The following is a 57,671-nucleotide window of genomic DNA, read 5'->3' as shown; positions in this document are numbered from 1 at the left end:
GCACATCGCCTTCGTTCCTGCAGCTCGACCGGGTCTGTGCGGCATTGTGATCCGAGTGCATCACGCGGTTCTCGACGGCGCCAGAGCCAGCGACCTTTTCGAGCGCTTGTTCGCCTCACCTGATTCGAAAAGTACCGACCCGGGCGCTCCCGTGCCGAACATCCCTCCGAAGGCCGCCGGTTCCCTCGACCTCCTCCGATTTCGAATCGGTACTTTCCTGCACCGGCCAATCCGATCACGGGTGTTGCTGGGCGCCATTGGTCCCACGAGATCGATCTCATCCGTCAACGTCCGCACCTCTCTGATCGAGCATGCCGCGCAGCAAGCGGGAGGCACTTTGAACGATGCCTATCTCGTTGCGGTGGGCGGCGGACTGCGATTCATCCTCCAAGAATGCGGCGAGCCCATCCCCAAGTCGATTGCGGTATCGGTACCCGTCGCAGTCACAGCGATCGGTAGCGCACGCAATGCCGTCGGGTTCATGATCATCGACCTTCCACTTCGTGAAACCGACCCACAACGCACAGTCGCGATCGTCGCGAAGCAAACCGCTGCGGCCAAACCTTCCGCACGCGCTGCGGGAACAACCTTTCGGTCACCGCGTATCGCCGGCGTTTTCGACAAGCTCGCAAAGCGGCAGCACATGATCGGTGCAGTCGCGTCCAACGTCCATGGACCGCGCGGCCCGCTCACGCTCGACGGGGCAGCGCTAGTCGAACTCTGGCCTCTGGGCCCGTTGGCGGGCAATGTCCGCGTCGGCTTCACCGCAGCGTCCTACAACGACACATTCTGGATCGGAATCCAGGCCGATGCCGAGCATCTCCCACCTGCAAGCAAGATCGCCCGAGCCGTCGAACGGACTCTCGACGAAATAGCCGGCACTGCACACTGACTGGATCTACTGCCACTATCCGATGCACCTCGCCGCTTGGGCAACGGATACTGTCGAGACGTCTCGACAACATCTCCACTGATTCGAGCCTGCAAGCCGGTGTCGTCACGACACGATCGTCACGAGGAAGGCGAAAGATGTTCACACCTGCAGAATTCGGCAAGGTCTCGGTACTGGTTCCTGAGAACGGTGGTGCCGTCCCCTACGGGAACACCGTGGTAGTGCACGGATCTGAAAGCACGCTCGTCATCGACCCTTCGCTCTCCCTCGACCGCGACCCCGTCGGCGCAGACCTCGTATTCGTCAGCCACGGGCACGAGGACCACATCGCCGGACTACGCCATTTCGACACCCCGGCCTATGCGCACCATCTCGACGCACCCGCAGTCGCATCCCTCGACACGATGCTCACCAATTACGGCCTTCCTCCGAACGAACGAGTCGAGGTCCAGCAGTCGATTGCTACGCAATACGGCATACCCCCGACCCACGAGAACGTGTCGGGGATCGCGGGCGGCCACGTCTTCGACCTCGGCGACCGCACTGCGACAGTCATTCATTTGCCAGGGCACACCCGCGGACACTGCGGGGTCCTCGTCGAACCAGACGGCTTCTCCTACGTCGCCGACATCGACCTCACCTCCTTCGGCCCGATGTACGGCGACCTGGGTAGCAGCGTCAACGACTTCCTCGACTCCATCGACCACGTCGCAACGATCGACGCACGCTGGTACGGAACATTCCATCAGAAGGGCGTGGTCGAGGGCAGCGACGAGTTCCGTCGCCGGTTGTCCGCATACCGCGACAAATTACTGAGCCGCGAAGACCGTCTCATCCAATTCCTCGGCGAACCAAAACTCTTGGAAGACATAGTTGCTCATCGACTCGTCTACCGCCCCCACGTATCGGCCCCGTACGTCGACGCCGTCGAACGACGGACAGCTCAGCTACACCTCGAACGACTCATCGCATCCGGTGCCGTCACAGTCGACGAAGACAAGGTGTTTCGCCGGACCCTCTGACATCCCTGGCGAACTGATCGCGCCTTTTCGGATACTTCCGAAAATCGGACCGAAGTTCACCGAAAAAAATCTGGCACTCGAGGTTGCAGAGTGCCAGTTTGGCTGGTTATCATGTTCTCGCACAGTAAGTTCGGTCGCCGTCGAGGTGACGGTGACCTTTCTTAGACGATACGGGAGGTGTGTTGCTGTGCTTCGTTTCGATCCTTTCACCGACATCGACGCGATCACCAAGTCCCTGCTTGCCACCGGAACCGGCAGCAGCCGAAGTCCACGCTTCATGCCGATGGATCTCTACAAGATCGATGACCACTACGTCCTTCACGCCGATCTTCCCGGCGTCGACCCAGGATCAGTGGACGTACAGGTAGACGGCTCGACCCTCACCCTGACCGCGCACCGCAGCGCCATTTCCGAAGAGGGAGTGACGTGGCTGGCCGGTGAGCGTTTCACAGGAACATACAGAAGGCAGCTGTCCATCAGCGAGGACATCGATTCCGAACGGATCGTCGCCTCATACGACAACGGCGTGTTGACCGTGACTTTGCCGATCGCAGAGAAGGCGAAACCGCGGCGGATCGAAATCTCGTCGGGGCCGCCGTCCCGCACCGCAAACTCCGAGGTGAAAACCCAAGGACAGATCGAAGCCTGACCTGAACGGCTTGGCACGAAATCGACTGTACGAGAGCCTTTCATCCAGGAGGTCCACTATGCCCGCGCCAATCATGGCCCCCGCCGCAGCTCTGGCTGAACCGGTCGTCTGGAACGAAGACCCGCAGCGGCAAGGCTGGTGGAAGCGCATCCTCGCGGCCACCCCGCCCGAGAACCCCACCAACGAAGAATTTCAACCCTGACAAAACCAGACCGTGTTCGCCGAATACGGTCACCCACAAATGAATTGATGCCTTCCGTCCGTCCACCGAGGCGGACGGAAGGCATTTACAGGCGCTCTACACACGTTCAGCTCGATGAAGCCTTCCGGCCGAACCGAAGAGCCATCACCTGCAGCAGGTCAGGAACCGCCCGAAATGGGCGAAGCAGGACGAAACACTCACACAACAAGGACGAAGCTCGCCGCCACCTGCCAACCGTGACTCGTACGGTTGAAATGTAGACGTCAGTGACTGCGCTGACGCTTACCGACCTCGTCGGTCCCCTGAATTGTGTGGCCGTCGAGGTCGTCTCATGTCTATACCCAAACTGAAAGTGGTCAGCCCTCAACCCTCGTCGGAGGAGATGCCGTCGCCAGACCCTCCAGAAGGATTGCCAGACCGCGCTCGAGTTCGTCCTGCCCGTCGTAGTGAGCCATGATCGTAGCCATCGACCGCAGTCTCGGAAACTCGGCAAGCGCAAGCCGATGCAGACCGAGCCGCAAGAGATCGTCCGTCTCCTCGGGATTTTCGACTATTTCCTGAAGCTCGTTGAGAATGTGCCCGTTGAGGAAGCCGAACACTGCTCGGTAGATGTGTAATGCGTCTTCAGGAGTGAAACCGGCCCGTATCAGCAGTTCGAGAATCGCTTCGACGTAGCGCAACGTCCCGGGAGGACGCAATCCGAGCGGGGTGGACAGCGGCCGAGTGACCAGCAAAGGAACCACGTTGGGGTGCGCGAGCGCGAGGCGGCGATACCCGTACGCAACTGCGTGCAGCTGCCCCCTCCAGTCGCGATCGGACGGGTCGACGACCAGTTGTTCGAGCACGGTCTCGACGACCCCGTCCAGCAGGGCCGCCTTGTTGGCCGCGTACCTGTAGAGAGTCATCGGATTTCTGTCGAGCGCTTTGCCCAGTCGGCGCATGGAGAGGCCGTCGGCACCTTCCTCGTCGATGATCGCCAACGCCGTCGAGAGTACGAGCGCCCTGGTGAGGGGCTCCTCGCGGTCCGCGGCGGGAATCAAACCCTTAGTGCGATCGGGCGAGTGTCCGGTCATCCACAAAACATACATCGTATGCCTACGCGTTGACAGAACAGTACGGCTGGTTTACTGTTCGGATACGCCCTATGCATACAACGTATACACACATCGTATACCCGGAATGTCCGGATTTACGTGGGCGCTCATCGATACGTCCCGGCGCCGGAGTCGGCGCGGACGTACGGACTCACTTTCGTCGCATGAGTCCCTTCTTCAAAGGATCGAAGATGAACAGAACATGACAGCACCCACCGCAACACGACGCTCGCGGTTCTTTCAATTCTCGGGTATTGCAACGATTTCCGTTTTCTCCGTCGGCATTCTCGTCTTGCCGGCCGGCACTGCCGGCGCGGAAGCGACTGCTGTCGGACTCGGCACCGCTGAGCCCTTTGCAGTCCTTGCCGGAGCAGGAATCACCAACACCGGACCGACAACCCTCGGCGGCGATATCGGCACGTATCCGACTCCAACCATCACCGGTGTATCGGACCTGACGATTACCGGCACCAATCATGGTGGCGACGCGGTATCGCAGGGAGCGAAACCCGACGTGTTGACTGCCTACAACACTCTTGCCGGTCAGGGACCCACACAACCGACGGGAGCCGACTTGACCGGTCGGACACTGGTTTCGGGTGTCTACAACTCCGGTTCGTCGATCGCACTGTCGGGAACCGTCACCCTCGACGCGCAAGGTGACCCCGATGCAGTCTTCGTCTTCCAAGCGGGATCAACGCTGATCACATCGTCGTCCAGCACCGTTGCACTGATCAACGGAACGCAGGCGTGCAATGTTTTCTGGCAGGTTGGAAGTTCCGCCACCCTCGGCACCAACTCCGTCTTCCGAGGAAACCTCTTGGCGCTGACAGACATTACTGCCACAACCGAGGCAACCGTCGAGGGTCGACTGTTGGCGATCAATGGCGCGGTCACTCTGGATACGAACACCGTTACGATCCCGACCTGTACGCCTCCTGTCACGACCACGACTCCGACCACTACGACGACTACGGTCCCGCCTGACACCGCGACAACTACCACCACGACTGTGGTCCCGCCGGAGGTGACTACAACCACGACGGTCGTCCCGCCGGAGGTGACTACAACCACGACTGGTACACCGGTGGAAGCGACGACCACCACACCAGGGCCGAACGGCACGACTACAACCACTGTGGACGTACCGCCGATCATCACGACCAGCCGAAACATTCCGTCCATACCCGAGATTCCCGGTCTCCCACCACTGCCGGGAATACCCCCCACCGTTCCCGGGACGGTAACCGTCCCGTCTCGGGTGCCGACGACGTCAGCTTCTCGAACGGGTGCCCCGACCACTCAACCGGTAGGCCCGGAATCCCCGAATGTTCGAGCCCCTCAGGTGCAGCAGGTACCACGAGGGTCGGTCGACACCGGTGACGGAAGCACACAATCCCAACGCGGCGGACAGTCCAGTGGAGGATGGATCGCCCTGCTCGTCGGCTTCTTCAGCGTCGTGGCTATGTCGGCCCTCGTCATCCGTCGGACGAGTCGATAGATGAAAGACGAAAACTCCGTGATGGCTCCGCGAACTCGCCGAGCCATCACGGCTCTCGCCCTTACTGTTTCAGTACTCGTAACGGTGGTCGGATGCGCCGGTGGACAATCCGACAGCGGAAATTCACAACCACACTCGTCGCCTCGACAAGACACCACATCCGCGCCGCGCGCCACTGACTCTGCACTACCCGAAAGGGCGCCGGTAACTGCTGACCACCGCCCCGCGCGACTCGAAATCCCGTCCATCGGCGTCGACACCGACATCATCGATCTCGGACTCGATACCGATGGAGCACTCGAGGTCCCACCGGATGGGAAGGACGCAGGGTGGTACACCGGCGCTCCCGCCCCCGGTGAGGTCGGACCGGCAATCATCGCCGGCCACGTCGACTGGCAAGGCACCGACGGGGTCTTCTTCGATCTGCGGAATCTCGAAACAGGAGCCGACATCATCGTCACCCGCGAAGACGGAAGTCGCGCAGTGTTCACCGCTACCAGTGTCGAACACTTCCCCAAAGAGGACTTTCCCACCGACGTTGTATACGGCGACATCGACCACCCCGGACTCCGGATCATCACGTGCGGTGGATCCTTCGACGAAACCGCACGCAGTTACAACGACAACATCATCGCATTCGCCGACCTGGCCTAACCGCCTGAGACGCCGCAGCACACCACTTCGAAAGTCCGCACGAACCGTTGGAGAGCAATGACCGTATTCCACTTTCCCGTGCTCGAGAAGTTTCGATGACAGACACCGACGACATTCGAGCGAGCGCCGAAGCAGGTGTCGACGCTCCTGCATGGCGGGATCGGAAGCGTTACTGGTGGCCGTTGGGATTGCTGATCCCGCTGAGTCCCTTCCTGTCCTGGCTGCTGGTCGAATATTTGCACCTCGGCCTGTTCTGGGCGACCGGTGCCTGGATCCTGATTCTCGTCATCCCGATCGTCGACGTCGCAGTCGGCGCAGATGGCCGCAGCCCACCCGACAACGTGATCGCGGCATTGCAGGACGACCGCTACTACCGCTGGTGTACCTACCTGTTCGTGCCACTTCAATACGCTGGCCTCGTCTTCGCCGCATGGTGTTGGGCGCACGCCCCGATGGCAACCGGAGAGAAGATCGCACTGGCGATGACCGTCGGCGTCGTTGCGGGCGTCGGTATCAATGCCGCACACGAACTAGGCCACAAGAGCAGCCGCCTCGAGCGGCGGTTGGCGAAAATTGTGCTCGCTCAATCGTTCTACGGGCACTTCTACATCGAGCACAATCACGGTCACCACGTCAACGTTGCGACGCCGCGCGATCCCGCCAGTGCTCGTTTCGGGGAATCGTTCTGGATATTCCTGCCCCGCAGCGTATTCGGAGGTCTGAAATCGGGCTGGCGGATCGAATCAGCACGCCTGCGCCGGCAGGGTTCACCCGCACTGTCGCCTCGAAACAACATCTTGCAGGCATGGTCGCTGAGCGCCGCACTGTTCGGGACGTTGATCACCTTATTCGGGTGGCAGATACTGCCCTGGCTGCTCCTGCAAGCCTTGGCCGGGATCACGTTCCTCGAGGCCGCAAACTACCTCGAACACTACGGATTGCTCCGTGCGCGAAGACAAGACGGCAGCTTTGTCAAAGCCCGGCCCGAAGACAGTTGGAACAGTGATCATCTCTTGTCCAATTTGTTCCTGTACCAATTACAACGACACAGTGACCATCACGCGAATCCGCGTCTGCGCTACCAATCTCTGCGCAGCGCTCCAACCGCTCCGCAACTCCCTGCCGGATACGCGGTGATGATCGTCTGCGCTGCCGTACCACCACTGTGGCGGCGGATGATGGATCACCGTGTCCTCGGCTACTACAACGGCAACGTCGAGCTCATTCACACCAAGGCGACGATATGAATGACAATGCCCGAGACGACCACAGCGACGGGCACTACACGGCCACCGGGCCGACCAAACACGCCAGAGCTGCGTACCAGCCGGCGCGCACCCGGCTCAGACGAGCCGCACCGAGCCTGGACGTCGTCGCTGCCGCGGAGTACCTGTTGACCCAGCCCGACGCATACCTCTATCGCCGCCGATACCTCGACCTGATCACTCAAACCCCCGGGCCCGACGGAACATCGATCACCGACTACGCCGCAGCTGAACGCTACCTACTTGTCACCGCTACCGCGCACCGCAGAACTCATAGTGAGGTTCGTCCATTGCCGGCACCCGGCGATTTTCTGTGAAGTGGTCACCGCAGTGTTTGATGCCAGAGAGTGACAACAGCCTGACGAATTCGGGAGCGCAGCATTTGTCATTTGCCATCACAGCTTTGATTCGCGCTCGCCAATGTCATCGAGGATCAAGAACTCGATCTTCGCTCGCTCCCCGTCCGCATCGAAGTCGTTGTCGCGGTCTGAGACACGCGTGATCAGTTCCGTCAGTGCCGCATGGATCGTCGTGTACAGAAATGCACGCGGGTCGGGCACCCCCATCACGTCGTCAGTGTTCATCTGTACCTGCGCCGTAGCGGTACGCCTGCCCAGAAATACACGCGGAAGCCGGATCCCGGTCGGATCGGTCACCACGGAGATGTCGCCACCAACGACAACAAACAGATCGAAGTCGTACTGCATCGCGATGCCCCTCAGCCGGTGTCTGAGCCGAGTCAACTCCTCGATGAAGTCAAGCGGCACCGACGGTCCACCGAATACTGTCCTGAACGTGACCCCGCGAGTCATCGATCTGCCCCCTTTACGAATCATCCATTTCAGGATCGAGGGCCATACCCTCTGTGTCCTTCACGCCAAGTGCTCGGGCATATCGACCGGCATACCGCTCCAGTGCGACTGCTGAATCGGCCTCACCTTCCCATTGATCCGGAATCGCGGTGCCGTCACACGTTGTTCGCGACACTTGCGCCTCGGAGAACTCGACAGCGGTCCGGGTGAAGGAACACCGCACAAAACTCGTGGCCGCCGAGAATCGTGCGCCGCCGAAAGTGCACTCCACGAATGAGGTATCGGCGAACTGCGCACCAGTCAGGTCTGTGTCGTCGAATGCGCATCGTTCGAACACAGTATTGGGCACGGAGCGGAGCCCGCGTGCTTTGGCTCCAGTGAAATCGCAATCGACGACCCTCGGTCCGAGCGCCAGACGAGAGAGCGTCGCACCCCGGAAACTGCACCGTTCGAATCGGCGATTGAAACGGGGCTGTCCGGTCAGTGCCACGAAATCGAAACGGCAGTCGAATAATTCGGATTCGAAGACGGAGATCGGACCCCGAGCGTAACTCAGATCAATCCGTTCCAACGTGAGATACCGGATGTCCAATCCAGCGCTACCCGCTGTCAGGCCACGCACATCGATCAGCCCGTCATCGGTCTCCGCCCATGGGGAGACGAGAGTGTGGGGCGGCTTGACGATCCGCGACTGATCGAGCAGCTGCGCCCGTAAATTATCGACGCCCTCATCTGACCAACGTCGACGTAGGGAGGTGATCGCGGACCGGTTCACGGGCTCAATAGTATCGGCAAGATCCCCAGCGATTGGCCGTGGCTGCCCAAGAAGCGAACCACCACACATCAGTACTTCGGTAGGAATCACTTCTCGGAGCGCGCAAAACAGCCGGACCGTGAAATGCACGGCCCGGCTGCAGCGCTCACGCGCACGAAGTGGAACTCGGAGTCAACTGGGGTACTGAAACCGGTCGTGTACGAGCCGTTGACTCATCCCCGGATCAGTATCGAATTATCAACTCTCACAAGTTGATCACGTCGCCCACAAGGATCTGATCGGGATTGACGATCTGCGGATTCATGTCCCACACCTGCTGCCAGGTGAGACCTCGTTCCGTCGCGAGGTCGAACAATGTATCACCGGCTGCAACGACTACCTCTGAGCCGGGCGCTGGAGTCTCCGACTCCGGAATGCTTTCTACCGGTACAGATTCGGATGCCTCAGAGTAGACAACGGGAGCAGGCGCCGGTTCCGGTGCAAATTCGGGTGCTACGTCCTGTGCCGGCGCGGGCGCGGGAACAATACTCGACCCGGTATCGCACGCCCCGATCGAACTCAGGAAGGACATGGGATCGACGGCGCCTCCACTGTGAATGCGGAGATGCAGATGTGGGCCGGTGGAGCTACCGGTGTTACCCGTTGCCCCGATCTCGTCGCCTACCTCGACGTGTTGCCCCACACCGACCCATGTTTCGGAGAGGTGGCCCATCTGAATCTGCTCGCCACTGTCCGCTTCCAACTGGATGTACGTTCCATATCCACCCGGATCATTGGGTCCGGCAACAGAAATCGTGCCCGATGTGGGCGCGTGGAGCGCGGTGCCGACGTTGACAGCGAAGTCGACTCCGTCATGTCCCGCGTGGTAACCCTGCGAAAGTGATCCGCTTACCGGCCACTCCCAATTGCAACTCGCCGACCAGCCCTGCGCACCGGCGGTACCTGCATTGGCTACTGCTCCGGCCCCCACAAGGGCGCCCAGTCCCGCAGTTACGGCGATGAATCGTTTTGTGCTGGAAGGCTTGTGTTTTCTGTGCTTACTCATGTTTTCCTTGACTGATGTGCTCGGAGCAGGTGCAGGCTCTACCCGCAGACAGCACTCAATACGTGCTGAGCTACTCGGTGTATCGCACCAAGACTCCGTTGGAGTGAGATGTTCGGATCGCGCCATGGAGAGAGGTACGGTGACCGCTCTCGAACGCGAGCGCGCGCATAGACCCGCAGGTCTGCATCTCCTGGTGACAGCACAGGAGATACGGGTTCTACATCGAGGCAGTGCCTGAATCGATCGTTGATCGAGGACTACGAATGCCGGAACAAACCGAAGGCTTCTCATTCGAAGATCGACAGGGTGGGTGTCTACCCGGATGGTCGGAAAGGGGGTGGAACATGGAGATCCTTGCGTTGCGGATGAGGAATCACCTCATACGCTGTCGCTTCACGACGCTCCACACCACGGTTGAATTACCTGGGTACATACCTGTTTTTGCGCATTCGACCCGACCGGTCGATATCAGGCGCGCCTTCGGTAGATGGCATCTGTTCGAACAATCGCCAGTGCCCCATGTCACTTCTGGAGACGATACCGCGTCTTGGTCACCTGGCGCGTCAGCGTTACCGAGATGGGACATACAGGCAGCATTGCTCCTACAAGCCGAACGGGAGACCAGTGCACGTTCCCGGCATCGGAAACGCGTGCTGATCTCCCGTTCGGCGAGTTGTTGCCTAGTGGATCTACTGCTGAGTCGAAGCTACTTTCTCGGCTGCGTGGTGAGCGGCAATGTATCCGTAAACCAGCCCCTGGCCGATCGTTGCACCGGCGCCCGGGTAGGTGTGACCGAATGCGTTGGCCGCAGTATTGCCGATCGCATACAGGCCGTCGATCACGCTGCCGTCCTCACGAAGCACGCGTGCATGCTCGTCCGCCTGCACACCGCCGCAGGTGCCGAGGTCGCTGAGCGTCATCTTCACCGCGTAGAGGGCACTCGTGTCGAGCTTCCTCAGGTTCGGGTTCGGGGACACTGTCGGGTCGCCGTAGTACCGATCGTATGCACTTCCGCCGCGACCAAATTCCGCATCGCTACCGGCAGCAGCGGCCTCGTTGAACTTCTCGAAGGACTCGGCAAAAGCCTCCTCGGGAAGACCGACCTTGCGGGCAAGCTCGACCGGACTGCTCGCCTTGTGCGCGATGCCGGAGTCGAAGAATGCCTGCGGAAGCGGCTGACGAGGGAAGATACCGCCTGCGAACACGTAGCTGTTGCGGTACTCCTGGTCGAAAACAAACCACATCGACTCGGCCGGATCTCCGGCCTTTTCCCGTTCGAGCACGCGCTGGCCGAACGACATGTAGTCCGTCGCCTCGTTCACGAATCGACGACCGGTCTGGTCGACGATGAACGAGCCTGGCAGCGCACGCTCTGCGAGCATCACCATCGGCGGGCGGCCCTTGATGCTTGCCACCGCGGGGAACCACCACGACTGATCCATCGATCCGATACCTGCGCCGAGCTCTTGTGCTGCCTCGATCGCTTCGCCGGTGTTGCCCTCTGCGCCCAGGCTCTCGTGCTCACCGAGGCTCTCCGACTGGTACTTGTGGCGCCACTCCATGTTGTGGTCGAACCCGCCGGCTGCCAGAACGACACCACGCCGAGCGGTCACCGTCACTTCACGTCCGTCTTGCACCACAACTGCACCCGTTACGCGGCCATCTTCGGTGATGAGCCGAACCAACGACGTTTCCGTCCACACCGGGATACCGGCCTGGACCACACCTGCGAACAGGCCGGCGGCGAGCGCCTGACCGCCTGCGATGTATTCACGCTTGAGTACGTACTTGCCGTAAACGCCCTGCGCCAGGCGGCGGATGATGCGAGGGAAAGCCTTGCTCGGCTTCTTCACCATCAGGTTCATCCACTTGTAGTCCGCACCTGTCACCGGCATCGGCAGTCCGGCTTCCATCAAACCGGGCCGCAGGCGACCGCGTTCCGCGCCGAGTACCGACGCGTCGAACGGCAGGCACTCGCAGGTACGTCCGGCGGCGCTACCTCCCGGCAGTTCGGGGTGGTAATCGGAGTATTCCTTGGCCCAGAAGAACTTCATGGGCGTCGTGCGGTAAAGCATGTCGACGGTGGCCGCACCGTTGTCGACGAATGCCTCCCCACGTTGGGCAGGGGCAGTATCACCGACCACCGACCGCACGTATGTCTTCGCGCGCTCAACGGTGTCGCCCGCACCGGCTTTCGCCAAGATCGGGTTGGCAGGCATCCAGAACGCTCCACCGGACCGCGCCGTCGAACCGCCAACGTACTGCGTCTTCTCCACGATCAGCGTCGACAAGCCGAGCTCGTTCGCGGTGAGGGCGGCAGCCATGCCGGTACCGGACCCGATCACCAGTAGATCGACAACGATGTCCTTGGCTTGTGTCGCGGGGGGTGCCTGATTCTTCGCCATTGAACAAATCCCTTCACGTGGTTATCGACGTAGAACGCTAAGGCAGTCGCGGCGCAGAAGGTTCCGGATGCCCAGTCAGCGGGACATTGCGAGTGGATTGGCGAAGAACGGCTCCTGCCACGGGTCGGGCTTTGTGCCCGCCCCAGCAGAATCGCGGCTTGCCTTCTTCGATGTCTACGCTGCTCACGTGAGGACAAATCCCAGCTTCGGCATCGTCGACGAAACGCTCGGCACCCTTGCCCGCGGCATGCTTCCCCGCCTACGCCACGTCTTCGAGCAGCACCAGGCTCTTCACCGTCAGGCCGTCGAAGCGATTGTCAACGTCTGACAGACTCGTGCGGTTTGCATTTCATGGACGGGTACTGGCCGGCGGTTCGCTTCAACGGCGACGATGGCGTCGTCGAGGTGACTGTCGAATCCTGACCGCGATCCTCGTCTCGGACTATCGGCTGATGTTCCTCGGCACTGATGAAGAATAATCATCTACATGAAATGGAACACCCCTACAGAGACCGGCTGGTTCGTCAACCTTGCCGAAGGTGGTTCGGCCGTATCGATATTCGATCCGTCGGGGAACGTTCAAGGCGAACTGATTCCCGCATCCGACGACGGATCGGAGAGCGTTGCCGGCGGGCGGAAGAAATCGTCAACAGCCGAGCAGGATCGATCCAGGCTCACATTCCGCAAAGGCCGACCTGCATCACTTCGATTGTCCGACGGAACGATCGGGACCCTGATCGACCAGAAGCCCAAGGCCATGCGCCGCAAGAACAAGCTGTGCGAAGTCGATATCGCGGGCAGAACATACCTCTTCGTTCATTCATCGGGCCGAAAGGCAACAGCCCGGCGTGACGGAATCGCATTGGCACACATGGAACGTGGCCGATGGTCGGGTAGAAGTACCGTCGCCAGAAGAACCCTCACGGCAACGGACGCCCTTGACGAATGTGTCCTGACACTGTTTCAGAAGGTAGTCACACCTGGACGTACCGGCGCCTTCGATCAGGTACTGACCGACCTCAGCAACATATGACGTACGCCATATTCGGTGGATCTCAACCGCACTCGAGATACTGACTTTCAACTCTCAGGTCCACGGACATGCCTTGGACACAATGAGTTTCACATCTCGGAGCGGAACGCTGAAACCAGATCATGGTCAATGTCGACGCTTTGAACACGCTCGCCCAGCGATTGTCGCCAGGTGCGATGATCACAGATCCAGATCTACTCCAGTCCTATCGGCAGGACTGGAGTTTCGATCCCGCAGCCGGAACACCGGTTGCCGTAGTACGTGCTTCGACGACGGCAGAGGCGGTTCGACGGACGGCATCTGAGGCCGCCACATGTAGCGAATAGCGACGAGTACCTGAATTCTCCAGTGCAACCGGATATGGTGAGGCTGTCGTCTTCAATGCGGCGATGCAAGAAGGGAAGCTGCGACCAAGACGTTACGTCGGGCAAGACAAGTAAATCACCTGGACATGGCTGGAGGCCTCCGTGATGAATCTCGTTCGCCGACTGAGCGTCTGCACATCCGTCGTGATCGCTTCTACTCTGACGTCGGTGGCGCTCGCATCCGCCGCGGTGACCATTCCATTCCAGGTCAACCCTGCGCCGTACGGCAACCCGAACGGCAGCTTCGACGCGCCGGCAGTCCGCTGCGTAGCTGTCGTCGGCGAACTACCTGGCACGGTGACGATCACCGGAGGCAATGAAGGCCGGTGGGGATGCCTGCTCTCGTCCGAAGTGCGCTGGTTGAACCTTTCGACCGGGGCCTCCGGCTCCGCTCGGCTCTCGGACGGTCTCAACGGAGTCCCAGCAGAGGCGATCGTGCAGACCGGGACCGGTCAAGTCGCTGTTGCCGTGCTGTCTGTGGCCGGATCCATCATCACCCCAGGTGTCACATCGTTCTACGTGCCGTAGCACCAGAACTCCGCATCACCGGCACCGTGGGACCTAAGGTCCTGTTTACCGACCCGTCATCCCGGTTAGCCTGAAAAGACGCTACCGAGAGGACACTCATGACCTCGTCAGTGCACGAAACGATCTCCGTGGATCTGGATTTGATCGACCTGTACAAGGACCTCCACAGCCATCCGGAACTGGGGTTTCACGAGCAACGAACATCCAGTCTGGTGGAAAGACATTTAACAGCACTTGGATTCGACACCACCACCGGTGTCGGGACAACCGGAGTCGTCGGAGTCCTGAAGAACGGAGCGGGCCCCACAGCGCTGCTGCGTGCGGACATGGACGCCCTCCCGGTTCGGGAAGAAACCGGATTGGACTACGCCAGCACCGTGACAACGACCGACGACCAGGGGAAGACCGTCTCGGTCAGCCACGCGTGCGGCCATGACCTGCATACGACCTGCTTACTCGGTGCAGCCCGGATCCTCTCGCAGGACACGACGACCTGGTCCGGCACTCTTGTCCTCGTCTTCCAACCGGCGGAGGAACTTGGCGCGGGTGCGCAAGCCATGGTCGACGACGGACTGTTCGAGCGATTCCCGAAGCCCGACATCGTTCTCGGCCAACACGTATCGCCGCTACCGGCAGGCACGATCGCCGGGCACGCCGGCCCCTCGTATGCGGGATCGGACTCACTTCGTGTGAGACTGGTCGGAAAGGGCGCCCACGGATCTATGCCGGAGAACTCGGTCGATCCCGTGGTCATGGCGGCCGAAACCGTGTTGCGTTTGCAAACTGTCATCTCACGCGAGGTCCCGAGCACTGCAACAGCTGTCCTCACCGTCGGCTCCATCCATGCTGGAGATGCCGCCAACGTCATTCCCGGCGAAGCAGAACTGCAACTCAACATCCGCAGCTACGACGCAGTTGTGCGTCAGCGCATCCTGGACAGCGTCGACCGCATCGTCCAGGGCGAAGCGGCCACCGCCGGCGCTCCCACCCCACCGACCATCACCGAGACGGAGCACTTTCCGATCGTCGTCAATGACCCGGCGGCGCTGGACAAGACACTTGATGCGTTTGCCGAATGGTTGGGGACGAACAAGATTCTCGATCCCGGCGCAGGAGCAGGTAGTGAAGACGTCGGCATTCTCGCGACCAGTGCCGGTGCGCCACTGTCGTACTGGTTGTTGGGCGGTACCGACCCTTCACTGTTCACGACAGGTGACATGACCGATCCGGCTTTGCGAACCGTGCCGTCGAACCACTCTCCGCACTACGCTCCCGTGATCGAGCCGACCCTGACCATCGGTGTGAACGCCTTGGTCGTCGCGGCCAGGACGTGGCTCCCAACTCCCTAGAGTGTTGCGGGTCCGCAATCGATCGATCGTCCATGCGATCAAGGCTGCAAACGCGTAGGCGCCGCCGAGAATACTTGCAGCGCCCCACCCTGCCGCGTCGAAAACCATAGTGGTGGAAACCGCCCCAGCCGCGCTGCCCAACGAATAGAACACCATGTAACTACCGATGATCTGCCCGGACGATTCCGGTGTGTTCGCGACGATCAGATTCTGGCTCGTGACGTGAACAGCCTGCACGGCAAAGTCCAACGCAACAACACCGACTACGAGTAACACCAGCGAGTGCGTCGCCCGCGCGTTGAATACCCACGACAGCAAGAGAACGACCAACGATGCCCCGGTGACGCGTTGCGCTTTGCCTTGATCGGCCCACCGACCGGCACCGACCGCGCCCAATGCTCCAACCAATCCTGCGATTCCGAAGAGCCCGATCTGTGTGGTCGACAACCGCCATGGTTCCTCACTCAACGGCAGGGCCATTCCGCTCCACAAAGCACCAAAGGACGCGAAAAGGAACAAGGCGATCAGGGCCCGGGTGCGAAACAGTCGGTTCGTAAGCGTCAACGTCACGACAGACCCCATTGCACGCACGTACGAACGCCTATCGTGTTGCAAACGAGGATCTTTCGGCAGCATCGTCAGCGCGACGGCCGCGACCAGTACCGAAATGAAAGTGGATCCCGCGTAGACCGCCCGCCAGCCTGCCAGATCCGCAACTGCGCCGGCGACAGTCCGAGCGAGGATGATGCCGACGACAACGCCGCTGGTGATGACACCGATGTTTGCGCCCCGCTCGTCCGGGTCACTGATTGCCGCAGCATAGGCAACTATGACTTGAACAACTACCGAGAACGTGCCTGCGACCGCCATCCCGATCAACAGCTGCAGATTCGTGGTGGCCAGAGCAACAAGCATCGTTCCCGTTGCAGCAGCGACGATCTGGATTGCGATCAATTTCTTTCGATTCACGAGATCGCTCAATGGCACCAACACGATCAACCCCACCACATAACCGAGTTGGGCGAGTGCGACTACGAAACCGAGGCCGGCCGGAGGAATGGAAAGATCCGAGCCTATTTGCCCGAGGAGCGGCTGTGCGTAGTAGATGTTGGCTACCGAGACCCCGCAGAGCACTGCGAGCAACAGGCGAAGTCCGCGAGACATTTTCAACTTGCCCCGCGCGTTCTCGACAGCATGACGTGCAGTCACTTCCACCTCAACTTGGTTGCGTTTTGATACCATTTGGAGGTTACGTCAATACAGTTTCAAAACGCAACCAATGAGGAACTCGATGCCGGATCGCGCACAATGGACGGACCCGCACTGCCCGACGGCCCGAGCGGCCGACATCATCGGCGACAGATGGTCGCTGCTGATCGTGCGTGACGCCTTCGACGGGTCATCGAGATTCAGTCAGTTTCAACGAAACCTGGGCATCGCAAAGAACATTCTCACGGACAGGCTCAAAGTCCTTGTCGAGCAGGGAATCTTCGAAGTCCAACCGAACGCGCAAGGTACCCGCAACGAGTACATCCTGACCGAACGCGGTATGGATCTGTTCATCGTGATCATTAGCCTGCGACAGTGGGGAGAGCGCCACGCCTTCGATGACGGTGAGCCACACTCGATCTTGATCGACGACACCACGGGCGATCCGGTTCCCAGGCTTCGACTGATCAACACACGGAATATCGACCTGGACCCTACAAGTACACATGTGGAGAAGGTCGAGGAAGGTTGACCCGCAACTCGCCAGATTGACAGATGGGCGCACATGATTCGAAGTACGCGCATACTCCGACCATGACTGTCGATCTCGAGTTCTCCTGGCCGCAGTTTCTCTGGATTGCATTCATCTTCGTCGGCGTGCCCGCAACTATCGGCGCGAGCATCATCTGGACAATCTGGCGTTCGGAACGAACTGGCCTGGAGCACTCCACGACCGCCCTCGGCGGCGGGCACACGGGATCGGGCTCACTCGGACTGTGGCGCACCGGCCTGTTGGCCTTTGCACTGGGCTTTCTGTCTTGTGTGGGCTGGCTCAGCTGGTCAGCCGACTACAAAGGCGGATTCCGCGGCCCCGGCCTGCCTGCCCCGACACAGTTCCCCACCTGGCAGGTCGTCGCCTGTGGACTGACAGTGATTCTGGCGTGTTTCGGTTCCGCACATTGCTCGCGATGGATGAAGGCGGGCGGTATGACGGCCGCTGCCGGCACTGCTGCAGGATTCACCACAGCATTCAGCATCGACGCCAGTGCCGATGTCACCGGACAGGCAGGCGTGGGCGTCGCACTGTCCACAATCGGATGGGGCCTCACCCTTACCGCACTGATGCTTCTGCGCGGCAAGTGGTCGCGACGAGGATGAATCATTGCCGGATCATCCATACTCCGAGTAAAGAATTCGATAAGCGGACCTAACACGTTTTGAAATTCATTAAGAAGAAAATCGATTCCAGATACAGGATCGCCTGATTGCCGAACCTCCACGAGATCCTCGAAAAATATGAGACAGAAGCCTTATCGCTTCCGTGCCAACCCTTTGACGCATGCGGATCATAATATTCTTCGAACATCACGCGGAAGTGCACACAAGTCTGTGACTCACGGCATTATCCGATTTATCACGGGAAATCGTGATAAATCATCACCGTCTCTGAACTGCAACAACGCCTTAAGTTACAGATTCAACTAGTTCCAAACCATAGGGTTTCTTCCTTTTTCTCGGCGTCTCGATTCCGTAATGCTTGACATCGAATTGTCTTTCGTTCTCAATGAGCGATGTCAACTGACGATGATGCATCTCAGTGCATCAACGCAGTAATTCCGCTATCGAATCCAGTGAAGGGACCAGCCGCGAAATGACGGTTGCCGAGAGCTTGAAAGATAGGAATCTGTACTCCAACCTCAGGCGTGCTGCTGATTTGAGCAACCCATTCTGGGATCGCGCAGTCAGTGAGGGTCTGGCCGATATCACCGCCGATCGCGTCGCAGGTTTCGAACACCGGACGATCCAAGGATACGAATTCGAGAACTTCTCCACGTACTCGTATCTGGGGCTCGACACCGACGACCGAATTCGTTCGGGTGCGATCGCCGCTCTCGAGCGCGAACGAACGTTGAACAGTTCCATCTCGCGGATGAGAGTCCACTCCAGCCTTCTCGACGACACAGAGGCCGCGTTGAGCGAACTGCTTGACGCACATGTGCTCACCCTCGGATCCGCCGCAAACGCTGCGTGGAGTTTGCTCCCCCTCGTTGCGTCCGGGTTGCTCACCGGCGGTGAACCTCCTTTCATGGTGTTCGACAAGAACGCACACTTCTGCCTCAATGCGATGAAGGCGAGCGTCGCCGACGAAACGACGATCGTGACCATTCGGCACGACGACGTCGATGAACTCGAAAGTCTTTGCCGAACAAATTCTCAGGTGGCATACGTGGCGGACACCGTCTACAGCACAGGCGGGAAGGCGCCCCTGAACGAACTGTTTGCATTACAGGCCAAATACGGACTGATTCTCGTTCTCGACGAGGCGCACAGCACCTCGGTCATCGGACACAACGGGCGTGGCGCGGTCCTGGATCTCATCGGCAGCCTCAATGATCGAACATTCTTGCTGACATCACTGAACAAGGGATTCGGTGCTTCCGGCGGTGCGATCGCACTCGGTCGGAACGGGGGCAGTCGAAATCGTGATCTCGCACTTCGCTACGGCGGCCCGCTGACGTGGTCGCAGCGTGTGAACGTAGCCGGGCTGGGTGCTATTGCGGCGTCCGTGGAGCTCCACCGCAGCGGAGAGGTCGACAAGCGGCAGCGGCAACTCCGCACGGTTGTCGAACTGTTCGATTCGCTCGTCGACACGCCGGCATCGGGCGATGGACTCCCGATCCGCTTCGTCACGCTCCACGAGGAAGAACAAACCATCACCGCAGCACAGAAACTGCTGGCTAGCGGTTTCTACACATCGGCGGTCTTCTTCCCTGTCATCGGCCGGGGCAAAGCCGGGCTGAGACTGATGCTTCGGGCGGACCTTCCACATGCAACGATCGAGCGCTTCGCCGACGTCCTACGAAGTGTCACGGAATGAGCGACGACCGCACTGTCGCAGTGACACCGCTGGCTTGTGCCGTCGTGTTGACAGCACAAATGGCCACGACCATCTACCTCCCTTCACTGCCGAAGATCGCGACGGATCTGGGCATCGAAGATTCCGTGGTGAAGTGGTCGGTGACACTCTTCGTGATCAGTGCCGCACTTCCGGTGGTCGTGTGGGGGCGGTTGGCAGATCGACTCGGACGCAGGACGGCACTGTTGTCCAGCTTGGTATTGTTCGTGATCGCCTGCATTGCATTGGCTTTGGTCCAGAGCGCCGCCGTACTACTGATCGGCCGGATCGTTCAAGGCATCGGAGCAGGAGGTGCGGCCATCATCGTGCGAATGATGGTGAAGGACAAGTTCACCGGTTCGGAGTTGGCTAGCCGCTTGTCGCTGTTGTCGATGGCATTTGTGGTGGCACTGGGCGGTGGCCAACTGATCGGCGGCGCTCTTGCGTCGTTCACCTCGTGGCGAACCGGCTTCGGCGTGCTCGGAGTACTCGGAGCAGCACTCGCTGCGGTGGCACTGAGGACCGAGAACACCACAGTCCGCGACAACAACGAACGCGTTGTTCGGTGGAATGCCATAGTCCTGACACCCCAGTTCTACAAACCAGCCATTGCGGGGGGCCTGGGTTTCGGCGCGATAGTCCTTGTGCAGCAATCGAGCCCCTTCCTGTTCAGCGATCGATTCGACTTGCAACCGTGGGCATTCGGAGCCTTCGGAATCCTCTACGGAACCGCCTACTTCAGCGGCGCGCTTTACGTCAATCGAAGGGCCACAACCGTCGGTTCAGAGAAGTTGATGCGTCGAGGTGCGCTGTGCATGCTGCTTGCCGGCCTCGTCCTCATGCTCTGCTGGTATCCCCCACTCGGTTCCACGCCGTTGCTCGCGGTCTTCCTGCTCGGATACATCGCACTGACATTTGGGCAATCGCTTCTCTTCCCGAACTCGGCAGCATCAGCAGTGACGCATTTTGCTGAAGGCGGAGCCATCGCCGTCGCGTACTGCGGACTCGTACAGCAGGGAATTGCCGGCATCGCCTCTGTAGTCGGACCTCTCGCATCCGATGAGCGCGTGTGGTCGGCAATCGTCGCACTGATCACTGCAGCAGCGACTGCGCTCGTATTCTCCCTCCGCACAGCTTCCTCCGAACCGACAGTAGGTACGTCCCATGCCCGTCATTGAACGCACCGCACAACTCGACCCCGGTACCCGCGAGCAAAACTTACTGGCATACAAGGAAATTCGCGAGCGAGTTGCGGACGCGCAACACTTGTCCGTTCACGGGGCACCCGAGCGGTCGGTCGCCAAGCACCGGGCTCGCGGCAAATTGCCCGCTCGCGAACGCATCGATGCTCTTCTCGACGTGCAGTCCCCGTTCTTCGAGATCGGACAACTGGCCGGATTCGAGGTGTACGACGAGCAACTCCCGTCGGCTGGTCTGGTCACGGGCGTAGGGCTCATCCGCGGCTCACTCTGCGCCATCTTCGCGAACGACGCCACCGTCAAGGGCGGCACCTACTACCCGCTGACCGTCAAGAAGCAACTGCGATTGCAATCCGTCGCTCGTCGGCTGAGGCTGCCGTGTGTCTATCTCGTCGATTCCGGAGGTGTTTTCCTTCCGATGCAGGACGAGATCTTCCCCGACGAGCACCATTTCGGCGAGATGTTCAAGAACATCGCCGAAATGTCGGCAGACGGCATCGTTCAGATCGCAGCAGTCATGGGTTCCTGCACGGCTGGAGGTGCATACATCCCAGCGATGTGCGACGAGACCGTCATCGTCCGCGGTACCGGCACCGTCTATCTGGGCGGCCCTCAGTTGGTCAAGGCTGCAACCGGTGTCGACGTCGAACCGCAAGAGCTCGGCGGCGCCGACGTGCACGGGGTGATCAGCGGCGTCGTCGATCACATCGCCAACGACGACATCGAGGCTCTGAGCATGATCGCCGACATCGTCGCCCGCGGTGATCGACGGGAGGTACGGGCGCCGTCACGATCTCCGCGACCACCTCTTCACTCCCCCGAGCAGCTCGACACGGTGATCCCGGCTTCCTCGAAAACCCCGATCGTCGCGCGCGACGTTCTGGCCCACCTGCTCGATGCCAGCGAATTAGTCGAGTACCGAGCGAATTACGGCCGAACCATCGTCTGCGGGACCGGCCACATCGAGGGGTACACCGTCGGGGTCATCATGAACGACGGTGTGCTCTTTTCGGAGGACTCCCTCAAGGCCGCGAACTTCGTCGAACTGTGCTCACAACGAGACATCCCATTGTTGTTCCTGCACAACGTCAACGGATTCATGGTCGGGAAGCAGTACGAGGCGGAAGGTATCGCCAAACACGGCGCGAAACTGGTCAATGCCGTCGCCTGCGCCAGGGTTCCCAAGCTCAGCATCGTCATCGGCGGAAGCTACGGGGCGGGAAACCTCGCGATGTGCGGACGCTCGATAGGTCCTGACTTCATGGCCGTGTGGCCGAACGCGAAGACCACCGTGGTCGGTTCCGAGCAAGCAGCGTCGGTGATGGCATTGATGAAGATCGAATCTGCGCGCACACGCGGAACTCCGCTCACGGAAGAGGAAATCGAGGAAATCAAACGGCCGATACGCGAAGGTTACGACCGGCAGGGCGAGTCGGTGTACGTCGCATCCAGGCTATGGGTTGACGCGATCGTCGACCCGGTCGACACGCGATCCTGGGTTTCACTCGCGCTGTCCATGCTTCCCCGCAATCACGGAACAACGCGCTTCGGCGTCTTCAGGATGTGAGAACATGACTCGACTTCTCATCGCCAATCGGGGTGAAATCGTCACGCGCATCGCGCGCACGGCCCGTCGTCTCGGCATGTCGGTAGTGACGATCTCCTCCCCCGTCGATTCACACGCACAGTGGCATCGCCTCGCCGATCACACCGTGCTTCTGGACGGAGACATCCCCTCGGAGTCCTACACCGATTCGGATCAAATCATTGCGGCCGCGCTGGCCGCGGATTGCGATGCCGTGCACCCGGGTTACGGATTCCTCTCCGAAGACTCCGATTTCGCTGAAGCCGTCGTCGCTGCAGGTCTGACATTCGTCGGTCCGGCCGCTGAATCCATCGCTCTACTCGGAGACAAGGCAAGAGCGAAGAAGGCCGCCGCTGACGCCGGCATCCCGACTCTCACCGCGTGGGGCGAGGCAAGCGCCGATCCCGATACCGTCCTCGGTCACGTTCGATCTCTCGACGTGCCGGTGCTGCTGAAACCGGTGTTCGGGGGCGGCGGCAAGGGGATGGTTCGACTACATCCGGGTGATGACGCACGAGAGGTCATCACCTCTGCAATCGGTTTGAACGAAAGGAACTTCGGCCGCGGCGACCTGATGATCGAAACGCTGGTGGAGCGTCCGCGTCACATCGAAGTTCAGGTCCTCTTCGATTCCTTCGGTACAGGAGTTCACTTCTTCACCCGTGAATGCTCCCTACAGCGTCGGAACCAGAAGATCATCGAGCAGGCACCGGCAAGTTCTGTCCCCGAATCGGTCCTGGGAGCCATGCAGCACGACGCTCTGCGACTACTCGGAGGCGTCGGCTACGTGAATGCGGCAACCGTCGAATTTCTGGTTGACGCCGAAAACCGCTACTACTTTCTCGAAGTCAACACGCGCCTACAAGTCGAACACACGGTCACCGAGGAAGTGACCGGCGTCGATCTCGTCGAACTGCAACTCGACATCGCCCTCGGCGCCCGTTTGCCGTTACAGCAGCGCCATATCGCGCTGCGGGGTTTCGCGGTGCAAGCCAGAATCTACGCCGAGGATCCGTCGAACGGGTTTCGGCCCGCACCTTCACATTCCGTGGACATAGCCTGGCCGTCGGGGGTTCGCATCGACAGTGCTTTCGAGGGTGCCGGCAGCATTCCGCCGTTCTACGATCCGATGATCGCAAAGGTCATAGCAAGCGGTCCGACGCGGTCAACCGCACTGGAATCATTGGACCGAGCTTTGGCCGACTCGAGTTACTTCGGTGGAACCTCGAATATCGGTTTCCTCCGACTTCTCTTGGCGACACCGGCTGTGCGCGCGGATGACATTCACACTTCCTTCGTCGACGAGCACCTCACTCGGTTGATCCCGGATTCTGCAGAGCTCCAGGCCACCGCCGCTGCTGTTGCGATGGTGTGGACTTCCGTCGAGGAACAATCGCCGGTCACCGGGTCGTCATGGACCGGCCCCCACGGACTACATCGAGAGACATTGCGCAAGGTGGGATCCGACCCGATCGGACGCGAACTCATTGCCGATGGCCGCGTCGTGCCGACAACCGTCATCTCACAACGAAGCAACCACTGGATTGTCGCCGCCGACGGCCGGAACATTTCGGTGGTCGTCAGGGGTGGAACCGACGAAGTGACACTCAGCCTGGTCGCCGATGGTTTGACAACCACCGCTGGGCGCCTCGGAGTCGGCACCGGTACATGGGTGTGCGTTGGTGGCTGGACCGTGAAGGTGGACGAGAAAGTCTATACAGCAAAGGATTCCGATCTCAGCGACGGAGAGATCACATCGAAGATGCCGGGAACCGTGCTGGCAGTGCTGCAGACTGGAACGCGGGTGTCGGAAGGTGATGTCGTCGCGGTCGTAGAAGCAATGAAGATGGAGACTGCCCTTCGTGCTTCCTCACCCGGAATCGTCTCGACGGTGACAGTAACGGTGGGAGATGTCATCGATGCCGGACAAGTGCTGGCAGCCGTGGCGCCATGAGTAAAGATTGCCACGATCTTATCCCTTTTTTGACTGAAGCAATTGTTACACAATATCTTTCATGTCAGAAGCAGGGGGAATCGAGCGTCGCGCAGTCATTGTTTCCGCAACCGAACTCCGCGAACTCATTCGTTCCGATCGGACGCTCGTCGTCGTCAACGTGGTACGAGACAACAGCGAGGGCGGAGCCGGAATCATTACTGCGCCGCAGTCCATCACATTGTCGATCAACGACTTTCAAAGCAGTGGCGGCGGGACTGACGGGAATCGACCGCTGCCAGACCTCGACGCATTCGGAAGAACACTGAACGATCTGAAAGTATCCGCCGATGCTCACATCGTGGTCTACAGTTCGCACAGCCCCCTGCTTGCGGCCCGCGCGTGGTTCACGCTTCGCTGGGCAGGACGTTCAGTGCGGTACTTGGACGGCGGATCGTCCGGATGGGTTACAGCCCGGAAACGCATATCGACAAACGATTCGATTCCCGTACCACCTTCCACCACTAGCACGACACTCGCCGACGCAGAAGACGCCCTGCGCGCGGCATCGGCCGGCAGATTGCTCGACGCCCGAGGATCGAGCAGTTTCCGCGCCGGCCACATCCCCGGATCTATCTCAGCGCCGGCAACTGACCTACTCGACGACAACGGATTCCTACTTCCCGACCGCGAGTTACGAGAATACTTCCACCAGTTCGGAATAGAGCGTGGTGCCACCGTCGTGTCCTATTGCGGCGGCGGAGTTGCCGCGTCGCACAACGCACTGGCGCTTGCAGCGGTCGGCATCAGCTCCGCGGTCTACGTCGCGTCGTGGTCGGGGTGGAGCGCCGACCCCGAACGACCCGTCTCCACTGACATCCATCACACACCAAGGAATCCGGACCAGCGATGACACGACAGATGATCCTCGGCGCCTACATGGTCTTTCCGAGTATGCACAGTGCCGGAATGTGGCGGCATTCGTACTCGGAGAATGCCTTCGAGGACAGAGCGCTCTACGAGCGATACGCGCAAGCAGCGGAACGAGCAAAATTCGACCTGATACTGATACCTGAGCGTGTGCACTACGTCGACGGCCACACCAAATACGGTCTGCTGACCGGCTTTCAACATGATCCGACGCAGTTGGCTGCAGTGGTGGCCGGCGCAACAAATCGTATCGGTCTCGGCGTAACCCTTTCGGCAAGCTTCAACAGCCCGTACAACCTGGCGAGAACTCTGGGCAGCCTCGACATACTCAGCGGTGGGCGCGCGGCCTGGAACATCGTGATGACGGCACCCGGCCCGGCTAACGACAACTTTCCCGAAGTCGATCGGCTTCCGAGAGAAGAACTGTACGAGCGCGGCGACGAAGTTCTCGAAGCAACCACCGCACTCTGGTCGTCGTGGGACGGCGACGCCGTATCGGCCGATCGCGACAGCGGAATCTACGCAGACACAAGCAAGATTCACGCGGCCGACTACAAGGGCAAATACTTGTCGGTGCAGGGTCCACTCACCTTGCCACAATCACCTCAGGGCCGCCCGGTCTTCATCCAGGCAGGTGAATCTGTGAGAGGGCGCGAATTCGGTGGGCGGTGGGCAGATCTGGTCTTTGCGATCGACCCGTTGGAGGAAGATCTTCGAGCGAAGCGCAAGGCAATTCGCGGCTACGCGGAAGAGGCCGGACGCGACCCTGATTCGGTGCGCCTCGTCGCCGCTGTGCAACCGATAGTCGGCGAGACGACGAGCATCGCGAAGGAACGGCAGGAGTACCTGCGATCCTTGATCCATCCGGATGCGGCAATCGAGTGGGTCTCCCACTCCGCAGGACTAGACTTGTCGCAGTTCGATCCGTCCACTCCGATCGCCGAAGTTCTCAACCGCGGTAGTGGCCCCTCGCGTCGATTGGCACGCCTGATCGAATCCCGAAATCTCACCATCGCCGAAACCGCAGAGTTGTTCGCGCGCAATGATCTCACTCCCGAGATTGTCGGCTCGCCGCAAGAAGTGGCGGACGAGTTGACGCACCTCTTCGAATCGGGAGCAGCTGACGGTTTCATCCTGACCGCTACCCACTTCCCCAGGGGGCTCGACGACTTCGCGAGTTCCGTCGTGCCACTTCTGCAAGATCGGGGCGTGTTCCGGCGCGAATACACCGGAACGACCCTGCGGTCCCACATCTTCGACACCACTCGCACTTCCCCACGATGAACGGAACTCAGCCCATGACGACGTCGCGGCTTTCATCCATACCGATCCGAGTCGCCATCCTGGCGTCGACGCTTGCAGTTGCAACCGGCTGCAGCACTGCAACGCCAGCTGCGAGCGCCGACTCCGAGCCCGTGTCAGGGGGCGATCTGACCTTTGCGATCAATACGTTTCCACCGTGCATCGACAAGACCCTGAACGGTCAAACTGCTACGGCATTCCATCCACTCTACGACAAACTCGTCGACCAGAACCTCGAGACCGGGGAGATAGTGCCTTGGTTGGCGACGTCCTGGGAGGTCCAGAACGACGGTCGACGATTCGTCTTCGCTCTGCGGGACGGCGTGACCTTCAGCAACGGCGAGCGTCTGGATGCGCAGGTTGTCGCGGACAACTTCGAAAGCCAGAAGAGACTGGGAGACAGTGGCTTCGCGACCACTGCGAAGTCACATCTCGCAAACTTCACTGGAGCGGAGGTACTCGACGCTTCCACTGTCGCACTCAATTTCTCGGAACCGTCAGCGGGCTTCCTTCAAGCCGCCCGCTCCGACACGCTCGCCATCATCGCACCGGAATCGTTGAAGAAGACGCCCGAAGAACGCTGCGCCCAGGGCGTTATCGCTTCCGGCCCGTTCGTACAGAAAGAACTGGAGACCAACGCGAAGGTCGTACTCGCTCGTCGGGACGGGTACCACTGGGGATCCTCACTCAACAAGAACAAGGGAGAGGCCTATCTGGATTCGATCACCTTTTTGGTGGTCCCCGAATCCTCGGTGCGAATCGGCGGTTTGACGTCAGGACAACTGGACGCCGCGATCGACATTCCGAGCACAGACGTCGACCGGGCAGAAGGCGCCGGACTCACTGTCATCCCGTCCCTTGCTGCCGGCATCAACGACTCGCTCTTGCTCAACCCCACGTTCGCGCCGGTACTTGCGGACCTGAACGTGCGGCGTGCTTTGGTGAAGGGCATCGATACCCAGCAGATCATCGACACCACCTACACACCGAGTGACGAGAAAGCGCGAAGCATCTTGTCGGTGAAAGCGCCCGGTTACACCGATCTGTCGTCCGAGTACACCTATGACCCGTCGGGTGCGAAGTCACTGCTGGACGCCAGTGGATGGACAGTCGGCGGTGACGGATTCCGAACCAAGGACGGTGAGAAACTGACCGTCGAATTGGCCTACCGCAACCACCTCCCCCAATCGCAGTTCGAACTGATCCAATCTCAGCTGCGCGACATCGGAGTTGCAGTGAACTTGCAACCTCGCTCGACTGCCGAGGACAACGCCGCGAGAACCGACGGCACATGGGAATCGATCTACTTCCAGAGCTTGCGCGCCGACGGTGACGTACTGCTGGTGTTCAGTCCCACTCTCGGCTCGACCAAAGGCATCGCCTCGACTCCGGAGCTGAATGCATTGCTGGTCAAACAATCTCAGACCGTAGACGTCGATGCGAGAAACGGAGTGTTGAAGGAGATTCAGGAACTGATTGCCGATCAGGCACTGGCGATCCCGTTGCACGCCTCTTCGCTGATCTACGCGACGACTCCCGCGGTTCACGACCTGCGCATCCAAGCCGATCTCTACTCGGTGGACTTCGTGGATGCGTGGAAGAGCTAGCCCACACTTCGTGATCTCGACAACCTGCTTCGACAAACCCTCTTCCCGGAAGGAACCCGATGTTCACCCGTCCTCGCACCGCAACGCTTCTGATCTCTACCCTGGCCACAGTTACTCTCCTGGGTACCGCTTGCGGAAGCCCAGATGAAGAATCGACCGGGCAACACTCCGGTGCAACAACATCCAGTATCAACTTGTCGGCCGAGCAGAACCGCATCAGCACCGACAAGGTTGATTCGATCGCAGCGAAGGTCCCTCAGGAGTTCCGCGACCGGGGCACGATCCGAATCACCGGCAACGCTGGAACCGCTCCACCGTTGCGCTTCTATGCCGACGACGACAAGACTGTCATCGGTTCCGAGACCGACTTCGCGTATTTGATTGCAGAGGTGCTCGGGCTGAAAATCGACCTTCAGGTCGCGGATTGGGCGCAGAATTCGGTGCGGATCGATTCGGGAGACGCAGATGCGTTCATCTCCAACGTGACGGTCACCGAAGAGCGCAAAGAGAAATACGACTTCGCGACGTACCGCCTCGACACTCTCGCGTTCGAGGTCAGAAAGGACAGGAATCTCTCACTCGAGAAGCCGGAAGACATCGCCGGACTGAAGATCGGAGTCGGCGCTGCCACCAATCAGGAGGCGTTGCTGGTGAAGTGGAATGAGGACAACCTCGCAGCTGGGCGTGCTCCCGCTGAAATCACCGTGTACCAGAAGACCACTGACTACTACCTGCCGCTGTCTTCCGGTCGAATCGACGCTTACTTCGGCCCCAACCCGTCATCGCAGTTTCACGCTGCACAGTCTGGCGAGAACGAAGTGATCGGTCAGTTCTCCGGAGCCGGTGAGGCCGCGTTGGGCCAGATCGGTGTACTGGTCAAGAAAGACAACGGCTTGGTACAACCGATCAGCGAGGCGATAGATCATCTCATCGAAAACGGCACATACGAGCAAGTTCTCGAGCGATGGAAGATCACCAACGAGGCAGTCGACAAGTCGCTGGTCAATCCCCCTGGCCTCCCGAAGACGAACAAATAGGAAAGGCGCACTCTAACTCGTCGCGGGGCGACTATTTCAGTCTGAACCGCGAGATCGACGGCGGACCATCGTATGCCTCGCCCGCCCCGTCGACCCGAGACCGTGCGCAGCGTGCTCCACCGGCTGCATCGCTTCATCGAAGGACACGCAGCACCAGCTGTCTCCAAGATGATTCGAATGCTGAACTGGGAAGAACGCAGCAAGACAATGGAATCCGACCCAGGTTGTCAATCGAGTGCTAGCTTGGAGTTCCCGATTCAGGTCAGAGCAGGAGCTTCATCCATGAAACTGGCAGAGGCACTGGCGCTACGAAGTGACACCACTCGCAAGGTTGCGCACTTGCGCGAGCGGATCGTCGACAATGCACGCCACCAGGAGGGAGAAGTTCCCGCCGAAGACGCCGCCGTCCTTCTCGAAGTGCTGACGTCAACTCTGAGCGAACTCGAACGGTTGATGCGCGCGATCAATCGAACCAATGCGCAGGCGATCCTCGGAAACGGCACTGTCACAGATGCACTCGCCCATCGAGATGTGCTGCGTCTGAGACACTCTGCAGTCAATGCCGCTGCGGACGCCGCGTCCGGGCGCGAAGAGCGAGGTTACGGTCGTCAACTCCGATCAGAATTGGTCTATGTCGCGGCAGTCCCCGTCACCGAACTTCGGGCAATCGCGGACGACCTCGCCCGCGAGATTCGCGAGGTCGATACACAGATTCAACGAACGAATTGGGAGGTGGATCTGATCGAGTAAGCACGGCAGCGTTGGAGCAGGTAGTCGTTCGGCGAAGCGAGCACACACCGCGACCGGCGGTCTATCCGGTCACCTCTGAGCGCGGCGGGCAGCGCACCTACACATTGCAGCCCTGCACGTCGTACAGGTAAAAGTGCACTACGCACACATCACCACCACGTGCTGATCGTCGATAGACGAGGGCGGGTTCGGGGCATCCAGCACTGTCGGCGACTACAGGTCGGTGCGTCTCCGATTGGGATGCAGGATGCACCTCAGTAGCGCGAATAGTGCTGCATCTCCTCGCGATCTGCAGCGCAGATGCACTTTCGATCGAGACCGCGGTCGGCAGTCACTGCGCAGAAGCGAACCCCGAGCGGATCGTGGGATTCCATACTGTGCTGACACGCCGGGCAGATCGACGGTGTTTTCTGATCCTCGTCAGTCGACTCGGATTGCCCTCGTGCATTCGACACATCGGACGGGTTCGACGCCATACAGGCGCTCCAGTTCTCGGCCGTTCGACCACAGACCGGGTTGGCGTCGAGGACGACATGGCTTGACCGCGCATATTCGAATGACCCTCGACGTACCCCACGCTACTCGCTTCGGCACACCGGTTTGTACCAATTTCTGCCCACGCGACAATCCCGGTCGAGCAGGATAGAACTACTGCACGCACCATTTCCGTGCAGGATTCGAATTCGTGCAGCATTCGTCGTGAAAGGGCTTCTCGTGAACACTTTCCAACGTGTATCCGCCGCCGTGAACGTAGTGGTCCAACCACTGATCGGCGCTCCGATCGTAGGCAAACTACTGGGCCGTTCCATGACCGTCATCACCTACGTCGGACGCAAGTCCGGTCGCACCTTCAGCGCGCCCGTGTCCTACAAACGAAAAGGCGACCATGTGACGATCGGCGTTGCCATGCCGGACAAGAAGAGTTGGTGGCGCAATTTCTACCCGGAACAAGGTCCGATCGTTCTCCAACTGGACGGTATCGATCGCCCCGGCGAGGCACTCGCACACCGAAAAGGCAAGGGTGTCTACGTCTCCGTCGAACTCGCTCCCGTCGACTGAGCGGATCGAACAGCCACCGGTGCAATCACATTCAGCTCACACCCACCGCCTCACGAGATCTGGGTGATTCAGATCTCGTGACGGTCGGGACCTTTGACTCTGTGCAATCGAGACTCGGTCTCGCACCCTTCGACGCGGGTTTTTTGTCGACCATCGGTCGGACAACCCGATCCTGTCGGGACATTACCGTCCGGTAACATCGACGGCAGGCGTGAGCTGGAAGAGGTGACCACCGTGACGATCGGCATCTATCTGGTCGACGACCACGAGATCGTCCGTCGTGGATTGGCAGACCTGTTGAATCAGGTACCGGGATTCAACGTTGTTGGCGAGGCGTCGTGTGTTCGCGAAGCCTCGGCCGGAATACCCGAATGCCGACCCGACGTGGTTGTCATGGACGTCAGACTTCCCGACGGTAACGGCGTGGAACTGTGCCGAGAACTGGCGTCGACCTACCCGAGCGCCGCCACTTTGATGCTCACGTCGTACTCCGACGACGACGCACTGCTCGACGCCCTGATCGCCGGCGCACGAGGATTCGTCCTCAAGAACATCCGCGGCCACGACCTGGTGTCGGCGATCCGCACGGTTGCTACCGGCAAGTCGCTGTTGAACACCCAGGCGGTGATCGGTTTGGTCCGGCGCATCCGGTCCGAACAGGAGTCGGGTACTGCGGCAGCCCTGTTGACCGATCAGGAGCTCTTGATCTTCGAGTTGATCGGCAAGGGACTGAGCAATCGAGAGATCAGCTCGCACGCAGAACTCTCGGAGAAAACAGTCAAGAACTACGTCTCACGCATCCTCGAGAAACTGGGTCTCGAACGTCGAACGCAGGCCGCAGTTCTGGCGACAAAGCTTCGTGCGGGCACTTCGCACCCGGATCCTTCCGGCCAGGCGACCACTCACCTGCTGACGCCGTCCGGCTCGCCCTTCTCCGCCACCACGGGCACGCACCATGCCAGGTAGCCGCGACGCGCTCATGCTCAGCCTTTTCGGCGACATCGCCGGAAGCGCGGAGCTGACTGCTCTCAACCCGACTGCAATTCCCAAACTGCTCAGTGCCGTGTTGACCGTCGGGTCCACACTCCAGCTCGACGAAACCCTGCAACAGATAGTCGACGTCGCGCGACATCTCCTCGAAGCGGACTACGGCGCGCTCGGCGTGAAATCCCCCGACGGACGCTTGTCCCGATTCATCCACTCCGGTTTGACTCAGGGGCAGGTTGCCAAAATCGGGCATCTTCCCGAAGGACACGGCCTGCTGGGCCTGGTCGTTCGAGAACCGTGCCCGGTTCGAACCGACCGAATCTCCTCGCATCCGTCCTCGGCAGGGTTTCCGACCAATCATCCGCCGATGGACACGTTTCTCGGTGTTCCGATCTTCGTCAGGGGCGAGGTGTTCGGCAGCATCTACCTCGCGGACAGCTCGGAACGGACTGCATTCGACGACCGCGACGAGGCTGTACTCCAGATTCTGGCAAATGCTGCGAGCATCGCCATCGACAATGCGCGTCTGTTCGAGGAATCCCGGACGCGAGAAGCCTGGCTCAAGGCCGTCGCCGCCGTCAATGCACGTCTGCTCAGCGGCGGATCCCGCGACGAGACGCTATCGGAACTGGTTCGGACGACGCGGCACCTCACGGATGGAAATCTTGTGTGCGTCGTTCGCTACGACCTCGGCAGAGAGCCGGTAGTCCACGTCGCCGATGCTGCTGATTCCCAGCCTGTCCCCGCGACCGGATCAGCCGTCGATCTGTCCGGGACCGTGATCGACGACGCTGCGCGGAGCCGGCGGCCGATCTCTGCACCACATGGCAGTTCCGTTCCGGCACTGAATGTTTCCGGCGACGAATCAGTGGTCGCACTCCCCCTCTCCGGGACCTCGTTCGGCGGCGGTGTTCTCTTCGCGTCACGCCGCAGCAACCGCCCGTGGGGAGTGGACGAGATCGAGCAACTGACGGCGATGGCAGACATCGCTTCTGTCACTGTCGAATTCGCAGAACAGCAACGGAAAGAAAGACTGGTCGACGTCCTCGAAGATCGCGACCGAATCGCGCGGGATCTCCATGACCACGTCATCCAACAGCTGTTCGCCACCGGGTTGAGTTTGCAGGGGGTGCTGCAACGTCCAGGCGACGAGGACACCGTTCGAACCGTATTGGACACCTCTGTCGATCAACTCGATCGAACAGTCCGTGAAATCCGCACCGCAGTCTTCGACCTCCATACGAGCGAGATGTCTACTCCCACAAGCCTGCGGCGGCGACTACTCGATGCCGTCAACGGTCTGTCCGGCCACTCGTCGATCACTCCCAGCGTCACTTTCGAGGGAACCATCGACAGTTCCGTCCCGTCTCGACTTGCCCCGCACGCCGAAGCCGTTGTGCGCGAGGGCTTGAGCAACGCTCTGCGGCATGCACATGCCGATGCCATCGACGTCACCATCCGGGCCACCGAGGAGCTTGTCATCAGCATCGTCGACGACGGTGTGGGAATCGACCAGGCAACCAGAATCCACGGTCTCGACAACCTGGCGACCCGCGCTCGTCAGTGCGGAGGCTCGAGCAACATCACCAGCGAGAACGGTGTCACCGAACTGGTGTGGCGTGTTCCGCTGAGCCCCAGGCGAAGTCCGTTGCCGATCCAGCATCGTTGAGCGTCAGAGCGGATCCAGTTGGGCCTTGAGCAGGCAGAACTCGTTACCTTCCGGATCGGCCAGGACATGCCATTGTTCGTGCCCTGTCTGGCCGATGTCGGCCGGCCGCGCACCAAGACTCAACAGGCGTTCCAGTTCGGCCTCCTGATCGCGATCGGTGGCGTTGACGTCGATATGCAGGCGGGGCTTACCCTTCTCCGGTTCGTCTCTGCGACTGAGGATGATCGTCGGCTGCGGACCGCCGAACCCTTCGCGTGGGCCGATCTCCAACGAACCGTCGTCCATTCGATCGAGCACGACGAAGTCCAGGACCTCGCACCAGAACCGGCCCAGCACCTCGGGTTCCCGGCAACCGAGCACCAGTTCACTGATACGACATGCCATGACCATCTCGCTTTCTTTCCGCTCGTGAAGACAACTCTCTCGACCGTACCGGACCACGTGATCTACGCCATGCCTCTGTTCCGATCCTAGGGACCTTTTCCCCTCGTCCAAGTTCCCGGTCGCCACGATCATTGCGTTATGTTCCACAGTCCCAGGCATTCTCGGTCTTTCGTCACGTCGATGTGCGTAGGCGGCCGTCGTGGTTGATCTAGCGCCCCGGCCGGTCGGTGAGGTCGATTCCCCCGCCGATGCAATTCCCCGAACCGCTCCGAAGGGTTCGAAACTGGTCGAGATCCTCAGGACCACCGATCACAAGATGATCGGTCTGATGTACATCGTGACTTCGTTTGCCTTCTTCTTGATCGGCGGACTGATGGCACTACTCATGCGCATGGAATTGACCGTTCCGGGAATGCAATTCCTGTCCAACGAGCAGTACAACCAGTTGTTCACCATGCACGGCACGATCATGCTCCTGCTGTACGCGACCCCGGTATTCTTCGGATTCGCCAACTACCTCATGCCACTGCAGATCGGGTCGCCGGACGTGTGTTTCCCGCGACTCAACGCCTTCAGCTACTGGCTCTATCTCTTCGGCGGCCTGATCGCGTCCGCCGGATTCGTAACACCTGGTGGTGCGGCAGATTTCGGCTGGACCGCCTACGTACCGCTCACCAGCGAACTCCACTCCCCCGGCATGGGCGCCGACCTGTGGATCATCGGTCTCGCTCTCGGTGGCGTCGGCACCATCCTCGGCGCAGTCAACATCGTTTCGACGATCGTCTGCCTGCGCACCCCGGGTATGACGATGTTCCGCATGCCGATCTTCACGTGGAATGCGCTGGTCGCCAGCATGCTGATCCTCCTCGTTTTTCCGCTGCTCGCTGCTGCCTTGATCGGACTGTGGGTGGACCGGCACCTGGGAGCGCACCTGTTCGACCCCGCCACCGGTGGAGTCATGTTGTGGCAGCACCTGTTCTGGTTCTTCGGCCATCCCGAGGTCTACATTCTGGCGCTGCCGTTCTTCGGCATAGTCTCGGAGATCTTCCCCGTCTTCAGCCGCAAGCCGATCTTCGGATACACCGGATTGGTCTACGCAACATTGGGAATTGCTGCACTGTCGATCGCTGTGTGGGCGCACCACATGTACGCAACCGGCGCCGTTCTCCTCCCCTACTTCTCGTTCATGACCTTCCTGATCGCAGTTCCCACCGGAGTCAAGTTCTTCAACTGGATCGGCACCATGTGGAAGGGGCAGTTGACTTTCGAATCGCCCATGCTGTTCTCCGTCGGCTTCCTGGTCACATTCCTGTTCGGCGGACTCTCCGGCGTCATCCTTGCCAGCCCGCCCTTGGACTTTCATGTCACCGACTCGTACTTTGTTGTCGCGCATTTCCATTACGTCCTCTTCGGGACAATCGCGTTCGCGACATACGCCGGAATCTACTTTTGGTTCCCGAAAATGACCGGCCGGATGTTGGACGAGAAGCTCGCCAAGATCCATTTCTGGTTGACCCTGATCGGCTTTCACGCAACATTTCTCGTCCAGCATTGGCTCGGCGCCCAGGGCATGCCTCGGCGGTACGCGGACTACCTGCCATCGGACAATTTCACTCTTCTCAACACGATCTCGACCATCGGCGCGTTTGTGCTCGGAGCCTCGACGATTCCGTTCATCTGGAACGTTTTCAAGAGCTACCGGTACGGCCGAATTGTGACCGTCGACGATCCTTGGGGCTTCGGAAACTCGCTCGAATGGGCGACGTCCTGCCCACCACCGCGACACAACTTCACCGAACTCCCCCGAATCCGCAGTGAGCGGCCGGCATTCGAACTGCACTACCCCCACATGGTCGAAAGAATGCGCGACGAGGCGCATGTCGGACTGCTTGGTCACAAGTCGGTTTCCGACGTGAGAACTGAGGTGAAACAACATGAATGACGGCACGAAGCACCGAGCCTGGGCAGAAAAGCAGCACCACGAACGCCGAGCGAAACCCGGCCATCTCCTCGCCCCGTTGCTCGTGCTCATGTTCGCTGTCACGACGCTCGTGTGGTTGCCCCTGACGACTGCCGCGTGCTCGATAGTCGTCGCAGGATTGCTGTTCGGCACTGTCCTGCAAGCTAGTTCGCGTTCAACAGACACAGCTCGAGGAGTTCACGATGAAGCCCGAACTATCGACTGATCTCATCACCTCGGAGTGGTCCGCGGACGGAGCGGTGGTCGTGTGCATCGACGGATCCCCGGTGCGCCCCGACGTGATCACGTGGGCGGCTGAGTTCGCACATCGCCACGGTCTCTGGATGCGAATCGTTTTCGTAGCTCCGAGCGCCGATCTGAACACCTCGGCATCGCCGACCGGCCTGTTCATGGAGGCCATTCAGATCGCCGAGTCGGTGTCGCCAGATCTTCGGATCCGGACCGATCTGATCTCCGGGGAAAACACCGCAATCCTCACCGCGTTGACGTCCGAGGCCGCCTTGATCGTCGCAACACAGGACGATCCCGCCGCACCTGGACCGACATGTTCGTTCGCAAGAGTCGGAACACCGCGTGAAAGCAGCGCTGCGGCAGCCTTGCCGGTTGTCGTCGGTTTGGACGGAAGCGCCTACAGCGAAAGCGCTCTGGCCATCGCATTCAAGGAAGCAGAGGCAGCGAACACCGAACTGGTCGTCGTGCACGCAGCGCCGCCAGAGGCCGAGCTGCGTCGAGACTTCGCATCCGGGCACTCGCCCCAGCACTCGACGCCGCTGACGTGGCAACTGTCGGGTTGGGCCACGCTCTACCCTGGCGTCGCAATCCGTCAGATCGAGTTCGACGGCCCCTCGGTTGCCATTCTTGAACAACTCTCCACCGAGGCACGGCTTCTCGTCGTGGGTCGGCGTGGGCGAGGCTCGTTCGACGACACCGCTCTCGGCACCACGAGCAGTGCGATGATTCGAAAAGCACACTGCCCGGTCATCGTTGCCAGCGAAGCCTGAATCAGATCGTCACCCGGTCAGAAGCCGTAACTGTGGATGGGTGCGAGCTGACCGGAGTGATGGGCTTCGATTACGAAACGCTCGTGGTCGACCAACTTCTCCGGGAGTTCGTCAACCGGCCACCACCGCAGATCTGCAGATTTCAACGGCTCCATCCGGCGTGGTTCACCCGACCACGTGCGGCATTCGTAGAAGAAGTCCACTCGATGATCCACCGGTTCGCTCCCGTCCGCGTGGCGGCGATGCAACACGGTCAGCGGCTTCAGTTCCGAGGAAAGCAACTCGACACCAAGTTCTTCCGCAGCCTCCCGAACGGCAGCGTCGATCGCCGACTCCCCCAGTTCGACGTGGCCCGCAGCAGCGTGAGCCCAGTATCCGTCCATGAATCCCGTGCCCTCGCGCAATTGCAGCAGCACCTCGCGCCGTTGTACCGGGTTGCTTCGACAGAACAGCACGTACACCGCTGGTACCAGCGCAAATTGATCGGCCACACGACCACGCTATCGTGCGCGTGAAATGACGGCGCCCCGCGAGAACAAGCTCGCGGGGCGTCGTCGACGATCTGCTGGATCAGTTCACGTCGAACCGGTCGAGGTCCATCACCTTGGTCCAGGCTGCGGCGAAGTCCTCGGCGAACTTCTGCTTGGCGTCTGCACTGGCGTACACCTCGGCGAGTGCACGCAGTTGCGAATTCGATCCGAAAACGAGATCGACCGCAGTTGCCGTGTACTTCGGATCGCCCGTCACGCGATCAACACCGTCGTAGACGTTTTCGTCCGTCTTCGACGGCTTCCACTCGGTACCCATGTCGAGAAGGTTGACGAAGAAATCGTTGGTCAACGTCTCGGGACGATCGGTGAACACGCCGTGACGGGTATTGCCGAAGTTCGCGTTCAGCGCGCGAAGTCCGCCGACCATCACTGTCACCTCGGGCGGGGTCAGCGACAGCATGTACGCGCGGTCGACCAACAGAATCTCTGCCGGAATCTTCTCGCCTCCCTTGAGGTAGTTCCGGAATCCGTCGGCCCGGGGTTCGAGTACCTCGAACGAGTCGACGTCTGTCTGCTCCTGCGTTGCGTCCGTACGTCCCGGAGTGAACGAGACCGTGATGTCCTGTCCGGCGTTCTTCGCAGCCTGTTCGACGGCCGCTGTACCACCCAGAACGATCAGGTCGGCGAGAGAAACCTTTGCTCCACCAGCCTGGTTGAAGTCCTGCTGAACCCGCTCGAGAGTCTGAAGCACCGAGGAGAGAGCTGCGGGCTCGTTGACTTCCCAATTCTTCTGCGGCTCCAGTCGGATTCGCGCACCGTTGGCGCCGCCGCGCATGTCCGTGCTGCGGAAGCTCGCGGCAGACGCCCACGCCGTCGATACCAACTGCGAAATGGACAGCCCGGAGTCGAGAAGTCGACTCTTGAGGATCGCGATGTCTGCGTCCCCGATCAGTTGATCATCGGCCGAGGGAACCGGGTCCTGCCACAGCTGCGGCTCGGGAACCCAAGGTCCCAGGTAGCGCGTGACCGGTCCCATGTCACGGTGAAGGAGCTTGTACCAAGCCTTGGCGAACTCTTCGGCGAATTCTTCCGGATGATCGAGCCAGCGCCGGGTGATCTTCTCGTATGTCGGATCCAGGCGTAGGGACAGGTCGGTCGTCAGCATCGTCGGGGTGCGTCCGGCCGACGAATCGAACGGATCCGGGATGGTGCCCGCCCCCGCGCCGTCCTTCGGAATCCACTGCCACGCACCCGCCGGACTCTTGGTCAGCTCCCAGTCGTAGCCGTACAGAATCTCCAAGAAGGTGTTGTCCCACTTCGTCGGAGTGGGAGTCCACACGACTTCGAGACCACTGGTGATCGCGTCCTTACCCACACCCGTGCCGAAGGCACTCTTCCAGCCCAGTCCCTGCTGCTCGATGGGAGCACCTTCCGGTTCCGGTCCGACGAGGTCGGCCGGTCCGGCTCCGTGCGTCTTGCCGAAGGTGTGACCGCCGGCGATCAGCGCAGCTGTCTCCACGTCGTTCATCGCCATGCGGGCGAACGTTTCACGGATGTCGCGGGCGGCCGCTACCGGATCCGGTTGCCCGTTGGGTCCTTCGGGATTGACGTAGATCAGGCCCATCTGCACGGCTCCGAGCGGTCCGGACAGCTCACGGTCTCCGCTGTAACGCTCGTCGCCGAGCCAGGTGTCCTCGGGACCCCAGTAGATCTCCTCGGGCTCCCAGATGTCTTCTCGGCCGAATCCGAAGCCGAAGGTCTTGAACCCCATCGACTCCAGGGCGCAGTTGCCCGCGAACACCAGCAGGTCGGCCCAGGAAACCTGCTTTCCGTACTTCTGCTTCACGGGCCAAAGCAGGCGCCGGGCCTTGTCGAGGCTGGCGTTGTCCGGCCAACTGTTGAGCGGGGCGAAACGCTGAGCACCTTGGCCGCCACCGCCGCGGCCGTCTGCAATGCGATAGGTGCCGGCAGCATGCCAGCTCATACGCACGAAGAGTCCGCCGTAGTGCCCGTAGTCGGCCGGCCACCAATCCTGCGACGCCGTCATCAACGCGATGACGTCGCGCTTTAGCGCCTCGACATCGAGCTTGGCGAATTCCTGGGCGTAATCGAAGTCGGCACCCATCGGATTCGACTTCGACGAATGTGAATGCAAGACAGAGAGATCCGGCTGATTCGGCCACCAGTCGCTGTTTGTTCTCGGACGATTCCCGGTAGGCGTCGGAGACGGGATTGCGGGGTTTTCACTTTCGCTGGTGCTCTCGGTGTTTCCGTCGTGAGCAACCGGGCAACTATCGGACACGGTAATCCCTCCATGAGCGAGTAGAACGGACTTCGATCACGTTTGTGATCGCAAACTCTGAGTTGTCGAGCAGTCGGGACACAGGCCCCAGTAAATGACCTCGGCTTCGTCGAGAACGAAACCGTTGTGCGCCGACGGCGTCAAACACGGTGCCTCTCCGACTGCGCAGTCGACATCTGCAACGACCCCACAGGACCGGCAGACGACGTGATGATGGTTGTCGCCGACGCGTGACTCGTACAGCGCCACCGATCCGGACGGTTGGATCCGCCGTATCAGCCCGGCGTCGGTGAGAGCGTGCAACACGTCGTAGACCGCCTGCCGCGACACCCCCGGCAGAACAGCCCGCACAGCATCGAAGACAGTCTCGGTGGCTGCGTGTGGGCGTGCATGCACAACCTCGAGCACCGTGACTCTGGGACGAGTCACGCGAAGCTCAGCGTTACGCAGTTGGGCTGCATAATCCGGCGTCGAAGGCACCTTTCCACTATTGCGCAATCTTCTGGACTGAACCCAGACTTTCGCGAAAATCATCGCTGACAGGGCCCTCCCGACCGATTCGTCCGTGCTGGAAGTGAGCCGGATTCCTCGCTCTTTCTGGCGTCCCCACACCGCCTTCAGGTTGGTTGTGCGTCGACGCGTCCTGCTGTGTGGTTCCACAAACTCCGACAATCTCCCCGTCGTCCAACTACCGTGAAAGGGAGAATCCGCCGAGGTCAGGAGTGCTCGTGCCCAAACTGGAGATCAAGAGGAAGTCAGAACTCTCACGGCAGGAAGTCGCCGACCGACTCATCGCCCTCGGCCAAGCCCTCGCCAGTGGATCGGAAGTGGAGCTGGGGTCGGGTGGGGACTCGATCGAAATCAGTGTTCCGGAACAGGTTCGGTGGGAACTCGAGATCGAAGTCGACGGCAACGAAGTCGAGATAGAAATCGAGATTCACTGGCGCGACGACCCTCAGGAAGAATCGGAAGAGAAGTCTCCGCCTCCCGCCAAAGCAGTTCGTCGCAGCCGACCACGCAAGAGCACTTCCACATAGGCCGACTCGAATACGGTTGTTCGGCACTTACGGAGATGCCGACACCTCGAGAGACACGACGCGCAGCAGTGCTCGGAGGTCACTTTCGATCCGTCGAAACAGTTGATACACAACGATGAATCCGGCGATACCGCCCAAACACAGCGCACGGACTGTTGCGTTGAGTTCCTCACCGGCACCCGAACCGACAAAACTGAGCCCCGCGATTCCCACCAGTGGAACCGACGCCGCGACTGCGAGGTAACGCGTGCTGCTCCGACCCAACGAGCGAATATCGCGTCCGTCGTCGCTTCGTAACTCGCCGTGTGACAACAAGATCGGATACAGACATCGAACCGAGTAGTACGTCAGGATGAAGAACGGATACGCGACTGCGACGGCGCCGCACACCGCCAGCGACGACATCAGGTGCACGTAGGCTCGCTGCGGAATTCCGCCGGCGGCAATCTGCAATGCGACCGGATATGCGATACCGGCCAGAACCCACAGACCGAATGCGATCACGACCGCGCGATGTCCGACGTTCAGCGTCGCAGTACGCGCTTTGTTCAAGACCTCCGCGCTGTACGTCTGACCGTTGCGCAGTCCGTGAGGCACGGTGAGTGCAAGCCGACACCAATACAGGATCGCTGCGGCACCGAGAGAGAACGCAGCCACCCCGATGACCAGATGAACCTGCTCGAGATGCTGCTGAGCCTGCGGCGAGAGACCCGAGATGATCAGCATCTTGTTGTAGTAGTAGTTGTAGCCCGCCGCAAGAAGATTCGGAATTCCGATCGCGGCAAGCACTATCGGCAGCGCCCACTTCCACAGCGTCGAACGTGGACTCCCTTCCGGTGGGTCCACCAGATTGCGAGCAGACCGGTCCAGACACAGTGCGAACTGACGAGCCAACTTTCGGCCGCCAGACCACCTTCCGTCTCTCTCCGGCGAGAGAGACTTGACCAGAACTCGGCGCAGCGCCGGCGGACAGTCGTCCGGTAGCCGTGCCTCGGCTGCGGGATCCACCCCGCGCCGGCGGGCCTCGAGCGCCTTCTTGGGCGACGGTGGGCTCTCCCCCGTACCGTCGTCCGTGAAAGGCCTACTCCCGGTGAGGAGTTCCCACAGCATCACGCCCAGTGCATAGATGTCGCTACGGGTGTCGAGTGTGCCAGGCGCCCCCACCGCACAGGCCTCCAATTGCTCCGGAGACATGTAGGCAAGCGAGCCTCCGACAAAACATGCAGCGTCCTCGGTCGAGACCTCCTCGCTCGAGCTGACGTTGAAGTCGGCGAGCTTGGGGATGCCTTCGACGCTGAGGAGGACATTCGCCGGCTTGATGTCCCGATGTAATACGCCGTGCTCACGCGCATACTCGAGGGCATCGGCCAGTCGCATCCCCATCCAGGCCACGGTCTCCGGCCACGACATCGCAGCGATCTCGCTCCTCAGGCTCGTCTCGCTGGGCTTCATCTCTCCCTTCTTCGCCAGGGTCTTGTCGATGGCGTCGAGAAGTAGTTGTCCGGACCGCTGCGCCTGCGGTGTCACGCGGACAAGTTTGACCACGTCGAGCAGGGTCCCACCCGGCACGTATTCCATGAAAAGGACTCGCAGTGCGCGTTCCTCGAGCAGCCGTTGATCGAAGACCCGGACGATGTTGGGATGGTCGAGCTGGGCGAGAGTCTGTGGCTCGACTCCGACGTTGCGCGAGATTTTCAACGCAACCCACCGCTGCATCGAGAGTTGCCGAGCGAGGAACACGCGGGCGAATGCGCCGTGCCCGAGTTCCAACACCAGTTCGAAATCGTCCAGGTGCTGCCCGATTTCGAACTCGTCGAAACCCGAGAGCCCCAACATCATCACGTCTTCGCGACCGGCCATCGAATCACGGTCGAACATCTGCTCGAAACTCTCTGCCTGCAAGGGAAACTCGCTGAGGTACTCGGCTGCTGCGACGTCCTCCCCACCCTGCTTCCGCAGCCGGAACTCCTCGTACAGGAGCTCGGCCGGTAATGGTTCTTCGAGTAATTCGGGATACTCGGCACAGTAATCCGTGAGCCGTTTCGGGCAATCATTTTTCAGCCAGCGGTACTCCATGTCGATTCCGACCAGTTCGATCAGCGCCGCCCGACGAATCTTGGCTGGATCAGGCAGATAGTCGCTCAGGTCGGACGGGGTTCGTCCCTCCTCCCAATCCGCCACAAGGCGGCCGAGGCCGTCTGCACCGTTCTGGCCGTCACGCACCACCGGCAGCGTTGAAGGGCGCAACTCGGTGACGGTGCCCCGTTCGGTCAGGGGCCCGCTCGCGATTGTCGCGTCACTGGCCTGCGCACCACGTTCATTCATGACACTTCTGTTCCGCACCTCGATCACAATGAATCGGAGTGACTCACTTCAGCGTAACCCCGGTGGTACTCCAGACCCCAGCGAATCTATTCGGCGTGAACTGCCGACTTCGTGCCGATGCGAACGAGTTCGTCGCGCTCTTTGATTTTGATCCGATCACGCCCATGCTTCACGCCGAGGGCACGTTCGGCGGCATCGATGCGAAGCCATCCGTCCCAATCGACGGGCACCACTCTGCCGGCCCCGAGGACCTCCGCGATCCGGCCGTGACCGGCTCGACGCTCGTATGCCGAATCCAACTGTCGCAGCAAGGTTTCGACGGTTTGGCGAGCGTCTGGCCGCGCCGCACCGATCAGCCCCGCGGCACCTCGCTTCATCCAGCCCGTCACGAACAAGCCCGCGATCGGTAGACCGCTCTCGTCGACCACCGCGCCGCTCCGGTGCGAAACTATGCCGCGTCCGTGATCGAAAGGCACCCCGGCAAGCGGCGTCCCGATAAATCCGATTGCCCGGTACACAGCTTGAACCGGATAGTCGGTACAGACACCCGAAGCGGTGACGTGACCGTAGCCGTCGGGGTCAGTCCACTCGACGCGGAGTGCCTCGACTTTCCCGCTGCCGAGAATCTCCACGGGCTGTCGGTAAAAGTGCAGGTGAACTCGACGCTGGGCAGTTCGGTCGGCAGGCGCAGTGTCGGCGAAACCACGGAGTGTCTCGACTGCCAGTCGGGTGTGCACCAACTGTTTGGTCATCCGCTCGACATGCCGGTCCGGCGCGACATCGGCAGCGTCGACGACAACATCAACTCCGGGCAGTTCACCGAGAGCGCGCAACTCGTTCGGTGAGAATCGAGCGTCGGCGGGCCCGCGTCGGACGAAGACGTGCACCTCACGAATGAGACTGCCGGCGATCCCTTCCCGAACTTGGTCGGAGACGTCCGTGGCCTGCAGCGATTGTGCCTCGGCGAGGAGCATCCGCGTGACATCGAGCGCGACGTTGCCACCTCCGATCACTGCGACCGATTCCGCGTTCAGCGGCCACTGCGGCGAGCTGTCCGGGTGATCGTTGTACCAACCGACAAACTCGGCGCCACCGAAAGAACCTGGAAGCTCGACGCCGGGAATGTCGAGGGTGCATCCCGCGGCGCACCGGTTGCGATGATCACGGCATCGTAGGAAGAACGTAGGTCACCGACGGAAAGGTCCTTTCCGATCTCCACGTTGCAGAACAGCCGGAAGTCACTGGCGACCAGCGTGGTGTGCAGAGAATGGGCGAACTTTTCGGATTCGGGGTGCCCTGGTACGAGACCGTAGCGCACCAGTCCGTACGGCGTCGGTAGACGCTCGAACACGTCTGTCTTGGTGCCGGGCGCAAGTTCGGCGAGAGCGCCGGCGGCGTGGATTCCCGCCGGCCCCGCTCCGACGATCGCGACACTGAGCGGTGGTGAGAAGAATCGGGGCGCCGCAGGCGGGGATACCGCTGGACCTCTGGCGTTGATCATCCCCCGAGGCTAGGACCTCAACTGCGCTGGAGATCAAGTCCGCTTTCAGCAGCCCGCTTTTCAGTAACCCTGCTCTGCAGGCTTGTGCTCGGTTGTGTAGCGGTAGAAGTCCGCTAGTTGGAGTTCGCCGGCAGCTGCCTCGTCGACTATGACGGTCACGTGTGGATGCAGCTGCAGCACCGACGCCGGGCAGAATGCCGAGACCGGACCTTCGACCGCGGCCCGGACGGCGGGCGCTTTGCGGGCGCCGTCCGCGATCAGGACGAGATGCCGTGCATCACTGATGGTTCCGAGTCCTTGCGTGATCACATGATGCGGTACGTCGGCTGGGTCTGCGAAGAACCGTGCATTGTCGGCGCGGGTCCTCTCGGTCAAGGTCTTCACTCGGGTGCGCGATGCAAGCGAGGAGGAGGGCTCGTTGAAACCGATGTGTCCGTTCAGGCCGATGCCGAGGATCTGCACGTCGATGGGACCGTTTTCGGCGATGGCAGCGTCGTAACGCCGGGCAGCGTCACTGGGATCCGCGGCCCCGCCGTCGGGGCTGAACACTCGCGCATTGTCGATGTCGAGGTGATCCACGAGTTCCGTGCGGATGGTGTGCGCGTAGGACTGCGGCTGATCGGACGTGAGACCTACATACTCGTCGAGAAGATACGCGCTCATCGCCGCGAACGACACTCCCGATTCTCGATGCCTCTTGATCAGCTCTCGATACGTGTGCAGCGGTGACGATCCGGTCGCGAGGCCGAGCGTCCGCGCTCCGTTTTCGATTGCGCCACAAACGATATCTGCAGCGATTCGCCCGCCGTCCTCCGGACTGGGAACTATGACGATTTCCATTCAGACTTCCTCGCCGCTCTTGCCCGCTCCGACGATGGCCTCACGTACCGAACCCGAAGCGCGGTCCAACAATTCGGTTGCTTCGGCGAAGTCGCATTCGGCCAACAACATGACGACCGCTGCCTTCACATGACCATCGGCATCGTCGATGGTCTCCGCAGCGATCTCGGTATCGACTCCGGTGGCTGCCGCGACGATCCGGTTCGCACGATCGACAAGCTTGGCATTGGTCGGCCGAAGATCGACCATCAGATTGTGGAATGCCTTCCCGGAGCGAACCATACTGGCCGTGGAGAGCATGTTGCACACCATCTTCTGCGCAGTTCCGGCCTTGAGCCTCGTCGATCCGGTGAGGATTTCGGGGCCGGTCTCCACTTCGATGGCCACGCCGGCGTGAGAACTCATTGCCGCGTTCCGGTTGCACGAGACTGCCACTGTTGCAGCGCCGAGTTCGCGAGCGTGATCGAGTCCCCCGATGACGTAGGGGGTACGACCGCTGGCAGCCAGACCCACCACGACATCGTTGGCGTTCAACGAGATTGCGTCGAGATCGACCCCAGCCGCTCGCGGATCGTCCTCTGCCCCCTCGACGGCGTTCAGAAACGCTCCTGGGCCACCGGCGATGATGCCGATCACCTCGCCCGGATCGGTCCCGAACGTCGGAGGGCATTCCACTGCGTCGAGAACTCCCAGACGCCCACTTGTCCCCGCTCCCAGGTAGATCAGTCGACCACCTTGTGCTCGGGCCGCGACGATCAAGTCGACTGCGGCTTCGATGGCGGGTAGTACCGCTGCCACCGCGCCGGCCACGATTGCGTCCTGTTGATTCATCACCGTCAGCAGACCCGACACCGACATGACATCGAGATCGCGGGTCAGAGGGTTGGGTCTCTCGGTGGAGAGCATTTCCAATTGCATTGTGGCGAGTCCTCCTCGATCGATATTCATTACGACGACTCCTCGTCAGTACTCACAGCGACGACTCCTCGTCAGTGCCGCTTCGAAGCAATGGCATCATGGCTTCGTTGCAGAGCAGAGAGTGCGCTGGGCAGCGAGTGCGCCACCATCGCAAAAATTGTGTCGACTACCAACAGCTGACCGGTGCGGCTTGCCATCGCAGCCGATCGGAAACCGAATTCTCTACCGGCAGTGAGCAGAACGTGATGTGACTGCACGGCGAGCGTCGATCGCGCCCCTCCGGTGATCGCAGCCGTCGACGCCCCGGTTCGACGGGCAAGGGCAAGTGGTTCCACGACATCCGAAGTCTCACCTGAATGTGAGATCCCCACTGCGATGTCGTCCGGTCCGAGCAAGCTGGCGCTGACCATGGCCGCGTCTCGGTCGAGATGAACCCGGCAGTTGACGTCGATGCGAGAGAGCTTCAACGTGAGGTCTTGCGCGACGATGCCAGAGGCGCCGATGCCGTAGACCTCGACGCGGCGGGCGGATCGAATCCGGGACACAACTTCTTCGAGCGCAGCAGGATCTGTCAATTGCGCCGTGCCCTTGAGTTGTTCGGATTCGAACTCGGCGAGCTTGGCCATCACCTCACCGGCCGAGTCGGCAGCAACGATGTCCACACCGAGCGGAATCGTGTTCTCTGTACCGGACCCGCTGATCGCCGCCAGCGCGAGACGAAGCTGTGGATAACCCTCGAAACCGAGTCGTTTGGCTGTGCGGACCACTGTCGCCGTGCTTGTCGACGCTCGTTCGGCGAGGTCGTTGACCGTCAGGGTGGAGGCCAGACTGGGGTCGGCTTCGATGATTTCGGCGATCCGCAGCTCGGCAGGCGAGAGGCTACTCAGTGATGCACGAATACGAGCAAGCAGGTCGACGGACGCCGGAGCACTCCGGTCCAAAGTCATAACGCCTCGATTCGCATCGTTTTCGGAGCTGACGGCACCGATGTGATTCTAGGCAGCCCACGGCTTCCTGGCGTCAGAGATCCGAGCACACTGGCGTGACGCGCACCGGTGCACGAAGCAATGCTTCCAGGCAATCCGTGTGCGGTGAGATAGCCGAGAACCGCGAAAGCCAATGCTTCCTTGATGTCGGAAGTGACGCCGAGCTCGTCCGAAGAGACAAGCGCGATGTCGCCCAGTTCGTCACGGAGCATCGCCATCAACGTCGGGTTCTTGGTGCCACCGCCTGACACCACCACTTCGGTAGCCGCCAGCGCTTTGACGGAATCGGCGACGGTCCGGGCGGTCAGTGCAGTCAGTGTCGCGACGATGTCGGCCAGAGACAAGGATTCGTAGCCCCGCAGTGCGGCGAGTAGGTAGTCCCGATGGAACAATTCCTTGCCTGTGCTCTTGGGAGCGGGCTGCGCGTAATACGGTTCGCTCAGTAGTTGTGCGAGCAGATCGACGTTCGGTGTGCCGGCTGCGCCCAGAGCACCTCCGAGATCGAACCACTGCTCCCCCGCGGTGAATTCGCTTACCGCAGCGTCGATCAACGCATTTGCGGGGCCGGTGTCGAAGGCAATCGGTACTGCGGCACCATCTGCCGTCGATGTCGGAGCGCCTCCCGGAGCAGTGACGTTCGCGATGCCACCGAGATTGAGCGCGACGGAACCCGAAGTTCTTCCGTTGAGCCACAATACGTCGAATGCGCTGACCAGTGGTGCACCCTGACCACCCGTCGCCACGTCGCGAGAGCGCAGGTCCGACACGACCGTGCATCCGGTCTTCTCGGCTATCCAGGCCGGCTGCCCGAGCTGAAGAGTGCCCTTTACTTGCGCTCCTTCGACCCAGTGGAACATCGTCTGACCATGTGAGGAGATCAATTCCGCACTGCCACCGCACAGTTCCTCGTTCGCCCGCGCAGCCACGGCCGCAAATGCCTGTCCGATCTCGGTGTCGAGTTGGCAGATCTGACCGACAGTGGTGGACGCCGGCGGTACCGCAGCCGCCACCGCAGCCCGCAACTCACCGGAATACGGTTCGCTGACCATGCCCAGTGGGGTGAGCACAAGAGTGTCCCCGTCGATCCGGATGTCTGCTGCGGCAGCATCGATAGCGTCGTACGAAGTACCGGACATCAGACCGATGACTCTCATGAAATATCCCTTACTCGCATCGTTTCGGCATTCGGAAGAACTGCGGTCAGTCGACGAGTGCCCGCTTGTGGGCATTCCCTCGCAAGGTACTCAAGGCGATCGCGCTGACGGCGCACGTTGCCATCACGAAGTAGGCCGGAATATCGAGATTGGAAGTTTCCTTGATCAGCCACGTGATGATCAAACCGGCGCAGCCCGAAAAGACCGCGTTGGACAGGGAGTATGCGAGTCCCAATCCGGTGTACCGAACCGAGGTGGGGAACATCTCGGAGAGCATGGCGGGTCCGGGTCCGGCAACAAGTCCCACTGCGGCGCCGGCGGCAAACACTGCAAATCCCTTGGCTGTCAAAGACGTCTGCTCGTTCTGCAGGACGTTGAGCAGCGGCAGAGCCGAGACCAGAATTATCACGGTGCCGGTGAGCATGACCGCGCGTCGTCCGATGCGATCGCTGAGTCCACCCGCGATCGGAATGGTCACCGCGAAGCCCGCATTGGCGAGCACGGAAGCAACAAGTGCCTGATGAAAAGTCGCGTTGAGCGAACTCTGAAGATAAGTCGGCATCACGACGAGGAACGTGTAACCGGCAGCAGACCACCCCATCAACCGCCCGATTCCGAGCAGAATCGCCCTGGCCGTCTCTCCGACAGTCGGCTGCACTACCGGCGCCGGCGCATCAGCTGTCGGTTCGGACTGGACTGATCGAGCACGCTCGAACGACGGCGTTTCTTCGAGCCGGAGCCTGAGCCACAGGGCAACCAGCCCCATCGGCAGTGCAAGGAGGAACGGGATACGCCAGCCCCAGTCACCGAGCTGTGACGGGTCGAGGACAGTGGCGAGGAGTGCTGCGATACCCGCACCGGCGAGCAGTCCGAGTGCGACGGTGAACGACTGCCACGAGCCGTACAGCCCACGTCGTCCGGGCGGAGCGAACTCGGTCATCACCGACACCGCACCGCCGAACTCACCACCGGCCGACAATCCCTGCAGAATTCGAAGGACCGTCAAGAGAAGCGGTGCCAGAATTCCGACGCTCTCGTAGGTGGGGAGCACACCGATCAGGGTCGTCGCAGCCGACATCAGCAGAAGAACGATCACCAGGGTGGGACGTCGGCCGATGCGGTCACCGAGTCGACCGAACAGCGCGGCCCCCACTGGGCGGAAGAAAAACGCCAACGCAAACGACGCATACGTCTTGATCAGGCTTTCGAGGTCGCCGGAACCGTCGGCGCTGAAGAAGTTCGACGCGATGATTGTCGCGAAGAACCCGTACACACCGAACTCGTACCACTCGATGAAATTTCCGACGGAGCCGGCGACGAGCGCCCTGCGCCGTTTGAGCTGCGCACCATCGTTCCGTGTCTGCACTGTGATGCCCATGCCGTCCTCCGTTGACGAAACCCGAATATGCAACAAAGTTTCATCTGAACGGAGTAGGAATGTCAAGAAGTTTCACGATTGGATTTTTACTACGCCCCGAAGCCTTATGCTCCCGCGAACGTGAATGCCTCCGCCCGTTCGAACTGGTCAGTGGAGTCACCGGAATAGACGGTGCTCTCGTTCGGTCCGAGTCCGAGCCTTCGGACGGGTGTCCCTTCCGCGAGATCCATCGACGCCACGTCCACCCAGAAGGTATTGGGCGTCATCGCCGACTCGAAGAAATAGAGCGTGCGTTTGTGATCGACGACGGTGCGCCAACGGGTCGATGAAATGTTGGGCTCATCGGGAGTCGAAATACCCAGGGGCACCGACACATTCCGAATAACACTGAAGGTGGATGCCAACGCCGCCCGCGGATCGTCCGTCTGCGGTATCGCATCGACATAGAACGACGCCCGAGCGAATCTGTCAGCGGCACGGTTTGTTCCGGGCAGCATGACGGTCCCGTTGATCTGCTTCCAGTACTCGTTGACGGCGAGTTGCTGATCGAAGATCGGCGAATTGGTCATCACCTGGTACTCACGGCTGTGATGAATCGTCGGGCGTCCACCGACGTACTCGATGATCGCGCTGTCTCCCCCGGCGTCCGAGAGCGACATGTGCAGCGTTGCGAGGCGGTCTTCGCCGGGAACGGCAGCGGTCACTACCGTGAACGGTTCCGACGCGAGTACTTCGACCGCTTCCTGAACTGTCGCAAAGCGATCCAGGACGTATTGCGCCCACGCCGCGATCGACAATCCCGGGGTCGAACCGTCATACGTCGGGTACTCGGACTCGACCAACCACAAGAGATTGGCAGACAGCCCAGCCTCGTTGACCCCGTCGGTCGTGCACATGTCGTAGGCCGTCGCGACAACACTTCCGTATTTCGACGTCCACTGTATCGAGTTCGGACCTGCACAGCCCTCTCTGGTCATGCCGCGCGGGAATGCCCAGAGGTTTGTTCCGAGGTCGACCTTCCAATCCATCGATCGAGCAGTGATCACAGTGTCGTTGGGCCCCAAGTAGACCAAGCGTGTACACATCGAAAGCTATCCCTTCGTTACGGCGTGACGATATTGAAACTGGGATCGAAGGTATCGAGCAACCCTCCCAGCGTCTCGAGCGCTGATTCGTCTCCGTCGAGCGAAATCTGCCCGGCCTTGGCCAGTTCGGCGGCCGCGCCCGGTTGAAGAAGCGCTCCCACGAGCGCCGCCTTCGGGCCCGAGACCGTCAGTTGTGTGTTCGGTGACGCACCCTTACGTGCATTGAGGACACCGCGCTTGACCCACGCAGTCCATGCCTCGTCGCCGCGATCGGTGAACACGAAATCGATCCGCAGTTCCGCGTCGGTGGCCTTGCCGCCGATGAGATGTATTGCAACGAAGTCGAAGAGGATGTCGATGGGCATCGCGAGGACACTGTCCTGACTTGCCGTGACGTACGGGGCAGGCTGGGCGCCCTCGCGTAGTTCCAATGCGGCCGAGAGATAGATCCCACGCCACTGCGGCCCTTCGGCTTGATAGCCCATCTGCTCGTAGACGTCGGCTTGCAGGTTCCTCGCTTCGGCGTTCTCCGGTTGCGCGAACACCAACTTGTGCAGGATCTCTGCCGCCCATCGGTAGTCCGCGGCGTCGAATGCCCGCTTACCCTCGTCCAGGATCTTCTGCGCGCCAAGGAGATCGACGAACCTCTTCGCCGATTCGACCGGCGGATGAGGATGAAGCGACACCGGATCGCCGTCCCACATTCCCAGTTCCTTGGTGTACACGGCGCGAACGTCGTGGTGCAGAGTGCCGTGATATCCGCGGTTGTACCACTTGCGCCCGAGTTCGTCCGGTAGTTCGATCACCTCGGCAGCTTCGAGCGGCGTGTACCCCTTGTTCGCGAGACGGAGTGCCTGGTCGTGAATGTACTTGTAAGTGTCCCTTTGCGATTCGATGAACGGCACCAGGTTCTCGTTACCCCACACCGGCCACGTGTGCGGTCCGTAGTGAACAGCCGCGTCGTCTCCCCACCGCTCGAGAGTCTCGTCCAGATACCGCGCGAAGTTCCGAGCGTCGCGAGTGCGCGCACCTCTTAAGGTCTGGATGTTGTGGAGCGAATGATTGGCATTCTCCGCACAGGTCAGCGCGGCGAGTTCGGGGATCCAGATGTGCATTTCCTCCGGGGCCTCGGTATCCGGCGCGTAGAGGAACTCGAATTCCAGACCGGCTATCTCACGCTTCGTTCCGGTCTCCGTGATGCTGTCAGTGGGGGAAATATACGAGACAAGTGGACCTTTCGTGCTGATCGTGCCGATGCCGCAGGTAACCATCCCTTTGGCATCGAGATCGAGCAATCCACCGAAGGCGTAGAAGGACCGTCTCGCCATGGCATTTCCGGCGACGACGTTTTCCCCGATCGCGAACTTGTCGAACGACGCGATCGTGCCCGGTGCGATGATCGGAACTCGCCCGGACGTCACGTCGTCCAGATCGACGATCCCTTTGACTCCGCCGTAGTGGTCGATGTGGGTGTGCGTGTAGATGATCGCCGAAACTGGCTTGTCGCTGACGTGCTCACGAATCATCTTCATACCCTGGCGCGCCGATTCGACCCCCGCCATACAGTCGATGACGATCAGTCCCTCGCCACCTTCGACAACCGTCAAATTTGCCAGGTCGTTGTTCCGTACCTGGTAAAGGCGATCCGTCACCTGATACAGACCACCTCGGCGCATCAGTTGTCCTTGACGCCACAGGCTCGGATTGACTGTCTCCGGCGCGGCAACATCGTCACCGAGGTATGCCATCGCATCAGGATCGAAGACCGTATGCCCGTCATCGGCGACAACCTTGCCCGGCAACGGAGCGATCAACCCTCGATCCGCGTCGGCAAAATCCTGCCGGTCGTCCATGGCATACCGTGCGACTGCCTCGCGATTCGCCGTGACTGTGGCCGGTGTTGCGTCCTTCGGTGTCTGGCACATGGCACTCCCCGCTCGGATACGACGATCTGATACCCCATCATCTGTATCGGTTGGGCACGCGCTTGGAATCACCCGCGCAGGGTGAAGCGCCCACGAACACGCGAGGTGATCAGCCGGGGAGTTCCTCGGAATTCCGAGATGCGAGTGCAATCACCAGGACCGCGATCCCACATCCGGCAACCAGGATCCATCCCGACCTCGATGCCTGCGCGACATCCACCGATGCACTGCCGCCGATGATGCCACCGGCCAGCGCAACACCGAGAGCAGCACCGAATTGGCGTGCACTGGAGGTTATTCCACCAGCAAGCCCCGCCTGCGATCTCGGCAACCCGTTGACGGCGGTGTTGGTGATCGGGGCATTCGAGAACCCGAATCCGATACCGAGGAACAGGTAAGCGGCCAAGAGCATCGGAATCGCCGTGTTGTTGTCGAGCGAGACCAGGCACAGTCCACCGAGCGTCGTGAAACTACCGGCGATCAGCAGCGGTCGCCGCGGGCCGAAGCGTCCGACGAGTATTCCGGACAACGGCGCGCAGACCGTTGCCGCAACGGCCATCGGGAGGGTGATCGCGCCGGCCAGGGCCGGACTCATACCGCGGGAGTGCTGCAAGTAGAACGTGCCGAGCAGTAGCGTCGCGTTCAACGCCACGAACACCACGACAGCGCCGATCACAGCCGACGAGAACGTTCTGCGGCGAAAGAGTGCCAGATCCATCAGTGGCTCGCGCTTGCGTGATTCGACGCGGATGAATGCGGCCAACGCTGCAGCAACAACGACATATCCTGCCGTCGCCGCGGCAGAGAACCATCCGATTCGCGGACCCTCGATCAGAAGGGCGACCGCCCCGCCGACAAGAATCACCAGTAGCAACTGACCGGGAAGATCGAGTCGTCGCGACTGCTGCGCTCGGGACTCCGGAACAAACACAGCAGTCAAGACGAGCACGGCCAAGATCACCGGCACGTTGATCCAGAAAACCGATCGCCAGCCGAAACTTTCGATGAGCACGCCGCCGACGATCGGCCCTGCCGCCATACTCAGGCCGAAGACCGCGGCCCACACCCCGATTGCCTTGGCCCGCTCCTTCGGGTCGGTCATCACGTTGACGACGATCGCCAAGGCAACCGGACTGAGCATCGACCCGCCGACGCCTTGGACGATCCGCGCCGCGATCAACATCTCGACGGACGGAGCGAGCGCGCAGGCAATCGACGCCACCCCGAAGACGACGAGCCCGATCTGAAAGACTCGTCTCCTGCCGAAACGATCGGCCACTGCTCCGGACGAGATCAGCAAGCTCGCCAGGACGAGTGTGTATGCGTTGACGACCCATTCCAGACCACGGGTTCCGACGCGAAATCCCTCACCGATCGTCGGCAGGGCCACGTTGACGATGGTGGTGTCCAACCCGACGACGAACAGGCTCGTGCAGCAGATCGCCAGGATGCCCCATCGCCGCCCTGCATCGAGTCCGATCACTTGCGGTTCGATCCCGCTCGAAGGTTTCATGGTCGGACTCCATCTCTCGAAGTGCTCTGCCGTACTCGACTGTCGAAGGATCGTTGCTCTCCAGCGTCCGAAGCCGGTAGAAATTTTGCGGAAACTGCAAAGATGGACAGCATGGATGCTGAATTCGAGCAGTTGATCACCGATATCGGACCGAGACTGCGCACGCTCCGACGCGATCGCGGATTGACCCTCGAGGGCCTGTCCGAAGCCACCGGCGTCTCCGTCAGCGCACTCTCACGCCTCGAATCGGGGAAGCGTCGTCCCACCCTCGATCTGCTGTTGCCGCTTGCCCGAGCGCACCGGGTCGCGCTGGACCAACTCGTCGGCGCCCCCGCTACGGGCGATCCTCGGGTTCACCTCACCCCGAGCCGACGCAAGAACGGCAGTGCCGTCGTTCCGTTGACGCGCTATCCCGGCCGCGTGCAGGTCTTCAAGCAGGTGATCGGTCCGCGTCCACCGAAGCTCGTCACCCACGCCGGCTACGAATGGCTCTACGTCCTCGCCGGGGATCTGCGTCTCATCCTGGGGGCGAACGAGGTTCTCCTACACCCCGGGGAAGTCGCGGAGTTCGACACTGCCGAGCCCCACTGGTTCGGGCCTGCCGATGAACAGGTGGTGGAAATCTTGCATCTTTTCGGCCCGCAAGGCGAGAAGGCACACGTGCGCACGAAGGCAAAAACTACTACTGCACAAGACCTGGTTCCCGAAAGTTAGTTCACTGCATGCGTTTTCAATCGGTTCGACAGTGTGTGAGCGTGCTCGAGGAGCAGCGTTCCCAACTCGGCATGACGCGCGGGCCGGAAGCGAGTTTCCACTCCGGTCAGGCTCAACGCCCAGGCCGGGCGACCGTTGCGGTCGAACACCGCGGCACCCATCCCCCAGCTTCCCTCGACGATGAGGGCTGGATTGACCGCGTACCCGGTGACACGCGTCGACTCGATTCGCTCTCGAATCGATGTCTCACTGTGGATCTCACCCCATTCCGAATCCAGATTCACCCGGGCGAAATAGTCGTCGACGTCCCGCGCCGGTAGGTGGCTCAAGATGGCAAGGCCGGCCGACGCGACTCCCAACGGGAAACGCTTCCCCTCGTGCAGCACGTGAGATCGCAGCGGAAAACTGCCTTCCTGACTCAGGATGCAGACAGTCTCGTCACCTCGACGTGCCGACAGGAATGCGCTCTCCCCCGTGACCCGGGCAAGTTCGTCGACGACGTCGCGAGCGCGGTCGGTGATGTCGTACCGATTTCCGGCCGCCGCCCCCAAGAGGTACAACTCCGGACCGAGCGACCACCGACCGGTTCGTGCGTCACGGTCGACCAGCCCTTCGGCAGCCAAGGACGTGAGCAGTCGGTGCGCGGTGGGCCGAGCGAGGCCGGTGAGCTTGCCCAACTCCGTGGTGGAAGCGCCCGTTGGTTCGGACGCGCCGAGGGCTCGTAGAAGTGCCGCCACCCGCGCGACCATGGCCGGCGATTGCTCGTGAGTTGGCATGCCTTTATCCTAGCGTCCATTCAGTGAACGAATTTTCTTCAGACGATCAGTAGTCGATCAGTTCTCGGTTGATGTTCGATATTCCTTGAACCTGTGAACTGGAGATAGTTCACTGGATATCAAAGTGAGTGAGTGTCTACTCAATGAACGCCTGGCAGGGAGAGAACATGACAGCAAAGGTGTACGAGTCCGCAGCAGACGCGGTCGCCGACATCGTCGACGGCGCAACGCTGGCAGTCGGCGGATTCGGTTTGTGCGGCATCCCCGACGTGTTGATCGACGCGATCGCAGCTACGAGTGCAACCGACCTCGAGGTGTTCTCCAACAACTGCGGCGTCGACGATCACGGCCTCGGAATCTTGCTGAGCGCGGGACGTATCCGACGGGTGACCGCGTCGTACGTCGGTGAGAACAAGGAGTTCGCCCGGCAGTACCTGGCCGGCGAACTCGAAGTGGAACTGACGCCGCAGGGAACGCTCGCTGAGCGTCTGCGCGCCGGCGGAACCGGAATCCCGGCATTCTTCACACCGGCCGGAGTGGGTAGCCCCATCTCCGACGGCGGAATGCCATGGCGCTACGACGCCGACGGCTCGATCGCTATTGCATCGCCTCCGAAGGAGACTCGCGTCTTCGGAACCAAGCGTTACGTGATGGAAGAGGCGATCAACGCCGACTACGCACTCGTGCACGCTGTTCTCGGAGACACCGACGGCAACCTCGTGTTCGACAAGACCGCGATGAACTTCAACCCGCTCGCCGCGATGGCGGGACGGGTCACCATCGCGCAGGTGGAACGTCTGGTCGAGCCCGGTGAAATCGACCCGGCATCGGTGCACCTGCCCGGAGTCTTCGTGCAGAGAATTGTGCACACCGGCCCTCAGAACAAGCGAATCGAAAAGCGAACCGTCAGCGCTTCGGAAGGAACCCCACGATGACCGCACCAGTGACAGTGACGGGTTGGACGCGCCAGCAGATGGCAGCGCGGGCGGCTGCAGAGATGATCGACGGGGAGTACGTCAATCTCGGAATCGGCCTTCCCACACTGATTCCCGGATACCTGGGCTCGGACGTTCGTGTGGTCCTGCACTCGGAGAACGGAATTCTCGGCACCGGACCGTATCCCACCGAGGACAACGTCGATCCTGACCTCATCAACGCCGGCAAAGAGACCGTGACCGTCAACCCCGGTGCAGCATATTTTGATTCGGCCCTCTCGTTCGGGATGATCCGCGGCGGCCACATCGACACCGCAGTCCTCGGCGGTATGCAGGTGTCGAAGACGGGTGACCTCGCAAACTGGATGGTCCCCGGCAAGATGGTCAAGGGCATGGGCGGCGCAATGGACCTCGTCCACGGTGCCCGGCGTGTCATCGTCGTCATGGAGCACAACGACCGCGACGGCAACCCCAAGATCGTCGACGCGTGCACCCTGCCCCTGACCGGCCAGGGCGTGGTGAATCGGATCATCACCAACCTCGCCGTCATCGACGTGAGCGACGAAGGCCCACTCGTCCTGCGTGAACTCGCCCCCGATGTCAGCGTCGAAGACGTAGTCGCCGCAACCGGCACCGAACTGAAAGTTGAACTGGCATGACCGACACGACAA

General features: G+C 60.8%; 55 protein-coding genes and 1 pseudogene (1 of these 56 running past the window's edge). 33 read left to right on the top strand and 23 right to left on the bottom strand.

Going from position 1 to position 57,671, the window contains the following annotated elements; genetic code table 11:
• From ACN50D_RS20005 to ACN50D_RS19990, 4 genes are all read left to right on the top strand, one after another.
• Positions 1-892: the 3' portion of a wax ester/triacylglycerol synthase domain-containing protein gene (locus ACN50D_RS20005; RefSeq protein WP_054780856.1), read on the top strand. The gene continues 362 nt to the left of window position 1, outside the view; 892 of the gene's 1,254 nt are visible here — the last part of the coding sequence; its start codon lies beyond the left edge, outside the window; its stop codon occupies positions 890-892.
• Between the two features lie 137 nt (positions 893-1,029).
• Positions 1,030-1,914: an MBL fold metallo-hydrolase gene (locus tag ACN50D_RS20000; protein ID WP_212633938.1), complete on the top strand. Its 885-nt coding sequence runs from the start codon at positions 1,030-1,032 to the stop codon at positions 1,912-1,914.
• A gap of 187 nt (positions 1,915-2,101) precedes the next feature.
• A complete protein-coding gene (locus tag ACN50D_RS19995) occupies positions 2,102-2,563 on the top strand; it encodes an Hsp20/alpha crystallin family protein (protein WP_007726499.1) in 462 nt (153 codons plus the stop codon).
• Between the two features lie 58 nt (positions 2,564-2,621).
• Positions 2,622-2,765 (top strand): hypothetical protein, encoded by a 144-nt coding sequence (locus tag ACN50D_RS19990; RefSeq protein ID WP_165639161.1) that lies wholly within the window; start codon positions 2,622-2,624, stop codon positions 2,763-2,765.
• Positions 2,766-3,121: 356 nt separating this feature from the next.
• On the opposite strand, the gene ACN50D_RS19985 is transcribed toward ACN50D_RS19990, so the two are convergent.
• A complete protein-coding gene (locus ACN50D_RS19985; protein ID WP_042452349.1) occupies positions 3,122-3,838 on the bottom strand; it encodes a TetR/AcrR family transcriptional regulator C-terminal domain-containing protein in 717 nt (238 codons plus the stop codon).
• 223 nt (positions 3,839-4,061) lie between these two features.
• Here ACN50D_RS19985 and ACN50D_RS19980 point away from each other — a divergent pair, with 223 nt between their 5' ends.
• From ACN50D_RS19980 to ACN50D_RS19965, 4 genes are all read left to right on the top strand, one after another.
• The gene (locus ACN50D_RS19980) at positions 4,062-5,360 is read left to right on the top strand and encodes an ice-binding family protein (RefSeq protein WP_212633937.1); all 1,299 of its coding nucleotides are present in this window, start codon (positions 4,062-4,064) and stop codon (positions 5,358-5,360) included.
• Positions 5,361-6,014 carry a class F sortase gene (locus tag ACN50D_RS19975; RefSeq protein ID WP_058038921.1) on the top strand — a complete coding sequence of 218 codons (654 nt, stop codon included), beginning with the start codon at positions 5,361-5,363 and terminating at the stop codon, positions 6,012-6,014. It abuts the gene before it with no gap.
• Positions 6,015-6,109: 95 nt separating this feature from the next.
• Positions 6,110-7,261, top strand: a complete 1,152-nt coding sequence (locus tag ACN50D_RS19970; protein ID WP_054826870.1) for an alkane 1-monooxygenase — start codon at positions 6,110-6,112, stop codon at positions 7,259-7,261.
• On the top strand, positions 7,258-7,596 hold the full coding sequence (locus tag ACN50D_RS19965) for a hypothetical protein (protein WP_212633936.1): 339 nt from the start codon (positions 7,258-7,260) through the stop codon (positions 7,594-7,596). The genes ACN50D_RS19970 and ACN50D_RS19965 overlap by 4 nt, the downstream gene beginning before the upstream one ends.
• 78 nt (positions 7,597-7,674) lie before the next feature.
• On the opposite strand, the gene ACN50D_RS19960 is transcribed toward ACN50D_RS19965, so the two are convergent.
• The 4 genes from ACN50D_RS19960 to ACN50D_RS19945 all read right to left on the bottom strand — a co-directional run bounded on the left by ACN50D_RS19960 (position 7,675) and on the right by ACN50D_RS19945 (position 12,316).
• Positions 7,675-8,091, bottom strand: a complete 417-nt coding sequence (locus ACN50D_RS19960) for a hypothetical protein (protein ID WP_042452357.1) — start codon at positions 8,089-8,091, stop codon at positions 7,675-7,677.
• A 13-nt stretch (positions 8,092-8,104) separates the two neighbouring features.
• Positions 8,105-8,866: a pentapeptide repeat-containing protein gene (locus ACN50D_RS19955; protein ID WP_125050406.1), complete on the bottom strand. Its 762-nt coding sequence runs from the start codon at positions 8,864-8,866 to the stop codon at positions 8,105-8,107.
• A 244-nt stretch (positions 8,867-9,110) separates the two neighbouring features.
• Positions 9,111-9,911, bottom strand: a complete 801-nt coding sequence (locus ACN50D_RS19950) for a peptidoglycan DD-metalloendopeptidase family protein (protein WP_231917217.1) — start codon at positions 9,909-9,911, stop codon at positions 9,111-9,113.
• Between the two features lie 689 nt (positions 9,912-10,600).
• Positions 10,601-12,316, bottom strand: a complete 1,716-nt coding sequence (locus ACN50D_RS19945; RefSeq protein ID WP_003943733.1) for a 3-ketosteroid-delta-1-dehydrogenase — start codon at positions 12,314-12,316, stop codon at positions 10,601-10,603.
• Positions 12,317-12,503: 187 nt separating this feature from the next.
• Here ACN50D_RS19945 and ACN50D_RS19940 point away from each other — a divergent pair, with 187 nt between their 5' ends.
• The 4 genes from ACN50D_RS19940 (at position 12,504) to ACN50D_RS19925 (ending at position 15,591) form a co-directional block, all read left to right on the top strand.
• Positions 12,504-12,644: a hypothetical protein gene (locus ACN50D_RS19940; protein ID WP_212633935.1), complete on the top strand. Its 141-nt coding sequence runs from the start codon at positions 12,504-12,506 to the stop codon at positions 12,642-12,644.
• Between the two features lie 159 nt (positions 12,645-12,803).
• The gene (locus tag ACN50D_RS19935; RefSeq protein WP_064114287.1) at positions 12,804-13,349 is read left to right on the top strand and encodes a hypothetical protein; all 546 of its coding nucleotides are present in this window, start codon (positions 12,804-12,806) and stop codon (positions 13,347-13,349) included.
• A gap of 470 nt (positions 13,350-13,819) precedes the next feature.
• On the top strand, positions 13,820-14,242 hold the full coding sequence (locus ACN50D_RS19930; protein WP_003943727.1) for a hypothetical protein: 423 nt from the start codon (positions 13,820-13,822) through the stop codon (positions 14,240-14,242).
• A 98-nt stretch (positions 14,243-14,340) separates the two neighbouring features.
• Positions 14,341-15,591: an amidohydrolase gene (locus tag ACN50D_RS19925; protein WP_003943659.1), complete on the top strand. Its 1,251-nt coding sequence runs from the start codon at positions 14,341-14,343 to the stop codon at positions 15,589-15,591.
• Between the two features lie 66 nt (positions 15,592-15,657).
• Here ACN50D_RS19925 and ACN50D_RS19920 read toward each other — a convergent pair.
• Positions 15,658-16,755, bottom strand: a pseudogene (locus tag ACN50D_RS19920) (MFS transporter); the annotation flags it as partial.
• A 127-nt stretch (positions 16,756-16,882) separates the two neighbouring features.
• Between ACN50D_RS19920 and ACN50D_RS19915 the strand changes: the two are divergent.
• The 11 genes from ACN50D_RS19915 to ACN50D_RS19865 all read left to right on the top strand — a co-directional run bounded on the left by ACN50D_RS19915 (position 16,883) and on the right by ACN50D_RS19865 (position 30,039).
• Positions 16,883-17,332 carry a winged helix-turn-helix transcriptional regulator gene (locus ACN50D_RS19915; RefSeq protein ID WP_007726458.1) on the top strand — a complete coding sequence of 150 codons (450 nt, stop codon included), beginning with the start codon at positions 16,883-16,885 and terminating at the stop codon, positions 17,330-17,332.
• Between the two features lie 23 nt (positions 17,333-17,355).
• The gene (locus ACN50D_RS19910) at positions 17,356-17,958 is read left to right on the top strand and encodes a hypothetical protein (protein WP_212633934.1); all 603 of its coding nucleotides are present in this window, start codon (positions 17,356-17,358) and stop codon (positions 17,956-17,958) included.
• Between the two features lie 493 nt (positions 17,959-18,451).
• Positions 18,452-19,678, top strand: coding sequence for an aminotransferase class I/II-fold pyridoxal phosphate-dependent enzyme (locus ACN50D_RS19905; RefSeq protein ID WP_065352034.1), 1,227 nt, complete (start codon positions 18,452-18,454; stop codon positions 19,676-19,678).
• Entirely contained in the window at positions 19,675-20,874 is a 1,200-nt protein-coding gene (locus tag ACN50D_RS19900) for an MFS transporter (protein WP_054187583.1), read from the top strand. Before ACN50D_RS19905 ends, ACN50D_RS19900 begins: the two co-directional genes overlap by 4 nt.
• Positions 20,861-22,462 carry a carboxyl transferase domain-containing protein gene (locus ACN50D_RS19895; RefSeq protein ID WP_003943673.1) on the top strand — a complete coding sequence of 534 codons (1,602 nt, stop codon included), beginning with the start codon at positions 20,861-20,863 and terminating at the stop codon, positions 22,460-22,462. The genes ACN50D_RS19900 and ACN50D_RS19895 overlap by 14 nt, the downstream gene beginning before the upstream one ends.
• A 4-nt stretch (positions 22,463-22,466) precedes the next feature.
• Positions 22,467-24,434: an acetyl/propionyl/methylcrotonyl-CoA carboxylase subunit alpha gene (locus tag ACN50D_RS19890; RefSeq protein WP_212633933.1), complete on the top strand. Its 1,968-nt coding sequence runs from the start codon at positions 22,467-22,469 to the stop codon at positions 24,432-24,434.
• Between the two features lie 61 nt (positions 24,435-24,495).
• The gene (locus tag ACN50D_RS19885; protein WP_065352031.1) at positions 24,496-25,326 is read left to right on the top strand and encodes a sulfurtransferase; all 831 of its coding nucleotides are present in this window, start codon (positions 24,496-24,498) and stop codon (positions 25,324-25,326) included.
• On the top strand, positions 25,323-26,627 hold the full coding sequence (locus tag ACN50D_RS19880; RefSeq protein WP_007726446.1) for an NtaA/DmoA family FMN-dependent monooxygenase: 1,305 nt from the start codon (positions 25,323-25,325) through the stop codon (positions 26,625-26,627). Before ACN50D_RS19885 ends, ACN50D_RS19880 begins: the two co-directional genes overlap by 4 nt.
• Before the next feature lie 14 nt (positions 26,628-26,641).
• Entirely contained in the window at positions 26,642-28,252 is a 1,611-nt protein-coding gene (locus ACN50D_RS19875; protein ID WP_198165730.1) for an ABC transporter substrate-binding protein, read from the top strand.
• Between the two features lie 59 nt (positions 28,253-28,311).
• Positions 28,312-29,289 carry an ABC transporter substrate-binding protein gene (locus ACN50D_RS19870; RefSeq protein WP_212633932.1) on the top strand — a complete coding sequence of 326 codons (978 nt, stop codon included), beginning with the start codon at positions 28,312-28,314 and terminating at the stop codon, positions 29,287-29,289.
• Positions 29,290-29,571: 282 nt separating this feature from the next.
• Complete coding sequence (locus ACN50D_RS19865) at positions 29,572-30,039, top strand: DIP1984 family protein (RefSeq protein WP_054187602.1); 468 nt, start codon at positions 29,572-29,574, stop codon at positions 30,037-30,039.
• A 254-nt stretch (positions 30,040-30,293) separates the two neighbouring features.
• Here ACN50D_RS19865 and ACN50D_RS19860 read toward each other — a convergent pair whose 3' ends face one another.
• A complete protein-coding gene (locus tag ACN50D_RS19860; protein WP_003941442.1) occupies positions 30,294-30,515 on the bottom strand; it encodes an RGCVC family protein in 222 nt (73 codons plus the stop codon).
• A gap of 238 nt (positions 30,516-30,753) precedes the next feature.
• On the opposite strand from ACN50D_RS19860, the gene ACN50D_RS19855 reads away from it, so the two are divergent.
• From ACN50D_RS19855 to ACN50D_RS19845, 3 genes are all read left to right on the top strand, one after another.
• The gene (locus ACN50D_RS19855; protein ID WP_037129595.1) at positions 30,754-31,098 is read left to right on the top strand and encodes a nitroreductase/quinone reductase family protein; all 345 of its coding nucleotides are present in this window, start codon (positions 30,754-30,756) and stop codon (positions 31,096-31,098) included.
• A 234-nt stretch (positions 31,099-31,332) separates the two neighbouring features.
• Entirely contained in the window at positions 31,333-32,064 is a 732-nt protein-coding gene (locus ACN50D_RS19850; protein ID WP_042925689.1) for a response regulator transcription factor, read from the top strand.
• The gene (locus tag ACN50D_RS19845; RefSeq protein WP_064114281.1) at positions 32,054-33,754 is read left to right on the top strand and encodes a GAF domain-containing protein; all 1,701 of its coding nucleotides are present in this window, start codon (positions 32,054-32,056) and stop codon (positions 33,752-33,754) included. Before ACN50D_RS19850 ends, ACN50D_RS19845 begins: the two co-directional genes overlap by 11 nt.
• Positions 33,755-33,757: 3 nt before the next feature.
• Here ACN50D_RS19845 and ACN50D_RS19840 read toward each other — a convergent pair whose 3' ends face one another.
• Positions 33,758-34,138, bottom strand: coding sequence for a VOC family protein (locus ACN50D_RS19840; RefSeq protein WP_007726436.1), 381 nt, complete (start codon positions 34,136-34,138; stop codon positions 33,758-33,760).
• Positions 34,139-34,337: 199 nt separating this feature from the next.
• Here ACN50D_RS19840 and ctaD point away from each other — a divergent pair, with 199 nt between their 5' ends.
• Genes ctaD through ACN50D_RS19825 form a run of 3 tightly spaced genes read left to right on the top strand, consistent with a single transcriptional unit; the run spans position 34,338 to position 37,120 of the window.
• A complete protein-coding gene (gene ctaD / locus ACN50D_RS19835; protein ID WP_212633931.1) occupies positions 34,338-36,080 on the top strand; it encodes a cytochrome c oxidase subunit I in 1,743 nt (580 codons plus the stop codon).
• Entirely contained in the window at positions 36,073-36,324 is a 252-nt protein-coding gene (locus tag ACN50D_RS19830) for a hypothetical protein (protein ID WP_076948770.1), read from the top strand. Before ctaD ends, ACN50D_RS19830 begins: the two co-directional genes overlap by 8 nt.
• A complete protein-coding gene (locus ACN50D_RS19825; protein ID WP_064114278.1) occupies positions 36,302-37,120 on the top strand; it encodes a universal stress protein in 819 nt (272 codons plus the stop codon). Before ACN50D_RS19830 ends, ACN50D_RS19825 begins: the two co-directional genes overlap by 23 nt.
• A 17-nt stretch (positions 37,121-37,137) precedes the next feature.
• On the opposite strand, the gene ACN50D_RS19820 is transcribed toward ACN50D_RS19825, so the two are convergent.
• The 3 genes from ACN50D_RS19820 to ACN50D_RS19810 all read right to left on the bottom strand — a co-directional run bounded on the left by ACN50D_RS19820 (position 37,138) and on the right by ACN50D_RS19810 (position 40,393).
• Entirely contained in the window at positions 37,138-37,611 is a 474-nt protein-coding gene (locus ACN50D_RS19820) for an NUDIX hydrolase (RefSeq protein ID WP_064114277.1), read from the bottom strand.
• A 79-nt stretch (positions 37,612-37,690) separates the two neighbouring features.
• Positions 37,691-39,913, bottom strand: coding sequence for a catalase/peroxidase HPI (gene katG, locus ACN50D_RS19815; RefSeq protein ID WP_212633930.1), 2,223 nt, complete (start codon positions 39,911-39,913; stop codon positions 37,691-37,693).
• A 36-nt stretch (positions 39,914-39,949) separates the two neighbouring features.
• Positions 39,950-40,393: a Fur family transcriptional regulator gene (locus tag ACN50D_RS19810; RefSeq protein WP_037129600.1), complete on the bottom strand. Its 444-nt coding sequence runs from the start codon at positions 40,391-40,393 to the stop codon at positions 39,950-39,952.
• A 248-nt stretch (positions 40,394-40,641) separates the two neighbouring features.
• Here ACN50D_RS19810 and ACN50D_RS19805 point away from each other — a divergent pair, with 248 nt between their 5' ends.
• Positions 40,642-40,950 (top strand): amphi-Trp domain-containing protein, encoded by a 309-nt coding sequence (locus tag ACN50D_RS19805; RefSeq protein ID WP_007726426.1) that lies wholly within the window; start codon positions 40,642-40,644, stop codon positions 40,948-40,950.
• A gap of 27 nt (positions 40,951-40,977) precedes the next feature.
• On the opposite strand, the gene ACN50D_RS19800 is transcribed toward ACN50D_RS19805, so the two are convergent.
• The 11 genes from ACN50D_RS19800 to ACN50D_RS19750 form a co-directional block, all read right to left on the bottom strand.
• Positions 40,978-43,275 carry a serine/threonine-protein kinase gene (locus ACN50D_RS19800; protein ID WP_007726424.1) on the bottom strand — a complete coding sequence of 766 codons (2,298 nt, stop codon included), beginning with the start codon at positions 43,273-43,275 and terminating at the stop codon, positions 40,978-40,980.
• A gap of 86 nt (positions 43,276-43,361) precedes the next feature.
• Complete coding sequence (locus ACN50D_RS19795; protein ID WP_249343226.1) at positions 43,362-44,288, bottom strand: hypothetical protein; 927 nt, start codon at positions 44,286-44,288, stop codon at positions 43,362-43,364.
• Between the two features lie 17 nt (positions 44,289-44,305).
• Positions 44,306-44,776 (bottom strand): FAD-dependent oxidoreductase, encoded by a 471-nt coding sequence (locus tag ACN50D_RS19790; RefSeq protein WP_249343225.1) that lies wholly within the window; start codon positions 44,774-44,776, stop codon positions 44,306-44,308.
• A gap of 60 nt (positions 44,777-44,836) precedes the next feature.
• Positions 44,837-45,616, bottom strand: a complete 780-nt coding sequence (gene nagB, locus ACN50D_RS19785; RefSeq protein WP_003941456.1) for a glucosamine-6-phosphate deaminase — start codon at positions 45,614-45,616, stop codon at positions 44,837-44,839.
• Entirely contained in the window at positions 45,617-46,534 is a 918-nt protein-coding gene (gene murQ / locus ACN50D_RS19780; protein WP_212633989.1) for an N-acetylmuramic acid 6-phosphate etherase, read from the bottom strand.
• A 71-nt stretch (positions 46,535-46,605) separates the two neighbouring features.
• Complete coding sequence (locus ACN50D_RS19775; protein ID WP_003941452.1) at positions 46,606-47,481, bottom strand: MurR/RpiR family transcriptional regulator; 876 nt, start codon at positions 47,479-47,481, stop codon at positions 46,606-46,608.
• Positions 47,478-48,674 (bottom strand): anhydro-N-acetylmuramic acid kinase, encoded by a 1,197-nt coding sequence (locus ACN50D_RS19770; RefSeq protein WP_042452394.1) that lies wholly within the window; start codon positions 48,672-48,674, stop codon positions 47,478-47,480. Before ACN50D_RS19770 ends, ACN50D_RS19775 begins: the two co-directional genes overlap by 4 nt.
• A gap of 46 nt (positions 48,675-48,720) precedes the next feature.
• Positions 48,721-50,052 (bottom strand): MFS transporter, encoded by a 1,332-nt coding sequence (locus ACN50D_RS19765; RefSeq protein WP_212633929.1) that lies wholly within the window; start codon positions 50,050-50,052, stop codon positions 48,721-48,723.
• A 104-nt stretch (positions 50,053-50,156) separates the two neighbouring features.
• Positions 50,157-51,137: a linear amide C-N hydrolase gene (locus tag ACN50D_RS19760; RefSeq protein WP_042452399.1), complete on the bottom strand. Its 981-nt coding sequence runs from the start codon at positions 51,135-51,137 to the stop codon at positions 50,157-50,159.
• Positions 51,138-51,154: 17 nt separating this feature from the next.
• Positions 51,155-53,062, bottom strand: coding sequence for an alkyl/aryl-sulfatase (locus tag ACN50D_RS19755; RefSeq protein WP_065456049.1), 1,908 nt, complete (start codon positions 53,060-53,062; stop codon positions 51,155-51,157).
• 109 nt (positions 53,063-53,171) lie between these two features.
• Positions 53,172-54,575 (bottom strand): MFS transporter, encoded by a 1,404-nt coding sequence (locus ACN50D_RS19750; RefSeq protein WP_065456050.1) that lies wholly within the window; start codon positions 54,573-54,575, stop codon positions 53,172-53,174.
• Positions 54,576-54,686: 111 nt separating this feature from the next.
• On the opposite strand from ACN50D_RS19750, the gene ACN50D_RS19745 reads away from it, so the two are divergent.
• Complete coding sequence (locus ACN50D_RS19745) at positions 54,687-55,289, top strand: helix-turn-helix domain-containing protein (RefSeq protein ID WP_037129607.1); 603 nt, start codon at positions 54,687-54,689, stop codon at positions 55,287-55,289.
• Here the strand turns inward: ACN50D_RS19745 and ACN50D_RS19740 are convergent.
• Positions 55,286-56,065, bottom strand: coding sequence for an IclR family transcriptional regulator (locus ACN50D_RS19740; RefSeq protein ID WP_003941461.1), 780 nt, complete (start codon positions 56,063-56,065; stop codon positions 55,286-55,288). The genes ACN50D_RS19745 and ACN50D_RS19740 overlap by 4 nt on opposite strands.
• 167 nt (positions 56,066-56,232) lie before the next feature.
• On the opposite strand from ACN50D_RS19740, the gene ACN50D_RS19735 reads away from it, so the two are divergent.
• Positions 56,233-57,000 carry a CoA transferase subunit A gene (locus tag ACN50D_RS19735; RefSeq protein ID WP_212633928.1) on the top strand — a complete coding sequence of 256 codons (768 nt, stop codon included), beginning with the start codon at positions 56,233-56,235 and terminating at the stop codon, positions 56,998-57,000.
• A complete protein-coding gene (locus ACN50D_RS19730; protein WP_020906493.1) occupies positions 56,997-57,659 on the top strand; it encodes a 3-oxoacid CoA-transferase subunit B in 663 nt (220 codons plus the stop codon). The genes ACN50D_RS19735 and ACN50D_RS19730 overlap by 4 nt, the downstream gene beginning before the upstream one ends.
• The last annotated feature ends 12 nt before the right edge of the window (positions 57,660-57,671 follow it).

Origin of the sequence: Rhodococcus sp. SB1D, assembly GCF_048573875.1 — a bacterium.
Taxonomy (GTDB): Bacteria; Actinomycetota; Actinomycetes; order Mycobacteriales; family Mycobacteriaceae; genus Rhodococcus_F; species Rhodococcus_F qingshengii.
Note: the sequence above shows the minus strand (reverse complement) of the source record. Positions and strands in the feature narration are given on the sequence as shown.

Bases quoted from the DNA above. Each gene is read 5' to 3' on its own strand.
- ACN50D_RS19770 (WP_042452394.1), bottom strand. From the start codon at position 48,674: ATGAGAGTCATCGGTCTGATGTCCGGTACTTCGTACGACGCTATCGAT.
- ACN50D_RS20000 (WP_212633938.1), top strand. From the start codon at position 1,030: ATGTTCACACCTGCAGAATTCGGCAAGGTCTCGGTACTGGTTCCTGAG.
- ACN50D_RS19825 (WP_064114278.1), top strand. From the start codon at position 36,302: ATGAAGCCCGAACTATCGACTGATCTCATCACCTCGGAGTGGTCCGCG.
- ACN50D_RS19765 (WP_212633929.1), bottom strand. From the start codon at position 50,052: ATGGGCATCACAGTGCAGACACGGAACGATGGTGCGCAGCTCAAACGG.
- ACN50D_RS19775 (WP_003941452.1), bottom strand. From the start codon at position 47,481: ATGACTTTGGACCGGAGTGCTCCGGCGTCCGTCGACCTGCTTGCTCGT.
- murQ (WP_212633989.1), bottom strand. From the start codon at position 46,534: ATGCAATTGGAAATGCTCTCCACCGAGAGACCCAACCCTCTGACCCGC.
- ACN50D_RS19790 (WP_249343225.1), bottom strand. From the start codon at position 44,776: ATGATCAACGCCAGAGGTCCAGCGGTATCCCCGCCTGCGGCGCCCCGA.
- ACN50D_RS19845 (WP_064114281.1), top strand. From the start codon at position 32,054: ATGCCAGGTAGCCGCGACGCGCTCATGCTCAGCCTTTTCGGCGACATC.
- ACN50D_RS19930 (WP_003943727.1), top strand. From the start codon at position 13,820: ATGAATCTCGTTCGCCGACTGAGCGTCTGCACATCCGTCGTGATCGCT.
- ACN50D_RS19865 (WP_054187602.1), top strand. From the start codon at position 29,572: ATGAAACTGGCAGAGGCACTGGCGCTACGAAGTGACACCACTCGCAAG.
- ACN50D_RS19735 (WP_212633928.1), top strand. From the start codon at position 56,233: ATGACAGCAAAGGTGTACGAGTCCGCAGCAGACGCGGTCGCCGACATC.
- ACN50D_RS19875 (WP_198165730.1), top strand. From the start codon at position 26,642: ATGACGACGTCGCGGCTTTCATCCATACCGATCCGAGTCGCCATCCTG.
- ACN50D_RS19915 (WP_007726458.1), top strand. From the start codon at position 16,883: ATGCCGGATCGCGCACAATGGACGGACCCGCACTGCCCGACGGCCCGA.
- ACN50D_RS19755 (WP_065456049.1), bottom strand. From the start codon at position 53,062: ATGTGCCAGACACCGAAGGACGCAACACCGGCCACAGTCACGGCGAAT.
- ACN50D_RS19840 (WP_007726436.1), bottom strand. From the start codon at position 34,138: ATGGCATGTCGTATCAGTGAACTGGTGCTCGGTTGCCGGGAACCCGAG.
- ACN50D_RS19975 (WP_058038921.1), top strand. From the start codon at position 5,361: ATGAAAGACGAAAACTCCGTGATGGCTCCGCGAACTCGCCGAGCCATC.
- ACN50D_RS19895 (WP_003943673.1), top strand. From the start codon at position 20,861: ATGCCCGTCATTGAACGCACCGCACAACTCGACCCCGGTACCCGCGAG.
- ACN50D_RS19900 (WP_054187583.1), top strand. From the start codon at position 19,675: ATGAGCGACGACCGCACTGTCGCAGTGACACCGCTGGCTTGTGCCGTC.
- ACN50D_RS19885 (WP_065352031.1), top strand. From the start codon at position 24,496: ATGTCAGAAGCAGGGGGAATCGAGCGTCGCGCAGTCATTGTTTCCGCA.
- ACN50D_RS19935 (WP_064114287.1), top strand. From the start codon at position 12,804: ATGAAATGGAACACCCCTACAGAGACCGGCTGGTTCGTCAACCTTGCC.
- ACN50D_RS19730 (WP_020906493.1), top strand. From the start codon at position 56,997: ATGACCGCACCAGTGACAGTGACGGGTTGGACGCGCCAGCAGATGGCA.
- ACN50D_RS19960 (WP_042452357.1), bottom strand. From the start codon at position 8,091: ATGACTCGCGGGGTCACGTTCAGGACAGTATTCGGTGGACCGTCGGTG.
- ACN50D_RS19990 (WP_165639161.1), top strand. From the start codon at position 2,622: ATGCCCGCGCCAATCATGGCCCCCGCCGCAGCTCTGGCTGAACCGGTC.
- ACN50D_RS19985 (WP_042452349.1), bottom strand. From the start codon at position 3,838: ATGACCGGACACTCGCCCGATCGCACTAAGGGTTTGATTCCCGCCGCG.
- ACN50D_RS19970 (WP_054826870.1), top strand. From the start codon at position 6,110: ATGACAGACACCGACGACATTCGAGCGAGCGCCGAAGCAGGTGTCGAC.
- ACN50D_RS19965 (WP_212633936.1), top strand. From the start codon at position 7,258: ATGAATGACAATGCCCGAGACGACCACAGCGACGGGCACTACACGGCC.
- ACN50D_RS19945 (WP_003943733.1), bottom strand. From the start codon at position 12,316: ATGGCGAAGAATCAGGCACCCCCCGCGACACAAGCCAAGGACATCGTT.
- ACN50D_RS19860 (WP_003941442.1), bottom strand. From the start codon at position 30,515: ATGGCGTCGAACCCGTCCGATGTGTCGAATGCACGAGGGCAATCCGAG.
- ACN50D_RS19980 (WP_212633937.1), top strand. From the start codon at position 4,062: ATGACAGCACCCACCGCAACACGACGCTCGCGGTTCTTTCAATTCTCG.
- ACN50D_RS19910 (WP_212633934.1), top strand. From the start codon at position 17,356: ATGGGCGCACATGATTCGAAGTACGCGCATACTCCGACCATGACTGTC.
- ACN50D_RS19925 (WP_003943659.1), top strand. From the start codon at position 14,341: ATGACCTCGTCAGTGCACGAAACGATCTCCGTGGATCTGGATTTGATC.
- ACN50D_RS19950 (WP_231917217.1), bottom strand. From the start codon at position 9,911: ATGAGTAAGCACAGAAAACACAAGCCTTCCAGCACAAAACGATTCATC.
- ACN50D_RS19880 (WP_007726446.1), top strand. From the start codon at position 25,323: ATGACACGACAGATGATCCTCGGCGCCTACATGGTCTTTCCGAGTATG.
- nagB (WP_003941456.1), bottom strand. From the start codon at position 45,616: ATGGAAATCGTCATAGTTCCCAGTCCGGAGGACGGCGGGCGAATCGCT.
- ACN50D_RS19745 (WP_037129607.1), top strand. From the start codon at position 54,687: ATGGATGCTGAATTCGAGCAGTTGATCACCGATATCGGACCGAGACTG.
- ACN50D_RS19750 (WP_065456050.1), bottom strand. From the start codon at position 54,575: ATGAAACCTTCGAGCGGGATCGAACCGCAAGTGATCGGACTCGATGCA.
- ACN50D_RS19740 (WP_003941461.1), bottom strand. From the start codon at position 56,065: ATGCCAACTCACGAGCAATCGCCGGCCATGGTCGCGCGGGTGGCGGCA.
- ACN50D_RS19870 (WP_212633932.1), top strand. From the start codon at position 28,312: ATGTTCACCCGTCCTCGCACCGCAACGCTTCTGATCTCTACCCTGGCC.
- ACN50D_RS19890 (WP_212633933.1), top strand. From the start codon at position 22,467: ATGACTCGACTTCTCATCGCCAATCGGGGTGAAATCGTCACGCGCATC.
- ACN50D_RS19830 (WP_076948770.1), top strand. From the start codon at position 36,073: ATGAATGACGGCACGAAGCACCGAGCCTGGGCAGAAAAGCAGCACCAC.
- ACN50D_RS19760 (WP_042452399.1), bottom strand. From the start codon at position 51,137: ATGTGTACACGCTTGGTCTACTTGGGGCCCAACGACACTGTGATCACT.
- ACN50D_RS19800 (WP_007726424.1), bottom strand. From the start codon at position 43,275: ATGAATGAACGTGGTGCGCAGGCCAGTGACGCGACAATCGCGAGCGGG.
- ACN50D_RS19905 (WP_065352034.1), top strand. From the start codon at position 18,452: ATGACGGTTGCCGAGAGCTTGAAAGATAGGAATCTGTACTCCAACCTC.